Below are 57,671 nucleotides of genomic sequence, written 5' to 3' on the forward strand. Positions count from 1 at the left end.
TTTACAATTAATATGAATAATAAGACTAGAAGGATAATTCTTAAAAAAGTAAAAAATTCGAAAAAAAGGGTAGATAAATATTTCGAAAGCCGATATATTTATTAGTACGTTCTTTTTTTTGTAACGTTGAAGGGGGAGAAATTATGGATACATTTAAAAAATTGAAAGCCTTTTATTGGCCATATAAAAGGCATTTTATCATTTCAATGATTTTCTTGATTTTTGTAACAGTGATCACTGTAGTCTATCCCATGATCCTGCAAATCACGATTGATGATGTGATTCTGCAAGGGAACTATCAGTGGATTCCGTACTTAGCATTTGGATTTATCGGCATAATGATCGTGAAAGGCGTTGCCACATTTATTCAACAATACCATGGGGATCTATTCGGTATAACTTCGGTTTATCGGTTGAGAAACGAATTGTATGAAAAGCTTCAATTCCTTCCATTCAGTTACTATGATAACGCCAAAACAGGGGATCTGATGTCCCGGTTGACGGCAGATGTAGAAGCATTTCGTTTCTTTCTATCCTTTGGTTTTTCAGAACTGCTTCGCTTTTTCCTTTTAGTAACGGTAAGCTTTGGTGTTATGTTTTATTATTCGCCTCAACTGACATTCGTCACCCTCGTTTCGTTACCGTTCCTGGCAATTGCCGTATACAAATTTGATAAAGCGGTTCATCCTGCTTTCAGGGGTATCCGTAAATCGTTCGGAAAACTGAATACAAATGTGCAAGAAAATATTTCAGGAATCAATACAGTGAAATCATTATCGAGAGAAGATCATCAAATCAACAAATTCAACCAATCAAATGGTGATTACAAAGATAAATACCTTTTTACCTCGGACATTTGGGCAAAGTACTTTCCATTAATGGAGTTTTTAGGAAATGTAAGTGTGGTGACACTCCTCGCGTACGGTGGTTATCTCGTGATGAATGGCAACCTTCAACCAGGAGAGCTTGTCGCGTTTTACAGTTTAGTGTGGTACATTATCTGGCCGATCATGAATCTTGGATTTACGATTAACCTGTTTTCCCAATCGAAAGCATCAGGGGAACGTTTACTCGAAATTCTTGAAGTGGACGAAGAGATAAAAGATCATCAAGGTGTTCTTAACGTCGATCGGATGAAGGGTGAAGTAGAGTTTAAGCACGTGTCCCTGAATTACACCGTTCATGATGAAGCAGCCCTCGAGGATATTAACTTTAAGGCTGAACCCGGAAAAGTCATTGGTCTGATCGGAGGTACCGGCTCTGGTAAAACGAGTATCACCCAGCTTATCACTCGTTTCTATGAACCTGAAGAGGGAGAAATTCTCATCGATGGACGAAGTCTGAAAGATTACTCTTTGAAATCACTTCGAAAAAATATCGGTTTCGTACTTCAGGAATCTTTCTTGTTCTCCTCGACGATCAAAGCGAATATATCGTATGGACGACCGGAAGCAAGCATGGAAGAAATCATGGAAGCAGCAAAACGGGCACAAGCCCATGATTTTATTTCAGAATTGCCGGATGGCTACGACACAAGGCTCGGTGAAAGAGGCTTAGGTCTTTCGGGTGGTCAAAAGCAGCGGATTGCCATTGCCCGTGCGATTTGTACAGATCCATCGATCCTGATCCTTGACGACGCAACAAGCGCCGTAGACATGGAAACTGAATTCAGGATTCAAAAAGCGCTAAAAGAGGTCATGTCGGATCGAACGACCTTTATAATTGCCCATCGGATTTCATCCCTCAAGCATGCAGATGAAATACTCGTACTGGAAAATGGGAAAGTCGTCGAGAGGGGAGTTCATGACTTCCTACTGAAAAATAATGGACCGTATCAACGAATCTATGATATCCAATACAAAGACCAGAAAAAGATATTACAAACTCAGGAAGGGTAGGTGAGTGGATTTGAGTCAGAAAAACAAAGTGAACAAAAGCGTATTAAGCAGATTCCATTACTCTACAGATCAAGTGATCGATAAATCGTTTAACTGGGAACAACTCTACCGGTTATTAACATATTTAAAACCCTATTCTAGAAAACTCCTACCTTTATCCATCATTACCGTTCTGATCACAACAGCAGTACGGTTGATCGTACCAATTCTGATTGGGGTATACACATTAGACAAAGCAATCAGGCAAAAAGATTCCAATTTACTATTTACACTAGTTGGAATTATCGCAGGACTCTATGTATTGAACTACGTTGCAAATGTGCTCAGGATCAGGTGGATGAATCAGCTGGGGCAAGGAGTTATTTATGATTTAAGAAAGCACTTATTCAGCCATGTTCAATGGCTATCTCATCGCTTCTTTGATCAGAGATCAGCCGGTTCCATCCTGGTTCGAATCATGAATGACATTAACTCCCTACAGGAGCTCTTTACAAACGGAGTTATTAATCTTTTAATGGATATCATTCTACTCATTGGAATCATCGTCATACTCTTTACGTTAAGTCCTGAGTTAACACTTGCCGTCATGGTCATTCTGCCAATCATGTTTTTTATCTCAACCAGCTTGCGAAAAAACATCCGCAGATCCTGGCAAATGGTTCGTCTCAAGCAATCGAAGCTGAACTCCCACCTGAATGAAAGTATTCAAGGAATCCGTGTTACTCAATCATTCACTCAAGAAAAAGAAAACATGGCCTTCTTCGATGGGGTAAACACTGAAAACTTCGATAGCTGGAGAACAGCTACAAAGAAAAATGCCATGTTCCGCCCGCTGGTAGAACTGACAAACGCCATCGGGACAGCGGTCCTCATATGGTACGGTGCCCATCTCATTCAAGGCGGCTCACTGGAACTGGGAGAATTCGTTTCATTTGCTTTCTACCTGGGGATGTTCTGGGAACCCATTTCAAGGCTCGGTCAAGTTTACAATCAATTACTGATTGGAATGGCTTCGTCGGAGCGTATCTTTGAATTCCTTGATGAACAACCGATTGTAAATGAAAAAACGAATGCGGTGAACCTGACTGACATCAAAGGAAGAATACAGTTTGAGAATGTAGAATTCTCTTATGATGACAAACGAAAAGCACTCCAAAACATCAACCTTGAAATGAAAGCAGGCCAGACCGTCGCATTAGTTGGTCATACTGGATCAGGAAAAACGACAATCGCTAACCTGATCAGCCGTTTTTACGATCCAACGAACGGTGAAGTGAAGATTGATGGAGTAAACCTGAGGGATGCATCGGTTTCAAGCTTACGAAGCCAAATCAGCATCGTTTTGCAGGATACTTTTATCTTCTCGGGAACGATCATGGATAACATCCGATTCGGACGCCCTGATGCTACGGACGAAGAGGTTAAGAAAGCCGCCGAAGCAATCGGTGCCAATGAATTTATCGAGAAGCTTTCCAATGGTTACGAGACCGAAGTGGAAGAACGGGGCAACGTTTTATCCGTTGGTGAAAGACAATTATTGTCTTTTGCACGAGCACTTCTTGCGAACCCTCGAATCATTATTTTAGATGAAGCAACAGCATCTATTGATACGGAAACAGAAGTTAAAATTCAAAACGCGCTAAAAAAACTACTGAACGGTCGCACTGCAATCATCATCGCCCACCGCCTATCTACGATACGTGAGTCGGACAATATCTTTGTTCTGGAAAATGGAAGAATTAAAGAATCCGGTAACCACGATGAGCTGATGGAGCAACAGGGTGATTATTATGAATTGGTTAAATCGCAGTTCAGGATGTTGGATGCGATGTGAGTTTGGAGGAGCCCTGCACTGGTGTGTGTGGGGCTTTTTTGTTAGGGGAGTGGTGGTGTGAGGTGTTATAGGTGGTTTAGGGGCGGTGGGATGTTGCGAGGAATTTGTCGTAATTTGCAGAACGGTCGGTATAGTGAAAAAAAGGTTGATAAAATCAATTTTCGGTTGCTAAACCAGAATAACGGTTGATAAATCTCTCTAACGGGAGATACAAAAATCATTACTTGAATTATTCCAAAAATAAAGGGAATTCTTGTTAGAAAATAGAATACTAGTTAGTACCAAATTGGAAAGGAATGATAATTTGATCATTAAAGTAAGAGATATCCCCTTAATTATCATCTATTTTGAAGCCTTGTTAAGGAGGCTACCCCGAGAATCCAGCCTCAGATCCAAGATTGAAGAAAACTTGCTTAAGGCTTGGACAGGTTACCATGGAGAGTGTAAAGTAGACCGGCAGTTGAGTACAATTGATAATCAACATATGCTCGTCCTTAACGATCTCTGTATACCAATGGGGGAGAGTTTCTTTCAAATTGATACTCTAATTCTCACTAGAAATTTTATATTGATTTTAGAAATAAAAAATATAGCTGGATCCATGGAATTCGGAGCTCAATTTGAACAATTTTCCCGGACTCTTAATGAAGAAGTAACAGGCTTCCCTAATCCCCTCTCACAAGCGAATAGATATAAGATTCACCTCACACAATGACTCCATAAGAAAAAACTCCCTATTATTCCAATTGAATTTTTAGTTGTATTCACAAACTCTTCTTCTTTAATATCTACCTCAAATCAGAGTAAGGAGGCTTTGGATAGGGCTATCAGAATAGAGAATCTCGTTGCAAAATTTCTTTCCATTCAACATAGTTGCTCTAATTCGAATTCAATTTTTGAAGTTAAGGAAATTAAAAAGATTGCCAATACCCTAATGAAGGAGCATGCTCCATTTTCTAAATATCAACAACAGCATGAAGGAATCATACCTGGTGTTAGGTGTACCAGCTGCGAGAGATTCAATATGGTACGTAACATGAGATCTTGGTACTGTCCTGATTGTGGAGAACTTGACCGGAATGCTCACCAACAGGCCATTTATGATTACTTACTCCTAGTAAGCCCGATTATTACTAACAAACAAGCAAGAGAGTTCTTAGGTGTTGAATCCTCCAGAGTGGCCAATCTTCTACTAAATAACATGAACCTTACCTCAAAAGGTAAAGGAAAAGGTTGAATCTATTCTCTCCCAAAAACTTCACCCATCAGTAATCTCTAGTCAATTTTTGTACCAATATATCTTGAAAAACAAGCCACATGCCCCCAAGCAACATCATTGCCAACCACCCCAAAAACCTCTAAAATAAAAGACCAATCAATGTTTGTGAAAAACGTCACAAAATATTCATGTTCAACATATCACAAACTCATTTTCAGGTTTTATAATGAAAAATAAGTGATAAACAGTAGAAAAGAGTTGTTTACGATAGTAAGTAGATCAGTAGGGGGAGTATAGAATGGTTTTAGATGGTGTAATTTTGAGTAGAATGCTCACTTCGACAACCCTTGCATTCCATATTATTTTTGCGACGATTGGGGTAGGGGTGCCGATTATGATTTCCATTGCGGAATTTATGGGAATCAAACGAAATGATCCTCATTATCTTTTGCTTGCCAGAAGATGGGCGAGAGGATTTACCATTACGGTTGCGGTGGGAGTTGTAACAGGTACAGCCATAGGGTTGCAGCTGTCTTTATTGTGGCCATCATTTATGCAGGTGGCCGGACAAGTGATTGCATTGCCATTATTTATGGAAACTTTTGCGTTTTTCTTTGAGGCTATCTTTTTAGGAATCTATCTTTATACTTGGGACCGTTTTAAGAATAAGTGGATTCACTGGCTGTTGACGATTCCGGTTATGATTGGTTCTTCGGCTTCAGCACTGTTTATTACAACGGTGAATGCGTTTATGAACACTCCTCAAGGATTTGAATTAGAGAATGGAAAAGCGATTAATATCGATCCGATTGCTGCAATGCTGAATCCTGCCACGCCTACGAAAGTGTTTCACGTATTGACGACTGCCTATTTAACATCGGCTTTAGTGTTGGCGGCGATTACGGCATTCGCGATTCTTCGTAAAAAAGGCGGGGAATATCATAAGAAAGCCCTGCGTTTAACGATGGTTTCTGCTTTGATATTCGCTTTTGCAACCGCTCTGGCAGGGGACTTATCTGCTAAATTTCTTGCCGAGTATCAGCCTGAAAAGCTCGCTGCAGCGGAGTGGCACTTTGAAACGGAAGAGAATGCTGACTTGATCGTATTCGGAACGCTGGATGAAAATAATGAGGTCCATAATGAGATCCGCTTACCTGGATTCTTAAGTTTTCTAGCCGGGAGTTCTTTTGAGACAGAGGTTATAGGTCTGAATGAATTTCCTGAAGATGAGCGGCCGCCTTTATGGGTTCACTATATGTTTGACCTGATGGTATCAATTGGGTTCTACAGTATCTTTATTTCTTCAGCATTTGTTTTATTCTGGAAGTGGAAGAAGCGGAATGAATGGAATAAACCGTTGCTATGGGGAATTGTAGCGAGTGGACCACTTGCGATGCTAGCGATTGAATTTGGATGGATTTATGCCGAAGTGGGTCGCCAGCCATGGATTATGAGAGGGTATATGAAAGTGGCAGATGCAGCAACTAAAGCTGATGGAGTAGGCTTGACGTTTGCATTGTTTGTTGGCCTCTATATCCTTCTGGGTGTGCTATGTGTGGTTGTACTGATTAAAATGTTTAAAAATAAGCCTGCAGAGGCGGAATTAGAACAACGTTTTCCTAAGAAAGCGAGTTAAGCAGATATATATAAGACTCCTTCTTTTCAGATGACTGAGAAGAAGGAGCTTCAAGCTTTAAGGGAGGAATGGGTATGAGTTTGGAAGTTGTGGGGATTACCGTATTGTGGATTTTCCTCTATGGTTACCTGATAGTAGCCTCGATTGATTTTGGAGCCGGCTTCTTCGCCTTTTATGGGAGAATGAAAGGCAAGGAGCATACATTGAACGTGTTGATAAGTCGATACCTTTCTCCGGTATGGGAAGTAACCAACGTCTTTTTTGTCTTCTTCTTTGTGGGTCTTGTGGGATTCTTTCCTGACGCAGCCTATTATTATGGAACGGCATTATTGCTTCCGGGAAGTATCGCCATCATTTTAATAGCTATAAGAGGAAGTTTCTATGCTTTCGGAAATTACGGATCAAAGGACAATATCGTTTATCTGTTTCTATATGGGGCGACCGGGTTATTAATTCCTGCTTCCTTATCCACGGCATTAACGATCTCAGAAGGTGGATTTCTGGAAGAGAAGGGAGATAAGGTCATCTTCCTCGCAAAGGAGCTTTTTACCAGCCCCTATTCATGGAGTGTAGTGGCCCTCTCCATTGTGTCGGTGTTATTTATCAGTGCGACATTTCTAACTTATTATGCAAACCGTGCAGGAGATATGGATTCCAGGGAGGAACTAAGGACGTTTTCTCTGTTTTGGAGTGCACCTACGATTCTCGCAAGTTTATTAGTATTTGTATCGTTGAGAGAGCATAATGCAGAGCATTTTGCGAAGGCGATTGATATTTGGTGGATGTTTGGGTTGTCACTCCTATGCTTCTTTGGTGCATCGCTATTGATATACGTGCGTAAGAATTTTGGAACGGCATTTATATTGGTTATGCTGCAATTCTTCTTTGCCTTTTTTGGCTATGGTGCATCGCATTTACCTTATATTCTAAAACCGTTCATTACGATAGAAACAAGTGTAACGAATCCAACGATGGGAATGGCCCTGGTCATCGTCTTCATAGCAGGATTGCTATTATTGATTCCATCTTTATATCTGTTAATGAGGCTGTTTTTATTTGATGCAGATTATGTTAAAGGTAAGAAGTGATTAATCTGCAAACCCCATCTAAATTTAATACAGGGGAACAACAGGGAGAAATTTCATTTTCTCCTTTTTTTTATGCTAAAATAAAGGATATAGAGAGTGCGGGGGGATGTATGGTGAAAAAAGAGTTTGTGGTTGTTGGTTTAGGACGATTTGGAGGCAGTATTGTCCGTTCATTATCAGATCAAGGCATGGAGGTTATGGCGATTGATCAGGATGAAGATAAAGTAAATGAATTCTCTTCCATTGCTTCTCATGCGGTAGTGGCAGATGCAACGGACGAATCCGTATTAAAAAGCCTGGGAATCAGAAATTTTGATCACGTCATTGTGGCTATTGGAGACGATATCCAATCCAGTATCTTAACCACCTTGATGATGAAAGAAATCGGAGTGAAAAAAATTACCGTTAAGGCTCAAAATGATTATCATGAAAAAGTATTGCGCAAAATAGGTGCGAACCAAGTCGTTCATCCGGAACGTGATATGGGAAGAAGGATTGCTCATAATATCGTTTCGAATAATGTATTGGATTACCTGGAACTGTCGGATGAACACTCCATCGTAGAGATTGTGGCGAATGAAAATCTGAGTGGGAATTCATTAATTGATCTGGATATACGTGCTCAATTTGGAATCAATATCGTGGCGATTAAGAGACAAAAGGATATTATTGTGTCTCCACAAGCAGATGAACAAATTCGTGAAGGTGATATCTTGATCGTTATCGGTGCAGATACGGATATTAACCGTTTTGAAAAGAAGGTATTATAATAATAAAAAAGAGGCTGACCTTCATATCGGGTCAGCCTCTTTTTTGATTGATCAGACTTCCATGATGATTGGTAAAATCATAGGACGTCGTTTTGTTTTTTCATATAAGAATGGAGCCAGTGTATCTGTGATTTCATTTTTGATTTCTGACCATTGAGAAGTTCTTCTCTCAAGAACTTTGTTCAGATGTTTAGAAATAAGCGTTTGTGCTTCATTGATAAGGTCACCAGATTCACGCATGTACACAAATCCCCTTGAAATCAGGTCCGGGCCAGAAGCAATCTTGAAATCTTTCATGTCGATGCTAACAACGACGATGACTAAACCTTCTTCTGAAAGGATACGGCGATCGCGAAGTACGATATTACCGATATCACCTATACCGCTTCCGTCGATATAGACGTTTCCTGAAGGGATTTTACCAGCTACTTGTGCAGAGTCATTGCTTAATGCAAGAACCTCACCATTGTCCATTATGAAGCAGTTTTCAGGCTGCACTCCACAGTCTACACCAAGCTGAGCGTGCATCTTCTGCATGCGGAATTCACCATGTATCGGCATAAAGAAGGTTGGATTCATGAGGCGGAGCATTAACTTCATTTCTTGTTGTCCACCATGACCAGAAGTATGGATATCACTTAATGGTCCATGAATGACTTCTGCTCCAGCTCGATATAATAGGTTGATTGTGCGGTTTACACTGATCGTATTTCCAGGGATCGGTGAAGAGGAGAATACAACAGTATCGCCAGGCTGAATCTGAATCTGACGGTGAGTACCGTTTGCGATTCTTGATAAAGCAGCCATGGGCTCACCTTGAGAACCTGTACATAATATCGCGACTTCATTCGCAGGTAAACGATTAATTTGGTTATGTTCAATGAATGTATCTTTAGGGGCGTTGATATACCCTAATTCTTGACCGATTGTAATGGCCGCTTCCATGCTTCTTCCGAAAACTGCGACTTTTCTATTATGAAAGACAGCTGCTTCAACCACTTGTTGAAGTCGGTGAATATTAGAAGCAAAAGTAGCGAATATAACACGACCGTCCACTTTGCGGAAAATGTCATTGATGCTTTCTCCGACTTTACGTTCCGACATTGTGAAGTTTGGAACTTCAGCGTTCGTACTATCAGATAGAAGACAAAGAACGCCTTCTTTACCGATTTCAGCCATTTTGGTTAAGTTCGCGGGCTCACCAACAGGCGTGAAATCAAATTTAAAGTCACCTGTGTGTACAACATTACCAGGAGGTGTTTTCACAACAATTCCGTATGAATCCGGAATACTGTGAGTCGTTCTGAAGAAGGTTACAGACGTCTTGCGGAATTTAATGATGTCATCTTCTTGGATGACATTTAGTTTCGCATTTCTTAATAGACCGTGCTCTTCAAGCTTGTTTTTAATAAGTCCAAGTGCGAGCTTCCCGCCGTATATCGGGATGTTTAATTCGCGCAGTAGATAGGGGATTCCACCAATATGGTCTTCGTGTCCGTGTGTCACGAAAAGGCCTTTGATTTTATCCGCATTCTTCACCAGATACGTATAGTCGGGGATTACGTAATCGATACCGAGCAGTTCGTCTTCAGGGAACTTGATTCCTGCATCGATCAGGATGATTTCGTCTTGGAATTGTACGCCGTATGTGTTTTTACCGATTTCACCTAAACCGCCAAGGGCAAAAACTGCGGTTTGGTCATTCTTGACAAATTTCATTGATTATTGCTCCAACTCGAAAGAATGATGGTTTTCTTCATACTCTAAAAAAGCGCCCTCTAGCTTTTGTACGAATTCAATGTTATACGGTTTGTCTTTTAATTTCAGGCGTACTTCACGTTCTGAATCTGCTTCCATGTAAAGAGATTGAGTGCATTCGCGAACAGGCACTTCTGCTTTACTTTCTTGATAAAATACTTTAAAAATCATGTCTTTTCTCTCTCCTTATCCGTTTTCAAAAAATCTAACTTTCATCTATGATAAAAAAGTTATCAACTAACATAACATAAGCGGCGTCTATGCACCTATTGGCATAAAACCAGTCTCCGGTTGAGGGATATGGTATGACGAATAGGGCTTGACGCTGGAGCTGGACATTAGAGGGCTAGCTTCCCTGCTAATAGGTATAGATATACCATTGTGGTCTGAACAGTTACTATGTTCATATATGGCTCATTTACGCCCTGTGGTAAAAAAACGATTGATCAAGGAATCATTTCCTTAACACAGGGCGACCTTTCAATATGAACGAAAGGCGAGTGAAATCCATCTTTCACGAGCATTCACCATATAGGGCGGTCCTCACTCTAACTCATATAAATGAACCTATCATTTAAGTAGGGATGAATCATCCTTGTTTATGTATGCTATAAATTATAAAGGATTCTTTCGTGTAAATAAAGTTTTTGCGAGAATCATTCATTAAATCATTACAAAAATAGAGAAGAGGGACTGAACCAATGGAGACGAAAAAGCTCACTAGTGGCATCAGTCCCTTATTATTTGTGTAAACGTATGACAGTATAGCCGAATTGCATATATTTTAGTAGTGTGACTGCTTAAGTTCGTTCGGCAGCATTAAATACTATGCAATCGTTTTTTTTCTAAGCAATTCTTTCCACTGTTTTAAAAGCTTCTTTCTGAGCCTTTTTAACATGGTGGATCACTCCTTATCAATAGTTTACCGAGATTTTCCTTTGAAGTAAAGGAAAGATAATACCGAAGTCTCTGTTGTCTTACTTATATTGTACGGAATTTATTGAATCTCTTACATGGTTAAGTTTGGAAAAAGGAAGCGTCTATGCTCATTCATTGACATTTATGCCGCAAAGGATTACTTTAAACAACGGGTGAAACAGATGAACGAATACGTATAAAAAGGAGATCAGATATGTCTAAAATAGTTTTCTTCGATATAGATGGTACACTGCTTGACCACGATAAGAAGCTGCCTCAAGCAACGAAAGAAGCCATCCAAACATTACAATCCAACGGTACTTATGTAGCAATTGCAACTGGCAGGGCTCCATTCATGTATGAGAGCCTGAGGGAAGAATTAGGAATCGAGTCCTTTGTTTCCTTTAATGGGCAGTATGTGGTTTTTGAAAATGAGGTAATCTACACAAACCCATTAAAAATCGAGACGTTAGAAGAATTGCTCGAGGATGCGTATACAAACGAGCATCCGGTGGTTCACTTAAATCATCAAACAATGAAGTCAAACCAGAAACACCATAGATATATTGAAGAGAGTATGGGAAGTTTAAAATTCCCACATCCAGATTATGCCCCGGATTTTTATAAGGATAGAGATATTTATCAATCCTTGTTATTTTGTACTAAGGAAGATGAGAGCTTTTACCGGGAGAAATACGGTGACTTCACGTTCATACGCTGGCATCAATTTTCCATGGATATCCTGCCAAAAGGTGGATCGAAAGCTGAAGGCATCAAAAAGATGATCGCGAAGCTCGGTTTTAAAATGGAAGATGTATTCGCGTTTGGAGACGGATTAAATGATATTGAAATGATTCAATCCGTTGGTACCGGTGTTGCCATGGGGAATGCTGTGCAAGAAGTACAAAGACATGCTGATTTGATCACGAAACACGTCGATGACGATGGGATATATCATGGTTTGAAGGAACTTGAATTAATATAATGAATAACAATAGAGGCTGGGACAAAAGTTTTTTATCCTAAGTCAAACCCGAACAAACCTGCTTCTTAGTGTGCAGATTTGTTCGGGTTTATTATTTATTTTCGAATCATTTGATTTTAGCTGTTTCCAGCGGTTGATTGGAGTGCAAGACAAAGACTCCTGCGGGAAAGCAGCTTATGTGAGACCCCGCAGGCTTGGCGAGAGGCTCACGGGCTACCCGCGGAAAGTGTAGTCTTGAACGGAAATCATTAGCGGTATGAAAAACCTACACTTCTATTGTTCGTCTTTTTATCGTGGTTTTTTAGTTTTGTCCAGGCCTCTTTTATCTTATCTTTCAATGGCAATTGCATCCGGAATCGGCTCGAATGGGTTATTCGGATTGATATGGTCGTAAAACATGATCCCATTCAAATGATCGATTTCGTGTTGGAACACAATGGATGGCAGTCCCTTTAAACGCAGCTTTACTTCGTTTCCATCCACATCCCATCCTTTTACCGTCACTCTGGCATAACGGGGAACAAATCCCGGGACATTTCTGTCAACTGACAAGCATCCTTCACCAGATGTTAAATAAGCTTTCTCGATTGAGTGACTGATAATTTTCGGGTTGAATAAAGCATAGCTGTATAGTTTACCTTGATTGTCTGTCACATTGACAGCTAACATCCGCTTAGGGATATTGATTTGAGGTGCAGCAAGGCCAATCCCGGGTCTAAGCCCATACTTATTTGCAGTTTCAGGATTTTGGCTATTTACTACATACTCTAACAAGCTTCTTAATGTTTCCTGATCTTCTTTTGATGGAGGGATAGCCACTTCCTTTGCCACCATTGTTAATGTAGGATGACCCTCACGGATGATGTCATTCATCGTAATCATTGATTTTCCTCCTCAGGTAGGGTAGAGATATGAATGAATAGGCGTAACATGTCTTTACCAACACTTACAGACAGGGCCGGATGATCAAACATTTCTCTACTTTATTCATTAAAATTATCTATTATGTATGATAATAGTCTATCATTTTACTCCGGAAAAGTTAATGAATGAGATTTATTATAAGGTGGAATACTCACCGGGTAAATGACATATTTATTTTAATAGGAGGAATAGTCTAATCGACATTTTTTTCCACAGTTGTAAATCCCTATTGTCAAATGTTGTAGACATAGATATAGTAGAAGGTGGTAAATAGTTAAGGGGGATCTAGTTGTGTCGAAATTTCGTTTTGCTTTCATTTTAGGAGCCGCTATCTTTGTACTAATGGGCTGTGTCGGTGGTTCTTCACCCGAAGAGAATATGTATAATGTTCTTGAAGAAACAGTATCTAAAGAAGGTCAATATGTTGAAGTTCAAAAACCTCTTCAAGAATTAGAAGAAAAAGAAAAAGAGATTTATACTAAGATTATGGATCTTGGGATGAAAGAGTTTGACCAAATTGTAAAGCTTTCCGATGAAGCTCTGGACAACATCAAAAAAAGAAAAGAATACATCGATAAAGAACGTACGTCCATGAGTGAAGCCGAGGAAGAGTTTGCGAAAGCAGACGAATATCTTGATAAGTTAGAAAGCCAGGATCTTAAAAAGGAAGCAAAAAAGCTGAAAAAAACGATGGAAGAACGTTATCAGCTTCATGAAAAGCTAACATCTTCTTATCTGGATGCGCTATCTCTGGATAAAGAACTTTATAATATGTTCAAAAAGAAAGAGCTTACGATGGAAGAGCTTGAGAAACAAATCTCCTCTATTAATGACCAATATGATAAAATAGTGAATTATAATGAGGACTATAATAAAAAGACAGAAGAATTCAATAACCTGAAACAAAAATTTTATTCGAGCGCCGGTCTTGAAGTAAAAGAGTCAGAATAAAGAAAGATAAAAAGTGATAGACGAGGAAAATTTCCTCTCCTATCACTTTTTTTGTCTTTGTAAGTTTAAAAAATTATCCAAATCCTTATGGGTCACAAGATAATCATGGGATATAGGAGATTGGTGGATCCTTACTCTATAACAGATGAAGTTGTTCCATGTGTTTATATATAACAGGAATTGAATAGGTATTGATACAGTTTTGAAAAGAATTGGTAGAAATAATTTTCTGGGTCACTTGGAAACAAGAATTTATAATACTTTGTCGTTGACTTACTGATTTTCTATATTGTAAACTAGTAAAGGTATTCATGGATTGTATTAGTCAATGTGATATTCTGACTGATACAGATAAGCTCGAATGTAATTTCGGGTTTTCTTTCTTGGTATTTGTGGAAAACTAGTAATAGTGTTTGTATCCGCAAGTATTGTGGTAGGTCATACTGAATTTGGGTAATCTAAACTTTGTATGTAAAAAAACCAAAATAAATGTATAAAGAAAGGATAGGTGACTTCGATGGCTTCTAAATCAAAGAAGGCACAATTCGATGCAGTTAAGACGCTCGAACAAATTGAAGACAAGTTTGAAATGTTCCAAATTTTGAACGAAGAAGGCGAAGTAGTAAACGAAGATGCAATGCCGGAGATCTCTGATGAGGATCTGCAGGAATTAATGCGTCGTATGGTTTATACTCGTATTCTTGATCAAAGATCAATCTCCCTGAACCGTCAAGGACGTTTAGGTTTCTATGCACCAACAGCTGGACAGGAGGCATCACAAATTGCTTCTCACTTTGCTTTAGAGAAGGAAGATTGGATCCTGCCTGGATATCGTGATGTTCCACAAATCGTTTGGCACGGACTTCCGTTAGCTCAAGCATTCTTATTCTCACGTGGACACTTTAAAGGAAATCAGCCTCCAGAAGGAGTAAATGTATTATCACCTCAGATCATCATCGGTGCTCAATACATCCAAACTGCCGGAGTGGCATTAGGTCTTAAGAAACGTGGTAAGAAAGCTGTTGCTGTTACATATACAGGTGACGGTGGATCTTCACAAGGTGATTTCTACGAAGGAATTAACTTTGCAGGTGCGTACGCAGCTCCAGCTATTTTCGTTGTTCAAAACAACCAGTTCGCAATCTCCACACCACGTGATAAGCAAACAGCCGGCCGAACAATTGCTCAAAAAGCAGTTGCAGCTGGTATCCCTGGTATATTAGTGGATGGAATGGATCCATTAGCAGTGTATTCAGCAACATTAGAGGCGCGTAATCGTGCTGTAAATGGTGAAGGTCCTTCATTGATCGAAACACTTTGCTACCGTTATGGACCACATACGATGGCTGGTGATGATCCAACTCGCTACCGTACTTCAGAAATGGATACTGACTGGGAAAAGAAAGATCCATTGGTACGTTTCCGTAAATATCTGGAAGGTAAAGGATTATGGAGTGAAGAGAAAGAAAACGAAGTAATCGAAGAAGCGAAAGAAGATATCAAGAAAGCTATTAAAGAAGCAGATGGAACTCCTAAACAAAAAGTTACTGATTTCATTAACAATATGTATGAAGAGCTTCCTTACAACTTGAAAGAACAATTAGAAATCTACAAAGAGAAGGAGTCGAAATAAGCCATGGCGCAAATGACAATGATTCAAGCGATCACTGATGCACTGCGCACAGAACTACGCAACAACGAAGACGTTTTAGTTTTTGGTGAGGACGTAGGTCTAAACGGTGGTGTATTCCGTGCAACGGAAGGACTTCAGAAAGAATTCGGTGAAGACCGTGTATTCGATACTCCACTAGCAGAATCAGGAATCGGTGGTTTAGCAATCGGTTTAGCATTAGAAGGTTACCGTCCAGTACCTGAAATCCAATTCTTCGGTTTCGTTTATGAAGTAATGGACTCAGTAAGTGGACAAATGGCGCGTATGCGATACCGTTCAGGTGGAACGTATACTTCTCCAATCACAATCCGTTCCCCATTCGGTGGTGGAGTACATACTCCAGAACTTCATGCGGACAGCTTAGAAGGATTGATGGCTCAGCAACCTGGTCTGAAAGTTGTTATTCCATCAACACCTTATGACGCTAAAGGTTTATTAATTTCATCTATTCGTGATAATGACCCTGTCATTTTCTTAGAGCATATGAAATTATACCGTTCTTTCCGTCAAGAGGTTCCAGAAGAGGAATACACAATCGAACTTGGTAAAGCAGATGTGAAACGTGAAGGTACAGACCTTTCTATCATCACATACGGAGCTATGGTACACGAATCATTAAAAGCGGCTGAAGAGCTTGAAAAAGAAGGCCATTCAGTTGAAGTAATCGATTTACGTACAGTCAGCCCACTGGATATCGACACAATCATGGCTTCTGTTGAAAAAACGAATCGTGCCATTGTTGTTCAAGAGGCTCAAAAACAAGCTGGTATTGCAGCGAACGTTGTTGCTGAGATCAATGACCGTGCGATTCTTAGCCTTGAAGCACCGGTACTTCGTGTAGCGGCACCAGATACAGTGTACTCTTTCTCTCAAGCAGAGCCAATCTGGTTACCGAACCACAAAGATGTTCTTGAAACAGCGAAAAAAGTACTTAACTTTTAATGGGAAAGGAGCATTTTAGCTCCTCCTCAATATTCAAGTGAAAACAGAAGGGCATTCCACCCTTCTCTTTTCCAATTATAGATATAAGAAAATTAGACAGATATAACGATTACATTCATCTATTTTTAATCATTATTCAATACAGGAGGTAGAGTCCATGTCATTCGAATTCAAATTACCAGACATTGGTGAAGGTATTCATGAAGGTGAAATCGTAAAATGGTTTGTTAAGCCTGGCGATAAAGTTGAAGAAGACGCTGTACTATGTGAAGTCCAAAATGATAAAGCAGTAGTAGAAATTCCATCTCCGGTAGCAGGAACAGTTGAAGAACTTCTTGTTGATGAAGGTACTGTAGCAGTTGTAGGTGATACACTGATTAAGTTCGACGCGCCTGGTTACGAAGATCTTCAGTTCAAAGGTGACGATGGAGAGAAGAAAGAAGCTCCTAAAGCTGAAGAGAAAACAGAAGGTCAAGTTCAAGGAACAGCAGAACAAGGCGGGGACGTTAAGAAAGATCCATCACCAGAAGCTGTCGAAGAAAAATCTGAAGGTACGGAACAAAGTGCTGACGCAGAAGTTGATCCTAATAAACGTGTCATCGCTATGCCTTCGGTTCGTAAATATGCGAGAGAAAACGGCGTAGAAATTCGCCAAGTATCCGGTTCTGGTAAAAACGGACGTGTCGTTAAAGAAGATATCGATGCTTTCTTAAGTGGAGATTCTAAACCAGCTGAAACTGTTGAAGAAGCTAAAACAGAAGAAAAAGCACCAGAAGCTGATTCTAAAGCAGCTGCACCTAAAGTTCCAGAGGGTGAATATCCTGAAACTCGTGAGAAAATGAGTGGTATGCGTAAAGCAATTGCGAAAGCAATGGTGAACTCTAAACATACAGCACCTCACGTAACATTAATGGACGAAATCGATGTAACAAAACTTTGGGCTCACCGCAAGAAGTTCAAAGAAGTTGCAGCTGAAAAAGGTATTAAATTAACATTCTTACCTTACATCGTTAAAGCCTTAACAAGTGCCCTACGTGAATATCCGGCACTAAACACTTCCATTGATGATTCAACGAGTGAAATCGTTCAAAAACATTATTACAACATTGGTATTGCTGCAGATACTGACAAAGGTCTATTAGTACCTGTTGTGAAAAATGCAGATCGTAAATCTATGTTCTCAATTTCAAATGAAATTAACGAACTAGCTGGAAAAGCTCGTGATGGTAAACTTTCTGGTGATGAAATGAAAGGTGCTTCATGCACAATCACGAATATTGGTTCTGCCGGTGGACAATGGTTTACTCCGGTAATCAACCACCCAGAGGTTGCAATCCTTGGAGTCGGACGTATTGCAGAAAAACCTGTAGTTAAAAATGGTGAAATTGTAGCAGCACCTGTGTTAGCATTATCATTGAGCTTCGATCACCGTATGATCGACGGAGCTACTGCTCAACATGCACTTAACCATATCAAGCGTTTGTTGAACGATCCAGAATTATTATTAATGGAGGCGTAATACAATGGTAGTAGGAGATTTCCCAATTGAAACAGATACGATAGTAGTCGGTTCAGGTCCTGGAGGATATGTAGCTGCAATCCGTGCAGCACAACTGGGACAAAAAGTAACGATCATTGAAAAAGAAAATTTAGGTGGAGTATGCTTAAACGTTGGTTGTATACCATCTAAAGCTTTGATCACAGCGGGTCACCGTTTTCACAATGCACAACATTCTGATGACATGGGTATTGTTGCTGAAAACGTAAAAGTGAACTTTGATAAGGTTCAAGAGTGGAAGGCTGGCGTTGTTAAGAAATTAACTGGCGGTGTTGAAGGTCTCCTTAAAGGAAATAAAGCAGAAATCGTTCGCGGTGAAGCTTACCTTGTAGATGCTAATACACTTCGTGTGATGGACGATAACTCTGCCCAAACATACAAGTTCAACAACTTGATTCTTGCAACAGGTTCACGCCCGATTGAAATCCCAAGCTTCAAGTTCTCAAAACGCGTACTTGATTCTACCGGTGCTCTTGCATTAGAAGAAATTCCAAGCAAGCTTGTTGTTATCGGTGGAGGTTATATCGGAACTGAGCTTGGTACTGCGTATGCAAACCTTGGATCTCAAGTAACAATCTTAGAAGGTGCTGACGATATTCTTAGCGGATTCGAAAAGCAAATGACAGCAATTGTGAAAAAAGATCTTAAGAAAAAAGGCGTAGAGGTAGTTACCAAAGCCATGGCTAAAGGCGTTGAAGAAAGTGACAGCGGCGTTGTCGTTAAATATGAAGTAAAAGGCGAAGAAAAATCTGTTGAAGCTGATTACGTTCTAGTAACGGTAGGCCGTCGCCCGAATACGGATGAAATCGGTCTTGAAGAAGTTGGAATCGAGATGACAGACCGCGGTGTTGTCAAAATTGATAAGCAATGCCGTACGAACATCCCGAACATTTTCGCGATCGGTGACATCGTAGATGGACCACCACTTGCTCACAAAGCTTCTTACGAAGGTAAAATTGCTGCTGAAGTCATCTCAGGTGAACCAGCAGAAATCGACTACCTTGGTATACCAGCTGTGTGCTTCACAGATCCGGAATTGGCTACAGTAGGTTATTCTGAAGCTCAAGCTAAAGAAGAAGGCATCGAAGTAATCGCTGCTAAATTCCCATTCGCGGCTAATGGCCGTGCATTGGCACTTAATGCTACAGATGGTTTCATGAAGCTTATTACTCGTAAAGAAGACGGTTTAATTATCGGAGCACAAATCGTGGGTGCCGGAGCATCAGACATGATTGCTGAACTTGGACTTGCTATTGAATCCGGTATGACAGCTGAAGACGTTGCAATGACTATTCATGCTCACCCAACATTAGGTGAGATTTCCATGGAAGCAGCAGAAGTTGCTATGGGAAGCCCGATTCACATCGTAAAATAATGTAAGTAATAAAGGAGTATCCTGGTTTGAAGGGATACTCCTTTTACTATTTGGTACTATTAATTAAAGGGATTGAAGCGTTTTTTGCTTCAATCCCTTTTTATTTTTCACGAAAATTATTGATTCCAACTTTCGATTGCACTTGAAACGGGTTTTATAATGTCTTCTTTAGTAATATCGCCTTCCACTTTACATATGACCTGATTGTTTTCTACAACAACGATTGCTGGTGAAGTCGGGGGAGAATCTGCTATTTTATTGGGTACTTCGGTATTAAGGCTCACTACCTTTAGAAGTTTAAGGCTATTAGGGTACCTTTTTTTCAGCTCAATGATTGCATCGTAGTAGGGTATTTCTTTAGAAACGTTTCGTTCATCGGTAAAAAAGATAACCTGTTTTTCTATAAACTGGTCTTCTGCTAAAACAACTTTGTTGGAAGAAATATAATCACAGGAAGTCAAAAGCAACATCGTGGAAATGATAAGTATTGCTAAAGCGAGTATATGTTTCATACATCATCCTCTTTTCTTAAACGATGCTATGAATTTTGAATTTGTAAATAAATGACTTTTGAATCATTCTTACGTAACATTTTATCATAAGGAATATCACTAAAGGGTTAAGTCATTGAAATGTTACATAATTGAAAAGACATACATAATGAAAGTAATCTTAAAAGAATATACTATATTAATACGATGATCGAAGGCTACTCTAGGTCTTTATCAAGTAATCATCAGGTTTCAATCCATGATTCGGGGTAAATAAATAGAAGGAAGTTTAAAATAAATCATTTAAAGGATGTAATGAACATGAAATCGTATATTGCTTTTTTGGTTCAAATGATTTTATGGAGTGTTTTCTATATAGCTGAATGGGTGTCTGATAAGGATCATTTAGAGTATAAGTGGATCATGTTTGTTATATTTTTTTACTTGGCGTTTATTGCTGCGAAGAAAATCGTTCAGTCAAGGAAGCTTACCTTATTTATAACGTCATTCAGTTTAACGTGCTTTTTTGCCTTCAAAGTAGTATTTGAAAATATAATGGAAATATTTTAATTCTTTCCCAGATTCACTTAAGAATATGTTAAAATATTCAAAGTGAATACGGAAAGGTGATAGACATGAAAAAGATTTTAGCATCTGGATTAACTCTGCTACTATTAACAGCATGCTCGAGTGAACCAACAACCATCAATGAAGAAATCAGGAAGCCTGATCAGCCAGAAGTGGATAAAGAGAGCGAGAAGACAAGTGAGGGTGCCGCTTCACAAGATCGCGATAATGAACGAAACGAAACATCTGAGCCATCAGAAGAGGCGGTTCAATCAAAGGACTATACGATCAATGAAAATAACTGGAGCATTAATCCAATAGGTGATGCGAATCCAAAAGTGGTTCTCCTTACGATCGATGATGCACCGGATCAACATGCCTTACAAATGGCAAATGATCTCAAAGCATTGAATGCCCCGGCTATCTTCTTTGTTAATGGTCATTTTCTTGATACACCAGAAGAAAAAGAGACTTTAAAAAAGATTCATGATATGGGATTTGCGATTGGTAATCACACATTTAGTCACAGCAGTCTGAAAGAAATCTCTCCAGAAAAGCAAAAAGAAGAAATTGTGTCACTAAATGATCTTATTGAATCCATCATTGGGGAACGACCTAAGTTCTTCAGGGCTCCATTTGGTCAGAATACTGACTATAGCCGACAAATTGCAGCAGAAGAAAAGATGTCACTAATGAACTGGACATATGGATATGATTGGGAAAAGCAATATCAGAACAAAGAAGCAATTACCGATATTATGGTTAACAGCCCTTACCTGAATGATGGGGCAAACCTTCTCATGCATGATCGCACATGGACGAGCGAAGGTTTACCCGATATTGTAAAGGGCCTGCGGGATAAGGGATATGAAACCTTGGATCCAAATAGAATTAAGACCGTTGAATAATGATAAAAGAGAGGCTGGGACAAAAGTTTTTTAGCCTAAGTCAAACCCGAACAAACCTGCTTCTTAGTGTGCAGATTTGTTCGGGTTTATTATTTATTTTCGAAATTTGATTTTAGCTGTTTCCAGCGGTTGATTGGAGTGCAAGACGAAGACTCCTGCGGGAAGAGTAGCTTATGTGAGACCCCGCAGGCTTGCCGAGGAGGCTCACGGGCTACCCGCGGAAAGCGTAGTCTTGCACGGAAATCATTAGCGGTATGAAGAACCTACACTTCAATTGTTCGTCTTTTTATCGTGATTTTTAGTTTTGTCCCGGCCTCTTTTTATTTGTTCTTCCCCATACCAAGCTCAGTGTAAAAACCCACACAAAAACAGGAATGTTAATGAAAACACTTACATATAGTTTAATGTTTAATAGTATGATTGATTAAGAGATTAAAAAGTTAAATATGTTATACAAATTAGGCTTGATATTTTAAATGTGTTATATTATTATAGAAATAGATAAGATAAAGCGTTTACAAAAAACATCGTGAAGGAGAGGAAAAAAGATGGGAACAATTGTATGTCAATCTTGCCTTAACACTATCGATCACTATGAGGATGAGAAGGTTTCTGTTTTATTCTCTAACTGCTGTGATTGCAACGACGACAAAGAATTAGACGACTGAAGCCTGCAGAGGGGTGCAGGGAGTGAAAATGTCTTAAAGGGGTTCTTATAAATAAAAGGATGAAGAAGGGTGGGGCCTTCTTCATCCTTTTTTGTTTATCTTATCGCTCTATGCTCTTTAATGACTCTCAAGTGACGTAAATCATAATCTTCAGGTCCTTGTACTGGGAGGCCTGCTTCTATATTGGTTTTAATATAATTGATGTTTTCCTGCGTGATGATTTCACCAGGGATAAAAATAGGAATTCCTGGAGGATAGACCATAATGAATTCAGCGATTGTTCTTCCGACAGACTCATCAATTGGAATGACCTCGGTATCTGCGTAAAAAGCATCTCTGGGTGTAATGGAAAGAACAGGTATGTCAGGCAGCATAACCTTTACTGGTGTCATATCACCATGTTTTTTCAGGCTTATCACCAGTTCTTTTAAAGCCATGACCAATTGATCCCCCTCCACATGAGTGTCACCAGGAGTGATGATGCAAAGGATGTTATAAAGGTCAGACATTTCAACCTCGATGTTATGAGCTTCCCGTAGCCACTTCTCAGCATCAAATCCACTGATACCTAAATCTTTCACGGACACAATCAACTTGGTTGGATCGTAGGCATAGGTGGCTTTCGTTCCAAGGATTTCTTCACCTACGCAGTATAAACCGTCAATTTCGTTGATGTGCCTTCTAATATCCTGTGACAATTCAATCGTCTTGGTGATGAGCTCACGACCTTCAGTGGCCAGCCGTTTTCTGGCAACATCGAGGGAAGCCAGTAATAAGTAGGAAGTCGAAGTGGTCGTCAACATACTTAAAATGGTTTGTACCCGTTTCGATGAAACAAGTCCTTCTTTCATATTAAGGACAGAGCTCTGAGTCATAGAACCGCCAAGTTTGTGTACGCTGGTAGCCGCTAGATCAGCACCTGCCTGCATTGCTGAAAGGGGGAGCTCGTCATGGAAATGTATATGAACGCCATGGGCTTCATCCACAAGTACTGGAACATTATACGAGTGAGCGATTTCTACAATTTTTTTGAGATCTGCAGAAATCCCGAAATAAGTTGGATTGATGACCAGAACACCTTTGGCATCCGGGTTTTGTTCCAATGCTTTTGCTACGGCATCTGTTGTGATTCCGTGAGAGATACCCAGGTCTTCATCAATATCCGGGTGGATAAAGATAGGAGTGGCTCCTGAGAATACAATGGCAGACATAACGGATTTATGGACGTTCCTCGGAACAATGATTTTGTCTCCGGGCCCACATACACTCATGACCATTGTCATGATGGCTCCACTCGTTCCTTGGACAGAGAAGAAGGTATGATCGGCACCAAAAGCTTCTGCTGCAAGGTCCTGAGCTTTTTTTATCATCCCCTTAGGCTGATGTAAATCATCCAAAGGGCCGATGTTAATCAAATCAATGGAAAGGGCATTTTCTCCGATAAAATCCTTAAACTCAGGATCCATACCTGCACCTTTTTTATGACCGGGAATGTGAAATTGGACGGGATTTTTTTTACTATGTTCAATTAAGCCGGAAAATAACGGCGTTTCATTCTGAGACAATTCATTCAACACCTCTTTATATTCTTAATAGCAAATTTTATAGCCATGCTAAAGATATCATTATATAGGATTTTGCTCATGATTTCATAATTTTTCTTACTATATTTTCAACAAACAAATGAATTATAGCACTTAAGAAAATCTTTGCATAGTGGCATATGCCTATCCATTGTTATTTTGTTTTAACAGCGCATTTTAGGACAAGTATCCAATGATTTTTGGCTCATTTCCGTCCGTTTCACCAGAAAGAGCCAAAAATCTACACTATCCTCCTTCTAAGTTTACCGCCATTGATCATACATTACTGTCTTTCAGTAACTCTTTTTTATTATGGTCCCATCAAGAAAAGGATTTTCCCTGCTTTATCGAGAATAGTTCAGTGAATGGAGGGGTTCAATTGAATTGGAAAACGCGGGTAACAGAGTTATTAAACATTCAATATCCAATAATACAAGGTGGACTGGCACATCTGGCATATGCAGAACTGGCTGCGGCTGTGTCGAATGCGGGTGGTCTTGGCCAGATCACTGCTATGTCTTTAGACAATCCTGATCAATTACGAAAAGAAATCCTAAAGGTAAGGTCATTAACAGATAAACCGTTCGGGGTGAACTTTGCTATCGGTCAACATGGACGCCCATTTAGCGAGTTTGTTGACGTTGCCATTGAAGAGAAGGTACCGGTCGTTTCCGTTACAGGAGGGAACCCGACTCCCCTGTTTCATAAACTCCAGGGAATGGACATTGTTAAGCTTGTATTGGTCGCCTCTAAAAGACAGGCAATCAAAGCGGAAGAGCTCGGTGCGGATGCAGTGATGGTTGTTGGTCAAGAAGGAGGAGGTCACCTAGGGAAAGATGATATTGGTACATTCGTCTTGATTCCCAGAGTAGTGGATGCCGTTTCCATTCCGGTCATTGCTTCCGGAGGCGTTGGGGACGGAAGGGGATTGATGGCTGCTCTCAGCTTCGGTGCAGAGGGAGTTGAGATGGGTACGAGATTTATTGCTACAAAGGAATGTGTACATGCATCTGATGTTTATAAGCGTACCTTGATTGAAGGAGACGAGAATGGTACAGTAGTCATCAAACGATCTTTAGGGGCACCGGCAAGGGCCATTTCAAACTCTTGGACCAAACAGATACTAGATGCTGAAACATCGAACGCTGACTATGAAGAATTAAAAGCATACATAAGCGGTGAAGCTAATAAACGATACATTTACGATGGGAAAGTAGATGCAGGGTTTGCGTGGGCAGGACAAGTGATGGGGTTGATTAATGACATCCCATCGGTTAAAGATCTCATTCAAAGAATGATCTCTCAAGGAGAGGGCATCCGGAGAAAATGGAATTAATACATCATCATTCAAGGAGTTGTTGTAAACAATGGAATATCAATATCCTTTTGATATAGACTGGTCAACAGAAGAAGTCATCGATGTTGTTGCCTTTTTCGAAGCAATCGAGAAAGCTTATGAAAAAGGTGTCTCTAGAGATGATCTTATGAATCGTTATAAGCGTTTTAAGGAAATCGTCCCTGGTAAAGCAGATGAAAAGAGAATATGCAATGAATTTGAAGAATCCAGTGGGTATTCCTCCTATCGTGTGGTAAAGAAGATGAAGGAGCTTCAGGACGCTGATAAAATCTCAATGAACTAAACTAAAAGAACGACAGCCATTTTGGCAGTCGTTCTTTCTGCATTTTTATCAACCGTTATATGGTTTAGTTCATTTTATAAAGGGGTAAAAGTGTTTCAAAGGCACTGTTAACTTCTTGGATGAATTCATCACCATTCAGCCTAACAACAGTATCCCGGTCCAGATGAAGTCCGCATAGAAGCTCGGCTTTTTTAACTTTCTGTACTCTTTCACTTAAAGCGATGAATTCATCTTGTGACATGGAAGAAAAAGGTGTAGCATCTGGCTTTGTATGATCTCCAGACCAAACAAAGTGACCAGGAATCATTGATCTTATCTTATCTGCATTTTCTTCAACTTTTTTGCCGAATTCAACTTTATTTGGAGCTTCATAGATCATAGCGAACCAGATAAAAACATGGGTTTCCCATAACCCAATCTGAAAATGTGGATGTTGTTTATAACCCCGTTTGTTGTTCGCGAACGCAACCCAGGTATCATCAGGAGGGTTAACCGATCGGCGTGCATGTTTAGCCACATGGTAAAACATCTCCATTCCTGTTGATGCGCTTAATGTGGGTGCGAAATGATCGCCTAAATAATCAAGTTTAGGTCTGATCTGCTCTTGAATGGCAGTCATTCGATCTTCTAACCCATTAATCGTGAAAACTTGGAAATCTTCTTGTGTAAAACCATTAAATTTCATGTTGTATCCTCCTTATATCCACCAATATCTTAACATAATGAGGTACAAGCTTGTAGTGAATTGATTTATCTATGGGTGACTGCACATTTTAGTTACAAGATTGGATGATACTTCATAACATGTAGTAAATATTATCAGAACAATCAGATAAATCGAAAACTCGGAAGGGGTGTATGGCCATGAAACAAGTAATGAACACTTCTAAAAAACGTGATGTCCAACAGCAAAGAATGAATGTATTAAGACTTGAAATGGATTATGAACTAGCTGTATTGTTCGAAGCAATTCAAATGAAGAATAAAGAAACCCAGACCAAGTCCAAACAGAAACTCATGAGTATTCGAGAAGAACTAATGAAATTGAAGGCCTTATAAAGCTTTAATCCTTTCAGGTGGGTATAAAGTATACTGTCAAAAATTCGACTATTGGACGGCGAGCTCATAGGGATAGGGAGTTCGCTTTTTTGTGGTTAATAATATCCCCGATTTCGATCTGTCTAATTTTACGATGTACGACGAGGTAAATAACTTGAAACTGCCTCTAATTTCCATTAAGCTATTTAGCTATAGAAGAAGTTCATTGCGGCTCTTGTTTATAGAAGGAATATGAGTGGGAACAAATGAAAACGACCATATTAGAATAATAATAAGATTTCGTTACACATATTGGAGGCTAATAATCAATGACAAATTGGACGGAATTAGATCAAAATGTAAGAACGTGGATACGGGAAGCCGGAGAAAGAATTCGTCAATCATTCAAGACAGAGTTGAATATTAAAACGAAGTCGAATCGAAATGATTTGGTAACCGATATGGATGAAGCAACAGAGCATTTCTTTACTGAAAAAATACGTAATACGTATCCGAATCATCAAATCCTTGGTGAAGAAGGATATGGCGATGACTTTAAGGAGTTATCAGGTATCACTTGGATAATAGACCCGATCGATGGGACGATGAATTTTGTTCATCAACAACGAAATTTTGCCATCTCTATCGGCATCTATGATGGAGAAGAAGGTAAATTAGGATACATATATGATGTCGTCCATGATGAGCTATATTTTGCCAATAAAGGACATGGAGCTTATATGAATGATGTGAAGCTGCCGGAGCTTGAGCCAGTTCCTGTTCAGGATGCCATTGTAGCTTTAAATGCACTTTGGGTGACTGAGAATAATCGGATTGACCAAACAATTCTTGCACCTCTCGTGAAGGATGTAAGGGGAACTCGTTCCTATGGTTCAGCTGCCATTGAGTTGGCTTATGTCGCTTCAGGAAGGTTGGATGCTTACTTAACAATGCGCCTGGCTCCATGGGATTTCGCAGCTGGGAAAATTATGATTGAAGAGGTTGGGGGAATTGTAACTGACCTTAATGGGGATCCCCTGAACCCATTGAATAAAAGCTCGCTGTTTGTAGGAAAACCCGGGCTGCACCAAACCATTTTGACTGACTATCTTGAACGAAAGAAATAAAGAAGGGAGACGGGCAATTTCATTGCTTCGTCTCCCCTTTTCAATCTACAATCGGCCTTCATCACGATATTTCTTCTTTGTCTTGAAACCGAATCCCATAACAATAAATAGAAAAACGAAGCTTAAAATAGCAAGCAGGATGCTTTGTAAACTGATGGAAACTGCGATTCCCATAAGAGAAACAGCAGCTAATATAGAAAATAATACAAAAATCCATTTAATATTCCCCAAGATAAAACCTCCAAAAAATACAAAAATCATTTTCCTCATTAGATTGATACCATTATAGCTCTTCCATTTAAATATTACCTATCAATTCGATAATGTGCAATGGGTAGATCATTCAAAGAAGCATAACGACGTGATTGAAGTTATTATGGAAACTTTTAGTGGGAAGAAAAGGCTTTATGAAATATTTATTAGGGCTTTTTTAAATGCTGTGATATAATGGTCTAGTTGAACTGAAATATATTATCTTTAATAGTATAAAGAAATCCAATATTCAGGAGTGGAAATATGAAATTAAGAAATGACCTTAGAAATATTGCTATTATTGCTCACGTTGACCACGGGAAAACGACATTAGTAGATGAGCTTTTAAAGCAATCTGGAATCTTCCGCGAAAATGAAACAGTTTCTGAACGCGCGATGGATTCAAATGATTTGGAAAGAGAACGCGGTATTACGATCTTAGCGAAAAATACGGCGATTCAATATAAAGATTCTCGTATCAACATTCTTGATACACCAGGACATGCTGACTTTGGTGGAGAAGTTGAACGTATCATGAAAATGGTAGATGGTGTTTTACTAGTAGTAGATGCGTATGAAGGTTGTATGCCTCAGACTCGTTTTGTTCTTAAGAAAGCACTTGAGCAAAACCTTACACCTATCGTAGTTGTAAATAAAATTGACAAACCTTCAGCACGTCCTGAAGAAGTAATCGATGAAGTTCTGGAATTATTCATTGAACTGGATGCAAATGATGAACAGCTTGAATTCCCGGTTGTCTATGCTTCAGCTATCAACGGTACAGCAAGTATAGATCCAGATCCGGAAAAACAAGACGAAAACATGCAGTGTTTATATGACTCAATCATTGAGCACATTCCTGCACCAGTAGACAACTCTGAAGATCCACTACAATTCCAAGTTGCATTGCTCGATTACAATGATTACGTTGGTCGAATCGGAATCGGACGTGTGTTCAGAGGGACAATGAAGGTTGGCCAACAGGTAGCATTAATGAAGCTTGACGGCTCTGTTAAACAATTCCGTGTTACAAAAATCTTTGGTTTCTTCGGATTGAAACGTGAAGAAATCCAAGAAGCAAAAGCGGGTGATTTAATCGCCGTTTCCGGAATGGAAGATATTAATGTCGGTGAAACGGTTTGTCCTGTTGAACATCAGGATCAACTTCCCGTTCTTCGTATTGACGAGCCTACACTTCAAATGACATTCCTAGTGAACAACAGTCCATTTGCAGGTAGAGAAGGTAAATTTGTTACTTCAAGAAAAATTGAAGAACGTTTATTGGCTCAGCTTCAAACGGATGTAAGTTTACGTGTTGAACCAACAGATTCACCTGATGCATGGACGGTTTCAGGTCGTGGAGAGCTTCACCTTTCCATCCTGATTGAAAACATGCGTCGTGAAGGTTACGAATTACAGGTATCTAAACCACAGGTTATCATTAAAGAAGTCGATGGCGTGAAGAGTGAGCCTGTAGAACGTGTTCAAATTGATATTCCTGAAGAATATATGGGTGGAGTCATTGAATCACTTGGTCAACGTAAAGGCGAAATGCTGGATATGGTAAACAACGGTAATGGACAGGTCCGTTTAATGTTTATGGTTCCTGCACGTGGATTAATCGGTTATTCAACGGAGTTTATGACTCTTACTCGTGGATATGGAATCATCAACCACACATTCGACAGCTATCAGCCCCTGCAAAAAGGACGCGTAGGCGGACGTCGTCAAGGTGTACTTGTTTCGATGGAAACAGGGAAAGCATCTCAATACGGAATCATGCAAGTGGAAGATCGCGGTATTATCTTCGTTGAATCCGGTACAGAAATTTATGGTGGAATGATCGTTGGGGAGCATACAAGAGAAAATGATATTACCGTTAATATCACAAAGCTTAAACAAGCGACAAACGTTCGTTCCGCTAACAAGGATCAAACCGTAACCATTAAAAAGGCAAGAATCATGACTTTAGAAGAATCTCTTGAATATCTAAACGATGATGAGTATTGTGAGGTAACTCCTGAATCGATCCGTCTTCGTAAAAAGATTCTTGATAAGAATGAACGTGAAAGAGCAGAAAAGAAGAGCAAGGTGTCTCAATAATCTAAGTGAGGGGGAGTAGGAAATGGATGTAACTGAGCGTTTGTCCTTTTTCGCATCCCTTTATCGTGTTGACCAGAACGCGGAAATGGGTATGTGGTTGCTTTATATAACCATAGTAGGGCTCTCGATCTTAGTATATAAGCTCGGTTTTGCGAAGAAGCTGCCGATTATGAAATCAATATTGATTTATTCTTTTCTTATTCTGGGATGTACCGTATTAACCTTTCTCGGTATCTTTTTACCAGTAGCAGAAGGGTTAGTCGTTGCGGCTCTTATCTTAGTGATATATAAGATTCGTCTAACGAACGAAAAGAAAAAAGGCACGTTTTAAGCTGAAAAAGCTGTAGTCTCTAATGAATGAGACTGCAGCTTTTTTCGTTTTGTGAATTTAACCCCGTACAGAAGATGTCCTGCTGTCCATAAGATAATTGCCTCAGCATACATTAAACCGGGTACATCCTTAATTGCCAGGTGAGAAAGAGGGAAATACAGGAACACAGTCGGGACTGTCAGCACAAGTTTGCATCCATTTTAGAAATGATCCTAATAGGGTACCGGAAACAAGACCAATAATAGTTCCTGAACCGATTTGTTTAAAAGTCATCTTCTACTTGAGGAGAACGGTAAAATCTGAAATTCCCACTCGACACACGTACTTCCGTCTTTTCTTTAATACGATCATGACACTTTTCACACATATACGTATGAATGGGCCGGTTACGCAATTTTTTCGCCTGTAAGGAATAATCATCAATATTTTCTATCACTTCACATAGAGCACATTTTACTCTCATACATTACACCTCAATTTGTTCTAATCATAAGTCTAGTCTTTTTAGTATATCATGTAGTTTAGTCAAACGCTTTATTTAACTTTCCTGTATGCTTTTAACAATAGAATTTGGTATAGTATAATCAAGATGAATCACGAATGAAATGCAACACTAACAGAGAAATATGAGTCTGCATAAGGGGGGATTGTATGGCTAACCAAGTGGAACCCAGCTTGATTCCTGCACTTTTTGAAGAACTACAATCAGAGAAATTTGTTACACTCGCGACAATTGATCACGAAACGCATGGACCTAATGTAAGTGCGATCTCTTGGATTTATGCAAAGGATGAACACACATTATTATTTGCTATTGATCAACGTTCCAGGATTGTAGAAAATATTAAGAACAATCCACATGCTGTTGTGAATCTAATTGCAAATGAATCAACCTATTCCATAAGTGGAATAGCAGGGGTCCGAGAGGAAAAACTGGCAGGAGTGCCTTTAAAGCTGACGCTTGTTAAACTTGCTATCAATGAAGTAAGAGATGTCATGTTCTATGGATCGAAAATATCGACAGAACCTGCCTATGAGAAGACATATGATAAGGTGGCCGCAGACCGTTTGGACCGTCAAGTAATTGAAGCCATGAAAAAAGCTTAGTACCCTAAGCTTTTTCATGGCTTTTTCTCATCTTTTAATTGATTGCAGTATTATTCAATCTTATCATACGTTTGATTTTCTTGTTTTTCCTTTAGTTGTTTCTCTTCCGTGTTGTTCATTTTCTTTTTTGGTTCATTCGGAGCATTTTCAGGGTCTGTTTGCTTTAACGATCGAGGGATTTCAGGCATGAGCCTGCCGGATATGTCAGCCAATTCATTCATGATTCCCTGGACCGGCTCACCCCGTTGAATGTCTTTGCTGATTTCATTCAAACGTGCATAAAGATCCGGATCAGCGATGACAATGGCTTCTGCACCATATGGGTCTTTTTGCAGCGCTTCTGCTACAGAATATTTGATTGAACCGACTTGTGAACGCTCAATGTCGGAATCGATATCTATTCCAACAAATGCATATTTTCCAAAGACTACGGCTGTTGCGTCTTTAACATCTGGTACACTTGTCGTCAGGTCAACCAAATGCCTTGAAATTTGCTGTCCTGATTTTCGTTCAACATGTTGGATATTGCTATCCTGAACAGTGATCGGTTTATTGTTGTTACTGTTTGAATCATTATCATACCCGACCTCATTATTATTGGCGCATGCACCAAGAATGATGGTTACCATAAGTAGAGAGATGAGTTTAAACATGTGAATACCTCCCGATTTAGAATCAATATCTTTTCTTATTGTGTAATTTTCTTCTATCTTTATACGTTTATTCATATATTTTAAGAAACGGGCCGTCCTATTTGAGTAGCTGGGAATAACCGGATCAACATTGGCTACATACAATAGTAATAAGAAATCAGGAGCAGGAGGCATCGATTTGAATAAAATTTATGTATTAGATACCAATGTCTTATTACAAGATCCACAAGCCATCTTTTCGTTTCAAGATAATGAGGTGGTTATACCTGCAGTCGTTTTAGAAGAAGTGGACTCCAAAAAGCGTTATATGGATGAAATCGGAAGAAACGCAAGACATGTATCGAAGCTGATAGATAATTTACGGCAACAAGGAAAACTTCATGAAAAAATCCCCCTATATACGGGAGGATCACTAAGAATTGAACTAAATCACCGCTCATTTCAGCAACTTCAGGAAATTTTTTTAGAGAAAACAAATGATAACAGGATTATTGCCGTGGCAAAAAACTTATCTCTCGAAGAAGAAGCGAAAAAGGATGGAAAATCGGTCATACTAGTTAGTAAAGACACACTCGTACGGGTAAAGGCTGATGCGTTGGGATTACAGGCAGAGGATTTCCTGAGTGACCGGGTCATCGAGGTAAACGATATTTACACAGGTTTTATTGAACTGTACACAGAGAGAGAGTTACTCGACAAATTTTATGATAAAGGGGAACTGACCCTTACCGATATAACGAAACAACGATTTTATTCTCATCAATTCCTCATAATGAAGGATGCTCTTGGAAGTTCTGCTTCCGCACTTGGAATGGTGGATGCATCCGGACTGAAAGTAAAGAAGTTGGTCTATGATCAAGAGCACATGTGGGGAATCAAGGCCCGCAATGTTCAGCAAACAATGGCGACTGAACTGTTATTAAGAGATGATATTTCGTTGGTCACCATGATTGGAAAAGCCGGGACAGGAAAAACCCTGCTTGCACTGGCCGCAGGTCTTCTCCAGACAGAGGACTTCAATAAATTCAATAAATTGCTCGTTGCTCGTCCAATTGTCCCGGTAGGTAAGGATATTGGTTATCTTCCAGGGGAAAAACAAGAAAAGCTCAGACCATGGATGCAGCCCATTTTCGATAACCTCGAGTACTTATTCAATACGAAAAAGCCTGGTGAGCTGGATGATATCCTTGCGGGTATGGGTTCAATAGAAGTGGAAGCATTAACTTATATAAGGGGTAGAAGCATTCCAGATCAATATATCATCATTGATGAAGCCCAGAACTTAACGAAACATGAAGTGAAAACGATCTTAACCAGGGTGGGAGAGCGAAGTAAAATCGTTTTGATGGGAGACCCAGTTCAAATTGATCATCCATACCTGGATGAATACAATAATGGCTTAACGTATGTGGTAGAAAAATTTAAAGATCAAAAACTTGCCGGACATGTTAAACTCATGAAAGGTGAAAGATCGGGTCTTGCTCAACTTGCTGCTGATCTTCTTTAATACTATCGCATTTTAAACACAATAATAATGTATGAAAAAACCGGTTCAGAGGTTCCTGAACCGGTTTTTTTCGACACTGCGCTTTCTTGATGTTCTTATTCTACTCGAAAGGCTCTAACATTGGTAATGGGGGTTTCTCTATTTGATCCGTCTTTGTAGTAAATATGAACGGGGCCATTTTCCTTTAATGGCTTTCCGTCTTTTGAGAACCCGATGAGTATTTGATCTGCGTGTGCAAGATCCATACGGTGTTCATACGTTTCGGTTTCAATCACAAGAGACGCCGCACTCTCAAGAGGTTCCGCATTTGTAAGAAAAGGGGCAAACGGAATAGCGAATGATCCGTTTAATATCTTTTCCTTTTCATACTTTTTCTCTGTCTTAAGTGTAGGGGGATAGGTTGCACCTTCCTGAATTTCCCGTGACCAATGCTTGGATACGGCTTTAGTATATTCTTCTAAATCGTCAATCGTCTCATTTTTTTCATCAAAATATGTAGTTAAATCCACTTTTCGATCGTCAAATATCCAAACGCCGGAATCCAGAGTTATCGTGAATTTCACTTTACCTTTTATTGGTACTATGCTTTCCAATTGAGACTCCTCCTCTCGCTGATAGATTCAGTATATCGGTTATTTAAAGGTTTGTCACATAAAGCTGAAAGCATTTTCAACGTTTTCAATCGGTGAAAGTAGGGAAACTAATGGTAGGACTAAAGGAGCTGATACTATAGTGATTAAAACTCAGGAGCTGTTGGAAGAATTAGTGGAGAAAGCAAGACCTTTTGCAGCTGAAGGTAAGGTTGCAGATTATATACCTGCTCTAATGGATCAAAATCCAAGTGATTTGGCGATAAGTATATATACTTTGGAAAATCATTCCTGTTATGCAGGAGATCATTTAAAGAAGTTCACATTGCAAAGTATATCGAAAGTCATCACTCTTGCTCTTGTCTTAATGGATTACGGGGAGGAGCATGTCTTCTCTAAGGTTGGCATGGAGCCTACTGGTGATCCTTTTAATTCCATAGCGAAACTCGAAACACATAAGCCCTCCAAACCCCTAAATCCGATGATCAACGCAGGTGCACTCGCAGTCACGAATATGATTAAAGGAAACACAGGAATCGAAAAGTGGGGACGATTAATAGAGTTCATCAATCATATGACCGGAGACACGGTATCATATAATGAAGATGTGGCTTATTCAGAACTTCAAACAGCCAATTTAAACAGATCGCTTTGTTATTATATGAAGCAGCACGGTGTGATTACCGGAAATGTCGAAGATTTACTTGTTCTCTATACAAAACAATGTGCGGTGGAAATGAGCTGTGTCGACCTTGCTAAGATGGGGGCAGTTTTTGCCAATGATGGCGTTGACCCTGAAAGCGGGCGCGAAATTATTACGAGAGATGTTGCGAGAATTTGTAAAACATTCATGGTTACGTGCGGGATGTATAATACTTCCGGAGAATTTGCCATTAAAGTGGGTATTCCGGCGAAAAGTGGAGTGTCAGGTGGAATAATGGGTGCTGTACCCGGGAAGTGTGGAATCGGAATCTTTGGTCCTGCACTAGATACCGTCGGGAATAGCAGTGCAGGACTAAAGCTCCTTGAAATGCTCAGTGATGAATATTCATGGAGTATTTTTTAACGAAGGGTCACGCCAGCGAGTTCCGGATAGGCATTTGTAAAAGAAATTTCATGAGGATCTCTCCGAAATAATAATTCGAATTTCTGTCATAGAATCCCGGGGAATACACTTATTTTTCTTGCAATTTCTCTGATTTAACGATAAAATTTTAAGACAGGAAAGCTATTTGTTCGGAATGGGGGGATCACTGTGGCGTCAGAAATGACAATTAATCATCGAGAAAAAGCCTATGAACTGCTAAAGGCCGACGCAGAAAAGATTTTACAACTTATTAAAGTACAAATGGATAATTTAACGATGCCCCAATGTCCTCTTTATGAGGAAGTATTGGATACCCAAATGTTCGGATTATCTCGTGAAATAGAATTTGCAGTCCGTTTAGGATTAGTAGATGATCAAGATGGAAAAGAGCTGATTGATTCTTTAGAAAGACAGCTTTCTGCCCTGCATGAAGCATCTACAAAAAAGTAAAATAGTCATGACAACTCAAACAATACATAGATCTGTTGTTTGAGTTTTTTTGTTAAAGATTCTGACTGGTTGGGATTAATTTAAATGATATAAGAGAAAAAGGATTGAAATGTCATGATTAAAAAAATAGCAAAGTCCTATGATTATTCGTTAATCGCTGTATATGTATTTCTTTGTCTGTTTGGGCTGGTAATGATTTATAGTGCGAGTATGGTCATGGCTGTAGAACGATTTGGTTGGGAAAGTGACCATTTCTATAAAAGGCAGATGATCAATATTCTCATCGGGTTCTTTGCCTTTACGTTAGCAGCATGGTTTCCTTACAAAGCATTCCAAGTAGGTAAAATAATCAAGGGACTCATGTTTATCGTTATCGGATTATTAATTGGGGTACATATTTTCGGTTATGAAGTAAACAACGCAAAAAGCTGGATTAATTTAGGTTTCATGCCCATTCAGCCATCGGAGTTCGCCAAGCTTGCAGTCATTATTTATCTTGGCTCTGTTTACTCCAAGAAACAGGCATACATAGATGATTTTAATAAGGGCCTTGCCCCGCCATTGCTATTTTTAGGTTTTATATGTTTTTTAGTCTTTTTAGAGCCTGACTTTGGTACGGCGGCTATTATTTTTGCCATTGGAGCAATCGTTATTTCCTGCTCAGGGATCAGTTTTAAAACATTCTCCAAACTGGCTGGTTTGGGAGTAGGTCTCTTGATCGTACTGTCACCGGTCATATACCTGGCAAGAGGCTTTATTTTTACGAGAGAAAGACTTAGCAGGATTGAAGCGTATTTATCACCGTTTAAATATGCCCAAGGGGAAGGCTACCACTTAGTGAACTCATACCTTGCCATTGGTTCTGGAGGGGTAAAAGGGCTTGGTTTAGGCCAGAGTGTTCAAAAACTGGGTTATCTTCCTGAACCACAAACGGATTTCATTATGGCTATCATTGCTGAAGAATTAGGTGTATTCGGTGTAAGCTTTGTCATTCTCGGACTCACTTATATCGTACTTCGGGGGATATATACGGGAGTTAAATGTCAGGACCCTTTTGGAACGATGCTGGCCATCGGAATATCCAGTATGATCGGGATTCAAGCCTTCATTAATTTAGGAGGGGTATCCGGATTAATTCCGATTACAGGTGTTCCACTTCCATTCATCAGCTATGGAGGATCATCGCTATTAGTGCTATCTTTGTCGATGGGTGTCCTTGTGAATGTGTCGATGTTTGTAAAATATGAAGAAAAATATAAAATAAAGAAGGAAAATGGCCTTCCTTCGGAGAATATGGATAATAGCAAAAAAATATATGGTGTAAAAATGTAGGTCACTTTGATAGAGTATCTAAAACTCTAAGTCTAGGGTCTGCCCCCTAAGATACTTCTTTATCTTTCGGGTCAGCCCTTTTTTCATAGACTGCTTTACAGAGAATTTCAATCATGAATAGCCTAAAGGAGAGAGTGTATTGAAGAAAATCAAAAAAGTATTAGTAGCAAATCGCGGTGAAATTGCCATCCGTGTGTTTCGTGCATGTACGGAGCTGAATATTAGAACCGTCGCCATTTACAGTAAGGAAGATTCGGGAGCATATCATCGATATAAAGCTGATGAGGCCTACCTGACAGGAGAAGGAAAGAAACCAATTGATGCTTATTTAGATATAGAGGGGATCATTCGAATCGCAAAGAACGCCGATGTCGATGCCATCCACCCCGGTTACGGTTTTTTGTCCGAAAATATTCATTTTGCAAGACGTTGTGAAGAAGAGGGTATTACCTTCATAGGGCCACATTCAGAGCACTTAAATATGTTCGGTGACAAAGTAAAGGCACGTCATCAGGCCCAATTAGCCAATATCCCGGTTATTCCTGGAACAGATGGACCTGTAGAAACGCTTGAAGAAGTCATTAGCTTTGGGAAGGACCATGGATTCCCGATCATCATCAAAGCTTCATTAGGTGGCGGAGGACGGGGAATGCGTATCGTCCGTAACCTGGAAAGCTTAAAAGAAGCATACGAACGCGCTAAATCTGAAGCGAAAGCAGCATTTGGTAATGATGAAATATATGTTGAGAAATTTGTTGAGAATCCTAAACATATAGAAGTCCAAATTCTTGGGGACGAAGACGGAAATATTATTCACTTATATGAACGCGATTGTTCCATCCAGAGACGACACCAGAAGGTAGTTGAAATAGCACCATCCGTATCCTTGAGTGATCAGCTGAGAGAGGATATTTGTGAGGCAGCCGTCCGGTTGATGGATAATGTAAAGTATGTGAACGCAGGGACGGTTGAGTTCCTGGTTGCAAATGAGCAGTTCTATTTCATCGAGGTAAACCCTCGTGTTCAAGTAGAGCATACGATTACGGAAATGGTTACCGGAGTGGATATTGTCCAATCGCAATTAATGATTGCCGAAGGTCATGCCCTACATAGCAGTAAGCTTGGCATACCTGTTCAAGAAGAAATCCGGACAAATGGGTTTGCCATTCAGTCCCGTGTGACAACAGAAGATCCATTGAACAACTTTATGCCTGACACAGGGAAGATCATGGCTTACCGTTCAGGCGGCGGATTCGGGGTTCGATTGGATGCAGGTAACGGGTTCCAGGGAGCCGTCATTACTCCATACTATGATTCCCTTCTTGTTAAACTGTCCACGTGGGCTTTGACATTTGAGCAAGCTGCATCCAAAATGGTCAGAAATCTTCAAGAATTTAGAATCCGTGGAATCAAAACGAATATTCCTTTCCTCGAAAATGTCGTTAAGCATGAAAACTTTATAACAGGTAAGTACGATACATCCTTTATAGACACGACACCTGAACTGTTTATTTTTCCGAAACGAAAAGACCGTGGTACGAAGATGCTTTCTTATATCGGAAATGTAACCGTGAATGGTTTCCCTGGAATCGAAAAGAAGAAAAAGCCTGTATTTACTAAGCCTAGGATTCCTGCTCTTGACTTAAAACAAGACTTTAAGCCTGGGACAAAGCAAATTTTAGATCAACATGGTGCTGAAGGGTTGGTTGATTGGGTCAAGGAACAAAACTCAGTGCTCCTGACTGATACAACTTTCCGGGATGCGCACCAATCTTTATTGGCTACGCGGGTCAGAACAAACGACCTGAAGCAAATTGCAGAACCGACATCTCACTTGCTTCCTGATGTGTTCTCCTATGAAATGTGGGGAGGGGCAACGTTTGATGTTGCCTACCGTTTTCTAAAGGAAGATCCTTGGAATCGATTATTAACAATGAGAGAGGACATTCCCAATGTACTATTCCAAATGCTTTTGAGAGCATCAAATGCCGTTGGATATAAGAACTATCCTGATAATGTCATAAAAGAATTTGTTGAGAAATCAGCATTCGCAGGTATTGACGTCTTCCGGATATTTGACAGTTTAAACTGGGTTAAGGGGATGGAAGTAGCCATTGATGCGGTAAGACAAAGTGGGAAAATCGCCGAGGCAGCCATTTGTTATACAGGAGACATTGAAGATCCTACCCGGACCAAATATAGTATTGATTACTATAAGAATCTGGCAAAAGAGTTAGAAGCAAGCGGAGCGCATATTTTAGCGATTAAAGACATGGCAGGGCTCTTAAAACCACAGGCAGCCTACCGGCTAATTTCAGAACTGAAAGATACGGTAAGTTTGCCTATCCACCTACACACCCATGATACAAGTGGAAACGGTATATACACATACGCAAGAGCCGTTGAAGCAGGTGTGGATATTGTCGACACAGCCCTTAGCACAATGTCTGGATTAACATCTCAACCAAGTGCCAATACACTTTACTACGCATTGAAAGGAACCGAAAGGGAACCTAATGTAGATATTAACTCACTTGAGACTCTGTCCCACTATTGGGAAGACGTTCGAAAATACTATACAGACTTTGAAAGCGGGATGATGTCACCGCATTCAGAGGTGTACAAGCACGAAATGCCCGGGGGACAATATAGTAATCTTCAGCAGCAGGCTAAAGCTGTAGGACTCGGGCATCGCTGGGAAGAAGTTAAAGAAATGTATGCAAGGGTCAACCACCTCTTTGGGGATATCGTAAAGGTTACTCCTTCATCAAAAGTTGTCGGGGATATGGCGTTGTTCATGGTGCAGAATGATCTGTCCGAGAAAGATGTGATCGAAAAAGGGGAAAAGATTGATTTCCCTGATTCAGTGGTGGAATTATTCGAAGGGTATTTGGGTCAGCCTCATGGTGGATTCCCGAAAGACTTACAAAGAGTGATTCTGAAAGGGCGCACTCCATTAACCGTTCGACCTGGGGAGCTTCTTGATGATGTGGACTTCACAGCACTCAAAGAAAAGCTCTTCGAAGAACTGCAACGCCCTGTCACTAGTTTCGATGCTCTTGGATATGCTCTATATCCTAAAGTGTTTATGGAATACGCGCACACAATGGATCAATTCGGTGATATTTCCGTTCTAGATACGCCTACTTTCTTATTCGGAATGAGACTTGGTGAAGAGATTGAGGTTGAAATTGAAACCGGGAAAACACTTATTGTCAAGCTTGTTTCCATTGGGCAGGCGCAGGCAGATGGTACACGAATCGTCTACTTTGAACTGAATGGTCAGCCTCGTGAAATTGTGATAAAAGATGAAAGCATTAAATCGACAGTAGCTGCCAAGGTGAAAGCTGACGCAAAAAATGAGACTCATATTGGTGCTTCCATGCCTGGAACCGTGATTAAGGTAATTGCAGAAAAAGGAGAGTCGGTCGAAAAAGGGGATCACTTAATGATCACCGAAGCCATGAAAATGGAAACGACCGTTCAAGCTCCGTTTGCAGGGGTAGTGAAAGACATCTATGTGCAAAATGGTGATGCCATTAGCCCTGGTGACCTATTAATAGAAGTTCAAAAAGCATAAACAAAAAAAGGATTCCGGTTACGGCCGGAATCCATTTTTTGTTATGCTTTCAGCTTACTTCTTGAGATGAGCAGTATAAAGTAACAGAGTAACCCAAATAGACAAGAGATGATCAAAGCGTGCAATAAAGCTATACCTAAGTTTAATCTTGTGAACACCACGAGTGCTCCGGACATGACTTGAAGGGATACCAGCGTAAAGGCGATGATCCATCCCCAATAAATAACCTTTTGGTGCTTATGCTCTTTAATCGCAATATATGTGATATAAGCAATCCATAAGAATATGAGTCCTGCTGCTGCCCGATGCCCCATTTGAATCCACTCATACAGATTGGTTGGGAGACCCGGAGATGAGTTAACACATAACGGCCAATCTTTACACACTAAGCTCGAATCCGTGTGTCTGACTAAAGCACCGGTATAGACAACAATATAACTATATAAAGTGACTCCTATCGTATGGAATCTCATACGTTTATTAATGACCAATGAGTTGGCATCAAATTTCTGATCGACTTCAAAAATTAGAAGTGTTAACAATAGAATTGAAGCAAATGATATAAGAGAAATCCCAAAATGCAGGGCAAGTACGAAGTCTGATTGCCCCCAGAGTACAGCGGCAGCTCCGATTAGACCTTGTAATACTAAGAAAAAGAAAGAGAGTGCAGCAAGGAATTTTGTTTCACGCTTATATCCAATCGCTCTCCATGACCATATCGATAATGCCAATACTAATAATCCTACACCACCGGAGACAACCCGGTGTGCCAATTCTATGACAAGCTCGAACGTTATATCGCTTGGAATCAATTGTCCGTTACATAATGGCCAAGATCGTCCGCAGCCCATACCAGATTCGGTCTTCGTAACGAGGGCTCCTCCCAATAGAACAAATAACATACCAAGAGTAGTGAGAACGGCAAGCCACTTTAATCCTTTGTGGACACCTTTATGCAATCTATTCACCTTCTTAATTAATAGACTCTACACACTTTCTAATTTATAAATATAGTAGAAAAATATATATGCCCCTACGATAATACCTAAAAGGCCAGTAAAACTCAACCGATAAAATGTTACAGAATTATGAGCATGATAATTATTTATATGAAGAGAATAACTATTAGTAGATAATGACTAATTTGCAGAAAAACAAAATCTGTAAGCGCTTAGCTTCGTTTTATGGTATGATGGGTTTAAAATGTTTGTAGAAATATGAAGAAACGTCTGCGTTTTTCTTTCTTCACAATTTCTTCACATTATTGTCTAATTCTCCCCCAAAAAGGAAAAAATATATGGTTTAATATAATATTGATAGCATATATACTATTTCTTATCTGTGTCATGAAATAACAGATGGATATAGAAATAGAGAATCATTTCCTATATAGTATAGAGGTGGTAACTGGCCTCTGGCTTTTTATAGAGAGGAGGAAGAGTATGTCTAGTCGAATGATGACTAACGCTCAAGAAGCAGATTTGACAACCTCAACTGCTTGGAAGGATTTTTTAGCACTAATCAAAATTGGTATCGTTAATTCAAACTTAATTACAACCTTTACAGGTATGTGGTTAGCTTTTTACTTTACTAATACACACTTTCTAAATTCTCTTGATACGATGTTCCTGACGTTGATAGGTTCTTCCCTTATTATCGCGGGTTCCTGCTCCATAAATAATGTGTATGATCGAGACATCGATCCTCTTATGGAACGTACGAAGGGACGTCCTACCGTAACTGGTAAGATCAATGCACCTAAAGCTTTGTCTTTGGGATTAATTATGATTGTAGTGGGAATCATAATGTTATTTATGACTACCGTCACTGCAGGTGTGATAGGAATCATTGGGGTATTTAGTTACGTTGTATTATATACAATGTGGTCTAAGAGGAAATACGTGAGCAACACAATTGTAGGGAGTATCTCAGGTGCAGTCCCGCCATTAATCGGTTGGTCAGCTGTAGATGCAAATCTGGATATCATCGCATGGGTTCTGTTCCTAATGATGTTTATCTGGCAGCCGCCTCATTTCTACGCTTTAGCGATGAAGAGAGTGGAAGAATACAGGGCAGCGAATATACCGATGCTTCCCGTAGTAAAGGGATTTGCTACAACGAAGCATCATATCGTTGCATGGGTTGCAGCTTTACTGCCGCTGCCATTCTTCTTGATGGATTTAGGAATGTTCTTCTTTATCCTTGCAACTGCCTTTAATATTGGCTGGCTTGCACTGGGACTCGCAGGTTACAAAATGAAAGATGATATTAAGTGGTCAAAACTTATGTTTGTCTATTCACTAAATTATTTAACTATCTTGTTCGTAGCGATGGTTATCGTTACCGTACTATAAGATTAGTGGGAATTCTTTCTGATAAGAAATCCAAATAGATATTTTTTATGAGTCCTTGTTTTATTCAAAAGTATATTACATGAAAGAGGGGTTTGATTAAGCTATGAAAGCAAGGCTATCTAAGTGGCGCTTATTCTCAATTGTAGCAATGTTAGCGCTAGTTCTTTCTGGTTGTGGAGAGCCATTTCTCTCCACATTACAGCCAGCTGGTGAAGTAGCACAGTCACAATATGATTTAATGATACTGTCTACATTAATAATGGTATTAGTAATCATTGTAGTAGTCATCGTCTATATGGTAGCGATTATTCGTTTCCGTAGAAAAAAGGGAGATACTACTATCCCGAAACAAGTTGAAGGAAGTCACACACTTGAAATCGTGTGGACAGTAATTCCAATAATCCTTCTTCTTATCCTGGCTGTTCCAACCGTAACGTCTACTTTCGAATTAGCTGATACAAAGGCTATGGATAAAAAAGACGCAGATGGTAATCGCGAAGCTTTAGTTATAAACGTTCGCGCTAATCTTTACTGGTGGGAATTTGAGTATGAGGATGAAAAAATCATCACTTCACAGGATTTAGTGGTACCAACCGATCAAAGGGTTTACTTCAATGTTACAGCTTCTGACGTTAAGCACTCTTTCTGGATTCCAGCTGCTGGAGGAAAGATTGATACAAACGTCGATAACGTAAACACATTCTTCCTTGAATTTGATGGAGAAAAGTCTAAAGAAGCAGGCGGATTATTCTACGGAAAATGTGCTGAGCTATGTGGACCTTCCCATGCTTTAATGGACTTTAAAGTAAAAGCGCTTCCTAAGGACGAGTTTACGGCATGGGTAGAAGATATGAAAAATGCAGGAGAACCTAAACCATCTTCTGATTTAGCACAACAAGGACAAGAAATCTTCAACCAAAAATGCTTAAGCTGTCACGCAGTATCCCCTCAGGATGGACGTCCGGAATCAGCTCGTCTTGCTCCTAACTTAGCAAACTTTGGTGAGCGTACTCGGATCGCAGGTATTCTGGATCACAATGAAGAAGAGCTGAAAAATTGGCTGGTAGACCCTGAGCAGTATAAGCCAGGTAACAAAATGACAGGTACATATGGTAACCTGCAGGAAGACGAACTTGATGCCCTTGCAGAATATCTGATGGGATTAAAAGTTCAAGATTAATTGGGGATTAGTTAAAGGGAGGTTTAATCGTGAGTAGCTATGCACAGAAAAAAGGCTTCGGCGCGACTGTATGGGACTATTTAACAACAGTAGACCATAAAAAGATCGCCATCCTTTACCTTATGGCTGGAGGATTCTTCTTCTTAGTCGGTGGATTAGAAGCTCTTATTATTCGTATACAGCTTGCTGTTCCTAACAATGACTTTGTTAGTGCCGGCTTATACAACGAAGTTTTAACAATGCACGGTACAACGATGATTTTCTTAGCGGCCATGCCGTTAATATTCGCATTCATGAATGCGGTTGTACCTTTACAAATCGGTGCTCGTGACGTTGCATTTCCTTTCCTGAATTCATTAGGTTTTTGGTTATTCTTCGCAGGTGGAGTTTTCCTAAACCTTTCATGGTTCTTAGGTGGAGCACCAGATGCCGGGTGGACTTCATATGCTTCACTCTCAATGGCATCTAAAGGACATGGAATTGATTTCTATGTACTGGGGTTACAGATTTCAGGTGCAGGTACATTAATAGGTGGGATCAACTTCCTTGTAACCATCATTAATATGCGTGCTCCAGGTATGACATACATGCGTATGCCGCTATTTACCTGGACAGTATTTGTTACCTCGGCACTTATTTTATTCGCTTTCCCTGCTTTAACGGTAGGATTATTCTTAATGTTATTTGATCGTATGTTCGGATCGAATTTCTTTGATGTAGCGAATGGCGGTAACACCATTATCTGGGAGCATTTCTTCTGGATTTTTGGTCACCCTGAGGTATACATCCTTGTATTACCTGCTTTCGGAATTTTCTCTGAGATCATTCCACACTTCTCTAGAAAACGTTTATTCGGTTACTCATCCATGGTATTTGCGACCGTACTTATCGGTTTCTTAGGATTCATGGTTTGGGCTCACCATATGTTTACAGTAGGTCTTGGACCAATCGCCAATGCCATCTTCGCCGTTGCGACAATGGCCATTGCTGTTCCAACAGGTATCAAAATCTTTAACTGGCTCCTTACGATGTGGGGAGGAAGTCTCAGCTTCACTACTCCAATGCTCTACGCAGTAGCGTTTATCCCTACTTTCGTAGCAGGTGGAGTAACCGGAATCATGAATGCAGCTGCAACTGCTGACTATCAGTTCCATGATACGTATTTCGTTGTTGCCCATTTCCACTACGTTATCGTTGGTGGGGTAGTATTTGCCTTATTGGCAGGTACTCACTATTACTGGCCAAAAATGTTCGGTACAATGTTAAACGATTTCTTAGGGAAAATCGCTTTCTGGTTATTCTTTATAGGATTCCACTTAACATTCTTTATTCAGCATTTCCTTGGTTTAATGGGTATGCCTCGTCGTATTTGGAAGTTCTTGCCTGGTCAAGGGTTAGAAACAGGAAACTTGATCTCTTCTATTGGAGCAGGCTTCATGGGAGTCGCGGTTATTGTACTTCTTGTTAACGTCATCATGACTCAAGTTAAAGGGGTTAAAGTTTCTAATGACCCATGGGGAGACGGACGTACCATTGAATGGGCGATTCCATCACCACCACCATTCTATAACTTTAAGCAAACTCCGCTAATCCGTGGTTTAGATGCTTATTGGTTAGAAAAAATGGAAGGTAAAAAAGATCTAACACCTGCAGAACCTATCGGAGATATCCATATGCCGAATAACTCGATTTTACCGGTAATCATTTCACTCGGGTTATTCATAGCAGCATTTGGTGCTATGTATCATCCGGATGGTGATAAAGCATGGGCAATCCCTGTTCTGGTAATTGGAATGCTTATCGCATTAGGTGCAATGTTCTTCCGCTCTGTAATTGATGATCATGGATATCATGTTCATAAAGAAGATTTAATGGATGATGATAAAGGGGGTAAGGCATAATGCATGCTGAAGAAAAATTCACGCCAAAGACCTGGCCCGCCTCCCCTGAAAAGGCAACTCTTGAGGGGAAAAACAAGTTTATGGGCTTTTGGTTTTTCCTTGGTGGAGAAACGGTTCTTTTTGGATCTCTTTTCGCAACATATTTAGCTCTTAAAGACAAAGTTCCTAGTGACAGTCATGCACTTGCTGCTGACATCTTTGATTTACCACTTGCATTTATTGCAACTATGTTACTTCTAACAAGTTCTCTTACAAGTGTTTATGCAATGTACCATATGAAGAACTATAACTTCCAACGCATGCAGGCATGGTTATTAGTCACAGTCCTTCTAGGTGCAGCTTTCCTTGGATTAGAGATTTATGAGTTTAATCATTACGTACACGAATACGGGCATACTTTTACTAGTAGTGCATTTGGTTCAGCCTTCTACACACTAGTTGGATTCCACGGAGGGCACGTAGCTTTCGGTCTTCTATGGATTGTAAGCTTAATGCTTCGTAACGCTAAACGTGGCTTAAACCTTTACAATGCTCCAAAGTTCTATTTAGCTTCTCTATACTGGCACTTTATCGACGTTGTATGGGTATTTATCTTTACAGTAGTATACTTAATGGGAATGGTGGGATAAACTGATGGCGAATCAACAATCAAATTCAGGTAACCCAAGTGTAGATTACGAATATCGTCGTAAGAAAAATGCAGAAGACATGAGAATGCAGGTTACATCCTTCATGTTAATGATTTTCTTAACATTGGTGGCGTTCATTGCAGTGGCAGGAGATTTTGATAAGTACTTTATTGTACCTTTCATCCTCTTACTTGCAGTTGTTCAACTAATTTTTCAACTTTATTACTTCATGCATATGAGTCATAAAGGTCATGAAGCTCCTGCATTATTCCTGTACTCAGGTGCACTTGTTGCATTTATCACAGTGTTAGCATTTGTAACGATTGTATGGATCTAAAGAAAAAGTCAGCCGGATGGCTGGCTTTTTTTTGTAGAGTTTGGGTTTTCCCAATGTGCTTGTCGGGGCTACCCAGTCGGCTCCGCTTTTCATTGTCCAGCTACGGGGCTTAGAGGCTCGAGGTCATAAGTCAAACATACCAAAAAGGCAAAGAGCGCCTTTCCGGCAGAATAGACTTATGCTTGTCGGGCCTGGTCAAGCCGCTTCCGCTTTTCGAATTGTCAAGAACTTGTCATTACCTTCCGTTGAAGTAGGGGAGGGTTGTCAGTATAATGGGGGTAGGTGTTAAATGTGAAATGAGGTGAGCAAATGCCTTTGGGTATTTTTGGTTTTATGGCTTTATGGAGCCCATTCTTTATTTTGGCTTTAGTATTTATTACGGTCGTGTATTTCTTGGTCACTGTCAAATGGAGAGACAGTTTTAAAGAAAGTGAAAAATTGACCAGCAAAGAAGCCACTTATTTTATTCTAGCAATGATTCTACTATATGGAATTAAGGGTTCGCCGGTAGAAATTATGAGCACAATTTTATTTTCTGCTCACATGGCACAGATGGCGTTACTATATTTAGTGGTCACTCCACTGCTTGTAATGGGAATTCCTAAATGGGTCTGGAAAGCTGCAGTTGAGTTACCGGTGGTTAAGCAAGTTTTTAAGTTTATGACAAAACCATTGATCTCTTTACTATCTTTCAATATCATCTTTTCGATTTATCATATTCCATTAGTATTTGATAATGTCAGAACTGATGCCACTCTTCACGGTTTGGCAACCGTTATCCTATTCTTATTATCTTTATTTATGTGGTGGCCTTTACTAAATCCAGTGGATGACGATATTGACTTAAGCGGCCTCAAGCGTATTGGGTATATTCTTGGCAGTGCAGTCTTATTGACTCCGGCATGCGGTTTGATCATTTTTGCGCAGAATCCTTTATATGCCCCTTATTATGATCCACAGGAGTTTCTTAAAGCGTTGGCACTATGTGTACCTGTGAATACTCTGGAAGGGTTGACGTTGACTGGGCCGGAGTTATTTACCGATATGTCTACACAAAATGATCAACAGCTTGGTGGAGTGATCATGAAGATTGTTCAGGAGATTGTATTTGGAGTTATGCTGTTCAACCTGTTTTTTCAATGGTATCGCAAAGATCAGGAGAAACAAGAAAAGCTATCCTATGATCCTGTTGATCCTAAATTGACAGAACAGTAACGTATGAAGGGATGATGAACGTCATTCCTCTAAATACATAGCATATTATCTTTAGAAAAGAGAGGAACAGAGATGGGTTTACCTATTTTACCTACCATTAGTACCACATTTATCGTGTTAAGTGCTGTCACAGTTGCGATCGGCTGGTGGCAGATTAAACAGAGAAGGATTGAGCAGCATCAGAAAACCATGACACTTGCAGGTATTTTTGCGCTTATCTTTTTCATCATTTATATGAGCAGAACGATTTTTGTTGGAAACACGTCATTTGGCGGTCCCGATAGCATCAAGATTTATTATACGATTTTCCTTGTTTTCCATATAACATTGGCTACAACCGGGGCAGTATTTGGACTGATAAGCTTGTGGACGGGCTATAAAGACCGTTTAGCAAGACACCGTAAGCTGGGACCGATTACGAGTTTTATCTGGTTCTTTACGGCTATTACAGGAGTCGCTGTGTATCTGCTCCTTTACGTATTCTATAAAGGCGGAGAAACAACTTCCGTCATTCGGGCAATACTCGGATATTAAAGAAAAACCTATTATGTGATGAATCACGTAATAGGTTTTTTCTTTTGATTTAGCTCTTTTCTAAAGGCTTGTGGCTATATTAGAGAAGAAAGTAGTAGTTGATTTCCGGAAGCTGAGGGGGCTCGGCCGAACGTCCGCGGAAAGCGAAGCAGTCCCCCTCACCATCAAGCACATACTAATAGACAGAGCTTAAGCAGACTTGTTGTTAAAAATAACAATCTTTGCGAGAACTAAAGGGAATGGCAAATGCCCCGTCGAATGTAGGAATAGTAGAAGGGAGCAGATATAATGATTACAAAATTAAACCATGGCCAGTTTGAAGAATCCTTACAGTTATCAGAATATGCTTTTCAATATGTAGTACCAAGTGAAGACAGAGAGAGACGCCTTCAACAGACTAAAGATCATACTGTGTATGGAATATATGAAGAAGAGAACTTAGCTGCGAAGCTTCATTTGATCCCGCTCCAAGTACAACTGGGTAAACATGTGTATCCGATGGGAGGTATTGCCGGAGTCGCCACCTATCCGGAGTTCAGGAGAAGAGGGTATGTGCGTCAATTAATGGATCATTCATTACAGAAGATGAAGGAAGATGGCACAGTCCTATCCATGCTTCATCCATTTTCTATTGATTTTTATCGGAAATTTGGATGGGAAGTATTTGCATCTTTGCACAAGGTACAGCTTGAGAAGAAGGATCTTGTACCATTAAAGCCTTACAATGGACTAATCAGGAGATTTAAGAAGGATACATATCCTAATGAATTGGAATCGATTTATGATCGCTATGCGGAGCAGCATAATGGGATGCTGGTACGTTCAAAAAAATGGTGGAGGGAAAGGAGCATCACCGATCTGTGGATAGCGATATATTATAACGATGCAGGGGAAGCAACCGGGTACCTTACTTATGGAGTGAAAAAGGAAAAGATGAAGGTTGAAGAGTTTGTTCCACTTACTAGTGATGCAAGAATTGGTTTATGGAACTTCATTTGTCAGCATGACTCAATGGTAAATGAAGCTGAACTTATATTGAACCCCTTTGAAGTGTTACCCTATATGTTGAAGGACCCAAGAATTAAAGTGGAGAAGCACCCATATTTCATGGCAAGAATCGTCGATGTTGAAAACTTCTTGAAGAGATATGTAAAAGAGATCAATTTTCCGCATCAACTTGAATTCTCCATTTCGGATTCGACAGTGGCTTGGAATAACAGCACTTTTGTTCTTAATAAAAATGAAGTGGTTGTTGGTGAAAAGATTGAGGCATCGATTTCACTGGACATCAAAGATTTCACAGCATTAATCTTTGGAGTGCATACCCCAGAGGGATTACTCCAAATGGGAAAACTTCAGGCTGGGGAGGAGGACTTCCATAAGTTCCAATCCTTGTCCCAGGGGAATCATCCATTCTTTTACGATTTCTTTTAAGTGAAAATAAAGTCAAAAAGACCAATTCCCTGCGAATGGGAATTGGTCTTTTTTCATAACTTGAAATTCGTCTTTATTATACCTGCCTCTTTAGCCGAATTAAACACGATAAGGATGAGTGGCCCGATAATAAAGCCCAATACACCAAAGAGTTTTAGACCGAGGTACATGGCGATTAATGTAGCAAGCGGGGATAATCCTATATGGGTTCCCATCACTTTAGGCTCTACCGTTCTTCTTATGATAAGGAGAATGGCTGCCAATACTGCTAATTGAGTTCCTAATGCAATATTACCTGTCAGCAGGTGGAAAATAGCCCATGGTGCCAAAACGACGATTGAACCTATCAAAGGAATAAAATCAATCACCCATATGATAATCGACATCATGATCGCAACATCAGGAGCAATGAATAGGAGTCCGATTAAGGAAACGACAAAGATGATGATACTCACCAGGAATTGCGCTTTAAAGAATCCAAAAATAACATAGGTGAGTCGGGAAGTCATAAACGCGACTTTCTCTGCTGTTCTTTCTGTCAGGTGACCATACATGGATTTCTTAATTCGCGGTAAGTCCAACATGAAAAGAAAGAGCGCAATTAAGTAAACGAGAAAACTCACTAAGTAATTGGGTATATAAGATAAAAACACACTTATCTTTTCAATATTGACAGAGTTAAGAATCTTCGTCTTTCCGCTATTTAAAAAGTTTTGTACGTCTTCACTGAAGCTTTTAACTAATTCATCAGGAAGATCCTCTGTAGCGTTCAACAGTCGATCCTCGTAATCAAGCCAAATATCGCTTAATTGGTTTACATATTTTGGTGCATCTTCTATCAGCTTGATACCTTCACCAACGACTTTTGTAGTAACAAAGAACGAGGAAACGCTTATAAGAAGCAGGAACAGTACAAAAACAGAAAGTACCGCCATTCGACGTTTTGCAAAGAAACGATTTTGTATAAAGCTAACGGCAGGCTCCAGGAAAAGTGCTGTTATAATCGCAGTAATCAAGGGGACTGAAACAGGTAATATAAAAAAAGCAACTATAGCAAGTATTAAGATGATAAGTGTGATCATTAAAACTTTTTTCGTGAAAAACTTGGACAATGGTGTACCCCTTTCTAACAGAAACCTATTACTATTATTATATGAGAGAATGAGAAGAATGAACAGTAGGAAGAAAGTGAAATTCCGAAGGTTTTACATCTATTTATATTAGAGTCCAAGCGTATATAGAATCTTAGTGATGAATTGATTCATGCTGTATGGATAATACAGAAAAGACTGTCCGAAGATAGACAGTCTTTTCATAAACAGATATTACCAGGCAAAGTTCGTTGCTTCTTTTTTGACATCTGCAATAAGTTTTTCACAAGAAGTGACCAGATGTTTAGGGAATTCTTCACCTTCACCGTATTCTATACCGTGTGGATAGTAATGTTTTCCTAATAATGGAGTCATTAGTTGAATAACGGCATCATGCTTTCCGATATCTCCCTCGACAGCAAGACCTTGGATTCGTAAATAGAAGATACCTTCTCTGATTTCAAATTTACGATCGTACGTCACTCTCTCATAATCCCATTGACCTGCACGAACAAGTCCGTGAGATTCCATGATCTCGTCTAATCGGTTTAAGTCCACTTTTAAGCTTTCAAATTCAGTTCCTTCAAAACGCATAAAAATTCCCTCCTATATTGTCCGGCATGAGGACTTTCGAGCCCTGATGCTTTTCGTATGGTAGAAGCATTTATATCGGTGTATGTACAATGATACTAAATGCGGTATTTCTCATTCTTAATAATAGTGGAAAAACCTTTATCTTGCAATGTCTTCAATCATTTGAATTTGTCATTTTTCTAAAATGTGAATATCCTGCAGGAGAAAGAGAAAAATATAGGTAGTAATTCGGAACGTATGAGGAGGATCCAAATGACAAAAATCAGGGACATGATGACAAATGATATTGAAACTTGTTCGTTACTGGACAATGTGTTTGAGGTTGCTTTAAAAATGAAAGAATACAATGTAGGATCCATTCCCATAGTGGATGGTGATAGGATTGTGGGAATGATGACAGACAGGGATATCGTCCTCCGCTGTATTGCTGAAAAACATCCTGCTTCTTCAAAAGTAGAAGATATCATGAGTAAACACCTAATAACGGTAGGACCTGACACCGAAGCACAAGAAGCGGCCCACATCATGGCTGAGCATCAGATACGAAGACTTCCAGTTGTCGAGGGAGATCGACTGATCGGTATGATATCTTTAGGTGATTTTGCTATTAGGGAGTCTCTGGGTAGACAGGCCTACGTTGCGTTGGAAAATATATCAGAATCAAACTTCAGAAATAAACCGTTTTAATCTAAGGGGGATGATCCATTTCAGGATCATCTCTATTTAATTTGGTTTTGAAACCTTTCCCCACTCGAGATTCATTTGTTTTAGAAGGGATGAAAATATGCTATCCTTTATACTAGACTGAAGTTTTAGAATCATAAACCATGGTATAATAATTCTAGTATTTGTGGCATATCCTGATAGAGAAAGTAGAGAGGAGGGAAATTTCTGAGAACTGTTTTACGTATTTTGATCATTCTTGTCATTATTTTATTTATTGGTATTTATCAAGGTCAAAAACAAGAAAATGAGCCTCTTAAAGGACCAGAAACCCAAACTCTTAAAGAAGACAACGAAAACCAATTAAATCAATCAATCGAAACTCCAGGTGAACGACCTGCATCAGGTTTATCAACTTGGATTGGCAAAGATACGATAAAGGTAACTGAAACTTTTGGAGAACCAGAGCGGGTTGAACCAAGCTCCTACGGGTATGAATGGTGGATCTACCCGATATCGGATAAACAGTACATACAAATGGGCGTTAACAATCATAAAGTCGTTACGTTGTTTGCCATTGGGAATCAGGTGGATGTGGCTCCTTATAAATTGGGACAACGTTTAGAAGACATTTACCGTTTTACCATTGTGGATTCTGAAATCGTTGTAAATGACGAATCAGGTGCTTATCAGTTTGAATTAAATGAAGAAGACCTGAATACCCGGCTTCTCGTAACCCTCGGAGATATTTATGCCCAGCTTTATCTGGACAAATTCACAGGAAGGCTTACGAGTATCCGCTTTCTTGATAGTCAAACTTTGATCGAGATGCATCCATATGAAATGATGTATAGAGGGGAATTGGCTGAGGGACAAGAGCCAAGCGAGGAAGAATGGGATAAAGTGAATAGTGCAAGCGAAAAGCAGATCTTTGATATCACAAATGTGATCAGACATCAATTCGAAGCAGATATACTAAAATGGGATGAAGAAACGGCAATGGTAGCAAGAGGACATAGTCAAGAAATGTATGAAGAAGATTATTTTTCACATGATTCACCAACCTTCGGAAACCTATCCGAGCGTCTGGAAAGTGAAAATGTTATGTTCAAGACTGCAGGGGAAAACATCGCTTCCCAGTACACCGATGCTCCAGAAGCCGTTCATGGCTGGCTGAATTCGGAAGGCCATCGAAAGATTTTACTGGAACAACAATTCACCCATCTTGGCGTAGGGGTATATAAAAGGTACTACACACAAAACTTTATAGAGAAATTTGAAAACAAAGAATAAAAAGGTTGCTTCCCTGAGACGTATGGGGAAGCAACCTTTTCATATTGAAAAAAGGTCCGTCTACTGTTTCTTTTTGAAAATAAAAAACGAGCCGGTAGAATGAGCAACTATCTTACCATCTGAACTGATAACTTTCCCGTCCACTACAATTGTCTTGCTTCCCTGATGAACGATAGTAGCATGAGCAGTTAAACGATCTCCTATACCTGGTGCCAAGTAGTGTACATTTAAATTTGTCGTTACAGCTCCATATCCTTCAGGAAGCATCATATTGGCTAATGTGCCCATAGCGGAGTCCACTAATGTAGCTGTTACTCCGCCGTGAACGATTCGCAGTGAGTTATGTGTAACGGGCGTAATCGGGATACTTATTTCGAAATTCCCGTCTTTCACTTCGCGGTCCATGGCAAATATTCCGCCTATGATTGATCCATTTTCATTGTCTTTCTTACGTATAACTCCTTCGAGAAGCTGTTTCAAGATTAGAAGATCTTCATCCGATGCTCCTGAAAGACATTCATCTAACAACTGCTGTACCTGTTCTTTCATTTTCATACATCCTTTTCTTTATTCACAGCCAAAACATTCATTGGAAACTGTAAAATCAACGTTAATATACATGTAAATATTACTACAAAAAGGAATGTATCACCATTCTTTTGAATCCTTCATAAAGTGTAGTAGGTAGATGCCTGTAATGGAGGTGTTCATATAATGGGTAAATCACTACACCCTAAGGTAAAAGAGTTTAAAGGATTTGTGAGAAAGCATCCGAAAATTGTGAAAGATGTTCGTAATGGTGATGCCAATTGGCAGGATCTCTTTGAAGACTGGTACTTACTTGGGGAAGATGATACAAGGTGGGATAAGTATAAAGACGAAGCAGTGAAAGAATCAACCCCAACCAACCAAGGAAGTAAAAGCGGCTGGATGGATCAAGTTGGAGATATGGTGAAAAAAATGGACGCTAATCAATTGCAACAACATATTAACAGCTTAAGTGAAGCCTTGGGAGCAGTACAAGGAGTACTTAGTCAATTTCAGTCAAATAACAATAGAGGATCAGGGACAGCAACCAAAACTGAAACACCATCTAAACCCTCCCATCCATTTTCATTCCGGAAAGATTAGGGGGGTGACTAAAGATGCGAGCAGACATTATTGAGTATATTTATGCCAAAGAAGATCTGAAATTATTTTTAAGGGATCAGCCACAGTGGTATCGTAGCCTTTCTCGAAATCCCAATGAATTAGAGAAATTCGAAATTGCTTCGATTAACCATTTTCAAAAAACGATTCCACATCGAGTACAAAAGTTCTCAAACGGAGTCCAAATGGCCTCCATGATGATCAGTATGTTTCAATCAATGAATAGTGCCGATAGCTGAGGCACTATTTTTTTCTTTATGCAAGTACAAAATAATTTTGAGTAAAAAGCGAAACGGTTGGGCAAGGCTATTAGTAAGGAGTGGTGTACACGATGAAGAAAATCATTTTTCTATCCATTGCGTTACTTATGCTTTTAAGTGGATGTAAGGAAAAAATGCCTGAACCGGAAAGCTTTACGTTTACTAAAAAAGTTGAAGCTGCGAAATCTGAGGGAAAACCTCTTTCCATCAAACATATGGTACAAGGAAGTCAAGTGTATATTGAATGTATCGTTCCCAATGTAACATTCACATCAGAAAAAAGCGGAGCGAAAAAAGGAAAGATAGTCGTTCGTTCAAATACCGGCAATTTGTATAAGGAGTATCATACAGCTGCCTTTGTTGTAAAAGGATTACCAAAGGGTGTGCATCTTCTCAACGTTGAAATAGTAGGGACGAATAACAAACCTTTAGGGATGAAGAAGCAGTTTTATGTGACGATTCAATAATCATTGATTTTCAATGTCCGTCGTGAAAATATTTTTTACGGCGGTATTTTATATGGGTTGATACATCATTCAATAAAGTGGGAAAATCCAATAAATTCATTTTGCATATTCGCTTCCTGAGGTGAAACGTGGTAAAATATCGTTACGGAGGTGAGCGTTATGCTTGCTACTATAGAAAGAATGGAAATATTGGATTCAGCTGACGAATTATCTCAGTGGATTTTAGAATCTGATGTGGCAGAAAATTATCGTAAGTCTTTATATAAACTTCGAAACAATTCTGAAACTCAACGAAAAGTACAAACCTTTTCTCGGATGAAAGAAAGTTACGAAGAAGTTCAACGCTTTGGTCGTTACCACCCGGACTACAAAACCATCATGAAAGAAATCCGTGAAGTGAAAAGAGAAATGGACCTTGATGAGAATGTAGCCGAGTTCAGAAGAGTGGAAAACGAGCTGCAAGATCTGCTTGATCAAGTGAGCCTGCTTATCGGACATTCTGTGTCTAAAAATGTAAAGGTTCCTTCAGGGAATCCTTTTTTCTCAAGTGGAGGATCATGCGGGGGAGGCTGCGGTTCTGGCGGAAGCTGCGGTTGTTCAGCCTAAACATATGAAAAGAAGAGCGGACGATGTGTCTGCTCTTCTTTTCATTTTATGGAGATTCATCCTTATCTCTTACTGCCTTAACCGAACACAATCCACGCAGAGGTTCCCACAGCAAAACATTTTTTCCTGGGGGACATAGAACCGGTGCCGATATACATACAATGATTTTTCTTCCCTGAAAAAAATCGTATCAGAATGCAGTCTCTTTCCCCGCATTGCCCTAGCCGACCATTTTTTAATGGAGTACTCGATGTCACTTTTCTCTTTCTTGGATCTTATATAGATAAATGGTATGCCTGCGCTCCATTTCACATGCGCATCTTCAATCCCGTCCTCTTGTCGAAGTTGATCGATAAAAAAGTCCCAAATCACATTCAAGTCCATGGTGACCCTCCGTTCTCTCCTTCATTATGTAGTATTCACAGTACGCTCTGTTTAATGAAAGTTCGCACCATTACGTATTGCTTACCCCCACATTATTATGCTAGACTTATAAAAAAGTGATTCCTAGAGGGGAAACTATATGTTAACGCAAAGACAAGGTTTAGTTGTTTGGTTACATAGTTTAAAGCATGCCAAATCCCTGAGGCGATTTGGGAATGTCCACTATGTATCGAAGAAAATGAAATATGTTGTACTTTACTGTAATCAGGATGAAATCGAAACGGTAATGGAAAGAATAGCTACCTATTCCTACGTGAAAAAGGTAGATCCTTCGCATAAGCCATTTATAAAGTCTGTTTTTGAAAATTCCCGCCCGGATAAGGCGAAGGAATATGATTACAAAATGGGGTTTTAATGTTTGCTGCCAAAGAGTGTTGTTTTGGCAGCTTTTTTTTTAGGGGTGATACATTTCTCCGTTACAAAAAGCTGCACGATAACATCCATTATTGTAAAGGCAGAATATAATGATTTAATCGCAGTATCGCGATCAGATGCTGATAGTACAATGCTTTTTCCGGATAGAGAGTGGAGGGTTTCACATCCATTTGGATGATGACCCTGTCTAATTCCTTAGCCGTTTCTTCAAAAAGGGAGTAGCGCTGGTTTGGTGTGATATTCGGATTTGGTATTCCTTCCCGGCAAACATAAATGGCTTGGAATTTGCCTTGTTCTGTAGGTTTCATCACAAGAGCCAAGGATGAAACGGCCCGGTTATTAACAATAGTATGAAATGCCATCATATGCTGTAATCGCTCTTTATTAGCTTTTGCAAGCTCCATTAGTTCATAAATATCTGAATATCCTTCTCCTAATTCAATAAAACGTTGAATCATTCATTCAATCTCCTTTTCTTACCGAGTTTATCAATTCCTTATTATTTCAAACATATAGTGATAAGTAAAGATTCAAAATAACTTATAGGGGTGATCGTGATGGAATGGTTATTTCTATTTATCGTCCTGGGACTATCATGTTTGT

The 57,671-nt window shown here is 39.7% G+C and carries 60 protein-coding genes (1 of these 60 only partly in view); 44 read left to right on the top strand and 16 right to left on the bottom strand.

What is annotated here, in order from left to right:
* Positions 1–143 precede the first annotated feature (143 nt).
* From ACYH0O_RS09435 to ACYH0O_RS09465, 7 genes are all read left to right on the top strand, one after another.
* On the top strand, positions 144–1,898 hold the full coding sequence (locus tag ACYH0O_RS09435) for an ABC transporter ATP-binding protein (protein ID WP_482632055.1): 1,755 nt from the start codon (positions 144–146) through the stop codon (positions 1,896–1,898).
* A gap of 4 nt (positions 1,899–1,902) precedes the next feature.
* The gene (locus tag ACYH0O_RS09440; RefSeq protein WP_149155366.1) at positions 1,903–3,732 is read left to right on the top strand and encodes an ABC transporter ATP-binding protein; all 1,830 of its coding nucleotides are present in this window, start codon (positions 1,903–1,905) and stop codon (positions 3,730–3,732) included.
* A 409-nt stretch (positions 3,733–4,141) separates the two neighbouring features.
* Complete coding sequence (locus ACYH0O_RS09445; RefSeq protein WP_482632536.1) at positions 4,142–4,447, top strand: nuclease-related domain-containing protein; 306 nt, start codon at positions 4,142–4,144, stop codon at positions 4,445–4,447.
* A gap of 99 nt (positions 4,448–4,546) precedes the next feature.
* Positions 4,547–4,969 (top strand): hypothetical protein, encoded by a 423-nt coding sequence (locus tag ACYH0O_RS09450; protein WP_482632056.1) that lies wholly within the window; start codon positions 4,547–4,549, stop codon positions 4,967–4,969.
* 280 nt (positions 4,970–5,249) lie between these two features.
* Positions 5,250–6,587, top strand: coding sequence for a cytochrome ubiquinol oxidase subunit I (locus ACYH0O_RS09455; protein WP_482632057.1), 1,338 nt, complete (start codon positions 5,250–5,252; stop codon positions 6,585–6,587).
* A gap of 74 nt (positions 6,588–6,661) precedes the next feature.
* Positions 6,662–7,675 (top strand): cytochrome d ubiquinol oxidase subunit II, encoded by a 1,014-nt coding sequence (locus ACYH0O_RS09460; protein WP_482632058.1) that lies wholly within the window; start codon positions 6,662–6,664, stop codon positions 7,673–7,675.
* A 113-nt stretch (positions 7,676–7,788) separates the two neighbouring features.
* Positions 7,789–8,445: a potassium channel family protein gene (locus tag ACYH0O_RS09465; protein WP_148968818.1), complete on the top strand. Its 657-nt coding sequence runs from the start codon at positions 7,789–7,791 to the stop codon at positions 8,443–8,445.
* Between the two features lie 51 nt (positions 8,446–8,496).
* Here ACYH0O_RS09465 and rnjA read toward each other — a convergent pair whose 3' ends face one another.
* The gene (gene rnjA, locus ACYH0O_RS09470) at positions 8,497–10,164 is read right to left on the bottom strand and encodes a ribonuclease J1 (protein ID WP_148968594.1); all 1,668 of its coding nucleotides are present in this window, start codon (positions 10,162–10,164) and stop codon (positions 8,497–8,499) included.
* A 3-nt stretch (positions 10,165–10,167) separates the two neighbouring features.
* Positions 10,168–10,374 carry a DNA-dependent RNA polymerase subunit epsilon gene (locus ACYH0O_RS09475; protein ID WP_044337548.1) on the bottom strand — a complete coding sequence of 69 codons (207 nt, stop codon included), beginning with the start codon at positions 10,372–10,374 and terminating at the stop codon, positions 10,168–10,170.
* 961 nt (positions 10,375–11,335) lie between these two features.
* Between ACYH0O_RS09475 and ACYH0O_RS09480 the strand changes: the two genes are divergently transcribed.
* Positions 11,336–12,106 carry a Cof-type HAD-IIB family hydrolase gene (locus ACYH0O_RS09480; RefSeq protein WP_482632059.1) on the top strand — a complete coding sequence of 257 codons (771 nt, stop codon included), beginning with the start codon at positions 11,336–11,338 and terminating at the stop codon, positions 12,104–12,106.
* A 327-nt stretch (positions 12,107–12,433) separates the two neighbouring features.
* Here the strand turns inward: ACYH0O_RS09480 and def are convergent, their stop codons facing one another.
* Positions 12,434–12,988 (bottom strand): peptide deformylase, encoded by a 555-nt coding sequence (def, locus tag ACYH0O_RS09485; RefSeq protein ID WP_482632060.1) that lies wholly within the window; start codon positions 12,986–12,988, stop codon positions 12,434–12,436.
* Between the two features lie 333 nt (positions 12,989–13,321).
* On the opposite strand from def, the gene ACYH0O_RS09490 reads away from it, so the two are divergent.
* From ACYH0O_RS09490 to lpdA, 5 genes are all read left to right on the top strand, one after another.
* The gene (locus ACYH0O_RS09490; protein ID WP_482632061.1) at positions 13,322–13,981 is read left to right on the top strand and encodes a YkyA family protein; all 660 of its coding nucleotides are present in this window, start codon (positions 13,322–13,324) and stop codon (positions 13,979–13,981) included.
* A 517-nt stretch (positions 13,982–14,498) separates the two neighbouring features.
* A complete protein-coding gene (gene pdhA / locus ACYH0O_RS09495) occupies positions 14,499–15,614 on the top strand; it encodes a pyruvate dehydrogenase (acetyl-transferring) E1 component subunit alpha (RefSeq protein ID WP_149158214.1) in 1,116 nt (371 codons plus the stop codon).
* Between the two features lie 3 nt (positions 15,615–15,617).
* Positions 15,618–16,595, top strand: a complete 978-nt coding sequence (locus ACYH0O_RS09500) for an alpha-ketoacid dehydrogenase subunit beta (RefSeq protein ID WP_044337544.1) — start codon at positions 15,618–15,620, stop codon at positions 16,593–16,595.
* Between the two features lie 157 nt (positions 16,596–16,752).
* Complete coding sequence (locus ACYH0O_RS09505; RefSeq protein ID WP_482632062.1) at positions 16,753–18,114, top strand: dihydrolipoamide acetyltransferase family protein; 1,362 nt, start codon at positions 16,753–16,755, stop codon at positions 18,112–18,114.
* A gap of 4 nt (positions 18,115–18,118) precedes the next feature.
* Positions 18,119–19,528 (top strand): dihydrolipoyl dehydrogenase, encoded by a 1,410-nt coding sequence (gene lpdA / locus ACYH0O_RS09510; RefSeq protein WP_482632063.1) that lies wholly within the window; start codon positions 18,119–18,121, stop codon positions 19,526–19,528.
* A gap of 116 nt (positions 19,529–19,644) precedes the next feature.
* Here lpdA and ACYH0O_RS09515 read toward each other — a convergent pair whose 3' ends face one another.
* On the bottom strand, positions 19,645–20,040 hold the full coding sequence (locus ACYH0O_RS09515) for a hypothetical protein (protein WP_482632064.1): 396 nt from the start codon (positions 20,038–20,040) through the stop codon (positions 19,645–19,647).
* Between the two features lie 300 nt (positions 20,041–20,340).
* On the opposite strand from ACYH0O_RS09515, the gene ACYH0O_RS09520 reads away from it, so the two are divergent.
* From ACYH0O_RS09520 to ACYH0O_RS09530, 3 genes are all read left to right on the top strand, one after another.
* Positions 20,341–20,589: a hypothetical protein gene (locus ACYH0O_RS09520; RefSeq protein WP_482632065.1), complete on the top strand. Its 249-nt coding sequence runs from the start codon at positions 20,341–20,343 to the stop codon at positions 20,587–20,589.
* 65 nt (positions 20,590–20,654) lie between these two features.
* A complete protein-coding gene (locus ACYH0O_RS09525; RefSeq protein WP_482632066.1) occupies positions 20,655–21,494 on the top strand; it encodes a polysaccharide deacetylase family protein in 840 nt (279 codons plus the stop codon).
* A 548-nt stretch (positions 21,495–22,042) separates the two neighbouring features.
* The gene (locus ACYH0O_RS09530; protein WP_148968604.1) at positions 22,043–22,162 is read left to right on the top strand and encodes a GapA-binding peptide SR1P; all 120 of its coding nucleotides are present in this window, start codon (positions 22,043–22,045) and stop codon (positions 22,160–22,162) included.
* A gap of 95 nt (positions 22,163–22,257) precedes the next feature.
* Here ACYH0O_RS09530 and ACYH0O_RS09535 read toward each other — a convergent pair whose 3' ends face one another.
* Positions 22,258–23,727: an aminotransferase class I/II-fold pyridoxal phosphate-dependent enzyme gene (locus ACYH0O_RS09535; RefSeq protein WP_482632067.1), complete on the bottom strand. Its 1,470-nt coding sequence runs from the start codon at positions 23,725–23,727 to the stop codon at positions 22,258–22,260.
* A gap of 397 nt (positions 23,728–24,124) precedes the next feature.
* On the opposite strand from ACYH0O_RS09535, the gene ACYH0O_RS09540 reads away from it, so the two are divergent.
* Both ACYH0O_RS09540 and ACYH0O_RS09545 read left to right on the top strand, forming a co-directional pair.
* Positions 24,125–25,081, top strand: a complete 957-nt coding sequence (locus ACYH0O_RS09540; protein WP_482632068.1) for an NAD(P)H-dependent flavin oxidoreductase — start codon at positions 24,125–24,127, stop codon at positions 25,079–25,081.
* 31 nt (positions 25,082–25,112) lie between these two features.
* Complete coding sequence (locus ACYH0O_RS09545; RefSeq protein WP_148968607.1) at positions 25,113–25,385, top strand: UPF0223 family protein; 273 nt, start codon at positions 25,113–25,115, stop codon at positions 25,383–25,385.
* A 64-nt stretch (positions 25,386–25,449) separates the two neighbouring features.
* Here the strand turns inward: ACYH0O_RS09545 and ACYH0O_RS09550 are convergent, their stop codons facing one another.
* Entirely contained in the window at positions 25,450–26,070 is a 621-nt protein-coding gene (locus tag ACYH0O_RS09550) for a YktB family protein (RefSeq protein WP_426893045.1), read from the bottom strand.
* A gap of 179 nt (positions 26,071–26,249) precedes the next feature.
* Between ACYH0O_RS09550 and ACYH0O_RS09555 the strand changes: the two genes are divergently transcribed.
* Positions 26,250–26,444 carry a hypothetical protein gene (locus ACYH0O_RS09555; protein ID WP_149158224.1) on the top strand — a complete coding sequence of 65 codons (195 nt, stop codon included), beginning with the start codon at positions 26,250–26,252 and terminating at the stop codon, positions 26,442–26,444.
* Between the two features lie 308 nt (positions 26,445–26,752).
* A complete protein-coding gene (locus tag ACYH0O_RS09560) occupies positions 26,753–27,550 on the top strand; it encodes an inositol monophosphatase family protein (protein ID WP_482632069.1) in 798 nt (265 codons plus the stop codon).
* A 45-nt stretch (positions 27,551–27,595) separates the two neighbouring features.
* Here ACYH0O_RS09560 and ACYH0O_RS09565 read toward each other — a convergent pair whose 3' ends face one another.
* Positions 27,596–27,781: a YlaF family protein gene (locus ACYH0O_RS09565; RefSeq protein ID WP_149158226.1), complete on the bottom strand. Its 186-nt coding sequence runs from the start codon at positions 27,779–27,781 to the stop codon at positions 27,596–27,598.
* A 285-nt stretch (positions 27,782–28,066) separates the two neighbouring features.
* On the opposite strand from ACYH0O_RS09565, the gene typA reads away from it, so the two are divergent.
* Together typA and ACYH0O_RS09575 are read left to right on the top strand one after the other, a co-directional pair.
* The gene (gene typA / locus ACYH0O_RS09570) at positions 28,067–29,905 is read left to right on the top strand and encodes a translational GTPase TypA (protein WP_148968611.1); all 1,839 of its coding nucleotides are present in this window, start codon (positions 28,067–28,069) and stop codon (positions 29,903–29,905) included.
* Between the two features lie 22 nt (positions 29,906–29,927).
* Positions 29,928–30,236: a YlaH-like family protein gene (locus tag ACYH0O_RS09575; protein ID WP_149158227.1), complete on the top strand. Its 309-nt coding sequence runs from the start codon at positions 29,928–29,930 to the stop codon at positions 30,234–30,236.
* Between the two features lie 262 nt (positions 30,237–30,498).
* Here the strand turns inward: ACYH0O_RS09575 and ACYH0O_RS09580 are convergent, their stop codons facing one another.
* Complete coding sequence (locus ACYH0O_RS09580; protein ID WP_482632070.1) at positions 30,499–30,699, bottom strand: YlaI family protein; 201 nt, start codon at positions 30,697–30,699, stop codon at positions 30,499–30,501.
* 188 nt (positions 30,700–30,887) lie between these two features.
* On the opposite strand from ACYH0O_RS09580, the gene ACYH0O_RS09585 reads away from it, so the two are divergent.
* Entirely contained in the window at positions 30,888–31,343 is a 456-nt protein-coding gene (locus ACYH0O_RS09585) for a pyridoxamine 5'-phosphate oxidase family protein (protein WP_482632071.1), read from the top strand.
* A 50-nt stretch (positions 31,344–31,393) separates the two neighbouring features.
* Here the strand turns inward: ACYH0O_RS09585 and ACYH0O_RS09590 are convergent, their stop codons facing one another.
* Positions 31,394–31,996, bottom strand: a complete 603-nt coding sequence (locus ACYH0O_RS09590; protein WP_482632072.1) for a YhcN/YlaJ family sporulation lipoprotein — start codon at positions 31,994–31,996, stop codon at positions 31,394–31,396.
* Positions 31,997–32,174: 178 nt separating this feature from the next.
* On the opposite strand from ACYH0O_RS09590, the gene ACYH0O_RS09595 reads away from it, so the two are divergent.
* Positions 32,175–33,503, top strand: coding sequence for a PhoH family protein (locus tag ACYH0O_RS09595; RefSeq protein WP_482632073.1), 1,329 nt, complete (start codon positions 32,175–32,177; stop codon positions 33,501–33,503).
* Between the two features lie 95 nt (positions 33,504–33,598).
* Here the strand turns inward: ACYH0O_RS09595 and ACYH0O_RS09600 are convergent, their stop codons facing one another.
* Complete coding sequence (locus ACYH0O_RS09600) at positions 33,599–34,096, bottom strand: peptidyl-prolyl cis-trans isomerase (RefSeq protein ID WP_482632074.1); 498 nt, start codon at positions 34,094–34,096, stop codon at positions 33,599–33,601.
* A 136-nt stretch (positions 34,097–34,232) separates the two neighbouring features.
* On the opposite strand from ACYH0O_RS09600, the gene glsA reads away from it, so the two are divergent.
* From glsA to pyc, 4 genes are all read left to right on the top strand, one after another.
* Positions 34,233–35,159 (top strand): glutaminase A, encoded by a 927-nt coding sequence (gene glsA, locus ACYH0O_RS09605; protein WP_482632537.1) that lies wholly within the window; start codon positions 34,233–34,235, stop codon positions 35,157–35,159.
* Between the two features lie 189 nt (positions 35,160–35,348).
* The gene (locus ACYH0O_RS09610; protein ID WP_113968349.1) at positions 35,349–35,630 is read left to right on the top strand and encodes an Fpa/YlaN family protein; all 282 of its coding nucleotides are present in this window, start codon (positions 35,349–35,351) and stop codon (positions 35,628–35,630) included.
* Positions 35,631–35,744: 114 nt separating this feature from the next.
* Positions 35,745–36,962 (top strand): FtsW/RodA/SpoVE family cell cycle protein, encoded by a 1,218-nt coding sequence (locus ACYH0O_RS09615; protein ID WP_149158232.1) that lies wholly within the window; start codon positions 35,745–35,747, stop codon positions 36,960–36,962.
* A 139-nt stretch (positions 36,963–37,101) separates the two neighbouring features.
* Positions 37,102–40,542, top strand: a complete 3,441-nt coding sequence (gene pyc / locus ACYH0O_RS09620; RefSeq protein ID WP_482632075.1) for a pyruvate carboxylase — start codon at positions 37,102–37,104, stop codon at positions 40,540–40,542.
* A 41-nt stretch (positions 40,543–40,583) separates the two neighbouring features.
* Here pyc and ACYH0O_RS09625 read toward each other — a convergent pair whose 3' ends face one another.
* Complete coding sequence (locus ACYH0O_RS09625) at positions 40,584–41,501, bottom strand: COX15/CtaA family protein (RefSeq protein WP_262481873.1); 918 nt, start codon at positions 41,499–41,501, stop codon at positions 40,584–40,586.
* 483 nt (positions 41,502–41,984) lie between these two features.
* On the opposite strand from ACYH0O_RS09625, the gene cyoE reads away from it, so the two are divergent.
* The 8 genes from cyoE to ACYH0O_RS09665 all read left to right on the top strand — a co-directional run bounded on the left by cyoE (position 41,985) and on the right by ACYH0O_RS09665 (position 50,126).
* Positions 41,985–42,896: a heme o synthase gene (gene cyoE / locus ACYH0O_RS09630; RefSeq protein ID WP_149158234.1), complete on the top strand. Its 912-nt coding sequence runs from the start codon at positions 41,985–41,987 to the stop codon at positions 42,894–42,896.
* A gap of 103 nt (positions 42,897–42,999) precedes the next feature.
* Positions 43,000–44,076, top strand: a complete 1,077-nt coding sequence (coxB, locus tag ACYH0O_RS09635) for a cytochrome c oxidase subunit II (RefSeq protein WP_148968621.1) — start codon at positions 43,000–43,002, stop codon at positions 44,074–44,076.
* Between the two features lie 29 nt (positions 44,077–44,105).
* The gene (ctaD, locus tag ACYH0O_RS09640; protein WP_482632076.1) at positions 44,106–45,977 is read left to right on the top strand and encodes a cytochrome c oxidase subunit I; all 1,872 of its coding nucleotides are present in this window, start codon (positions 44,106–44,108) and stop codon (positions 45,975–45,977) included.
* The gene (locus ACYH0O_RS09645) at positions 45,977–46,606 is read left to right on the top strand and encodes a cytochrome (ubi)quinol oxidase subunit III (protein WP_044337518.1); all 630 of its coding nucleotides are present in this window, start codon (positions 45,977–45,979) and stop codon (positions 46,604–46,606) included. Before ctaD ends, ACYH0O_RS09645 begins: the two co-directional genes overlap by 1 nt.
* Positions 46,607–46,610: 4 nt before the next feature.
* Complete coding sequence (gene ctaF, locus ACYH0O_RS09650; protein WP_044337517.1) at positions 46,611–46,943, top strand: cytochrome c oxidase subunit IVB; 333 nt, start codon at positions 46,611–46,613, stop codon at positions 46,941–46,943.
* Between the two features lie 309 nt (positions 46,944–47,252).
* Positions 47,253–48,158, top strand: a complete 906-nt coding sequence (ctaG, locus tag ACYH0O_RS09655) for a cytochrome c oxidase assembly factor CtaG (protein WP_426893041.1) — start codon at positions 47,253–47,255, stop codon at positions 48,156–48,158.
* A 72-nt stretch (positions 48,159–48,230) separates the two neighbouring features.
* Entirely contained in the window at positions 48,231–48,692 is a 462-nt protein-coding gene (locus tag ACYH0O_RS09660) for a DUF420 domain-containing protein (RefSeq protein ID WP_482632077.1), read from the top strand.
* A 288-nt stretch (positions 48,693–48,980) separates the two neighbouring features.
* A complete protein-coding gene (locus ACYH0O_RS09665) occupies positions 48,981–50,126 on the top strand; it encodes a GNAT family N-acetyltransferase (protein ID WP_482632078.1) in 1,146 nt (381 codons plus the stop codon).
* 53 nt (positions 50,127–50,179) lie between these two features.
* Here the strand turns inward: ACYH0O_RS09665 and ytvI are convergent, their stop codons facing one another.
* Both ytvI and ACYH0O_RS09675 read right to left on the bottom strand, forming a co-directional pair.
* Positions 50,180–51,238 carry a sporulation integral membrane protein YtvI gene (gene ytvI, locus ACYH0O_RS09670; RefSeq protein WP_482632079.1) on the bottom strand — a complete coding sequence of 353 codons (1,059 nt, stop codon included), beginning with the start codon at positions 51,236–51,238 and terminating at the stop codon, positions 50,180–50,182.
* Positions 51,239–51,451: 213 nt separating this feature from the next.
* A complete protein-coding gene (locus ACYH0O_RS09675) occupies positions 51,452–51,811 on the bottom strand; it encodes a YugN family protein (protein ID WP_148968627.1) in 360 nt (119 codons plus the stop codon).
* Between the two features lie 252 nt (positions 51,812–52,063).
* Between ACYH0O_RS09675 and ACYH0O_RS09680 the strand changes: the two genes are divergently transcribed.
* Positions 52,064–52,498 (top strand): CBS domain-containing protein, encoded by a 435-nt coding sequence (locus ACYH0O_RS09680; RefSeq protein ID WP_482632080.1) that lies wholly within the window; start codon positions 52,064–52,066, stop codon positions 52,496–52,498.
* Between the two features lie 225 nt (positions 52,499–52,723).
* A complete protein-coding gene (locus tag ACYH0O_RS09685) occupies positions 52,724–53,767 on the top strand; it encodes a CAP domain-containing protein (RefSeq protein WP_482632081.1) in 1,044 nt (347 codons plus the stop codon).
* Positions 53,768–53,827: 60 nt separating this feature from the next.
* On the opposite strand, the gene ACYH0O_RS09690 is transcribed toward ACYH0O_RS09685, so the two are convergent.
* The gene (locus ACYH0O_RS09690) at positions 53,828–54,316 is read right to left on the bottom strand and encodes a PaaI family thioesterase (protein ID WP_482632082.1); all 489 of its coding nucleotides are present in this window, start codon (positions 54,314–54,316) and stop codon (positions 53,828–53,830) included.
* Positions 54,317–54,481: 165 nt separating this feature from the next.
* Here ACYH0O_RS09690 and ACYH0O_RS09695 point away from each other — a divergent pair, with 165 nt between their 5' ends.
* The 4 genes from ACYH0O_RS09695 to ACYH0O_RS09710 all read left to right on the top strand — a co-directional run bounded on the left by ACYH0O_RS09695 (position 54,482) and on the right by ACYH0O_RS09710 (position 56,249).
* Positions 54,482–54,898, top strand: a complete 417-nt coding sequence (locus ACYH0O_RS09695) for a YlbD family protein (RefSeq protein WP_482632083.1) — start codon at positions 54,482–54,484, stop codon at positions 54,896–54,898.
* A 14-nt stretch (positions 54,899–54,912) separates the two neighbouring features.
* Positions 54,913–55,155, top strand: a complete 243-nt coding sequence (locus tag ACYH0O_RS09700; protein WP_482632084.1) for a YlbE-like family protein — start codon at positions 54,913–54,915, stop codon at positions 55,153–55,155.
* Positions 55,156–55,247: 92 nt separating this feature from the next.
* Positions 55,248–55,643: a hypothetical protein gene (locus ACYH0O_RS09705; RefSeq protein WP_482632085.1), complete on the top strand. Its 396-nt coding sequence runs from the start codon at positions 55,248–55,250 to the stop codon at positions 55,641–55,643.
* A gap of 159 nt (positions 55,644–55,802) precedes the next feature.
* Positions 55,803–56,249, top strand: a complete 447-nt coding sequence (locus ACYH0O_RS09710) for a YlbF/YmcA family competence regulator (RefSeq protein ID WP_113968331.1) — start codon at positions 55,803–55,805, stop codon at positions 56,247–56,249.
* A 69-nt stretch (positions 56,250–56,318) separates the two neighbouring features.
* Here ACYH0O_RS09710 and ACYH0O_RS09715 read toward each other — a convergent pair whose 3' ends face one another.
* Positions 56,319–56,633, bottom strand: coding sequence for a hypothetical protein (locus ACYH0O_RS09715; protein WP_482632086.1), 315 nt, complete (start codon positions 56,631–56,633; stop codon positions 56,319–56,321).
* Between the two features lie 139 nt (positions 56,634–56,772).
* Here ACYH0O_RS09715 and ACYH0O_RS09720 point away from each other — a divergent pair, with 139 nt between their 5' ends.
* Positions 56,773–57,048 carry a YlbG family protein gene (locus ACYH0O_RS09720; RefSeq protein WP_149155412.1) on the top strand — a complete coding sequence of 92 codons (276 nt, stop codon included), beginning with the start codon at positions 56,773–56,775 and terminating at the stop codon, positions 57,046–57,048.
* Between the two features lie 88 nt (positions 57,049–57,136).
* Here the strand turns inward: ACYH0O_RS09720 and ACYH0O_RS09725 are convergent, their stop codons facing one another.
* A complete protein-coding gene (locus ACYH0O_RS09725) occupies positions 57,137–57,526 on the bottom strand; it encodes a DUF7147 family protein (RefSeq protein ID WP_324748001.1) in 390 nt (129 codons plus the stop codon).
* Between the two features lie 99 nt (positions 57,527–57,625).
* Between ACYH0O_RS09725 and ACYH0O_RS09730 the strand changes: the two genes are divergently transcribed.
* Positions 57,626–57,671: the 5' portion of a hypothetical protein gene (locus ACYH0O_RS09730; RefSeq protein WP_482632087.1), read on the top strand. 269 nt of this gene lie beyond the right edge of the window; the window shows 46 of its 315 coding nt (coding positions 1–46); its start codon is at positions 57,626–57,628; its stop codon lies off the right edge, out of view.

The organism is Rossellomorea sp. H136 (genome assembly GCF_056838065.1).

Bases quoted from the DNA above. Each gene is read 5' to 3' on its own strand.
- ACYH0O_RS09505 (WP_482632062.1), top strand. From the start codon at position 16,753: ATGTCATTCGAATTCAAATTACCAGACATTGGTGAAGGTATTCATGAA.
- ACYH0O_RS09660 (WP_482632077.1), top strand. From the start codon at position 48,231: ATGGGTTTACCTATTTTACCTACCATTAGTACCACATTTATCGTGTTA.
- ACYH0O_RS09515 (WP_482632064.1), bottom strand. From the start codon at position 20,040: ATGAAACATATACTCGCTTTAGCAATACTTATCATTTCCACGATGTTG.
- ctaG (WP_426893041.1), top strand. From the start codon at position 47,253: ATGCCTTTGGGTATTTTTGGTTTTATGGCTTTATGGAGCCCATTCTTT.
- ACYH0O_RS09675 (WP_148968627.1), bottom strand. From the start codon at position 51,811: ATGCGTTTTGAAGGAACTGAATTTGAAAGCTTAAAAGTGGACTTAAAC.
- ACYH0O_RS09690 (WP_482632082.1), bottom strand. From the start codon at position 54,316: ATGAAAGAACAGGTACAGCAGTTGTTAGATGAATGTCTTTCAGGAGCA.
- typA (WP_148968611.1), top strand. From the start codon at position 28,067: ATGAAATTAAGAAATGACCTTAGAAATATTGCTATTATTGCTCACGTT.
- ACYH0O_RS09580 (WP_482632070.1), bottom strand. From the start codon at position 30,699: ATGAGAGTAAAATGTGCTCTATGTGAAGTGATAGAAAATATTGATGAT.
- ACYH0O_RS09645 (WP_044337518.1), top strand. From the start codon at position 45,977: ATGCATGCTGAAGAAAAATTCACGCCAAAGACCTGGCCCGCCTCCCCT.
- ACYH0O_RS09475 (WP_044337548.1), bottom strand. From the start codon at position 10,374: ATGATTTTTAAAGTATTTTATCAAGAAAGTAAAGCAGAAGTGCCTGTT.
- ACYH0O_RS09710 (WP_113968331.1), top strand. From the start codon at position 55,803: ATGCTTGCTACTATAGAAAGAATGGAAATATTGGATTCAGCTGACGAA.
- ACYH0O_RS09530 (WP_148968604.1), top strand. From the start codon at position 22,043: ATGGGAACAATTGTATGTCAATCTTGCCTTAACACTATCGATCACTAT.
- ACYH0O_RS09695 (WP_482632083.1), top strand. From the start codon at position 54,482: ATGGGTAAATCACTACACCCTAAGGTAAAAGAGTTTAAAGGATTTGTG.
- ACYH0O_RS09665 (WP_482632078.1), top strand. From the start codon at position 48,981: ATGATTACAAAATTAAACCATGGCCAGTTTGAAGAATCCTTACAGTTA.
- ACYH0O_RS09680 (WP_482632080.1), top strand. From the start codon at position 52,064: ATGACAAAAATCAGGGACATGATGACAAATGATATTGAAACTTGTTCG.
- ACYH0O_RS09590 (WP_482632072.1), bottom strand. From the start codon at position 31,996: ATGTTTAAACTCATCTCTCTACTTATGGTAACCATCATTCTTGGTGCA.
- ACYH0O_RS09575 (WP_149158227.1), top strand. From the start codon at position 29,928: ATGGATGTAACTGAGCGTTTGTCCTTTTTCGCATCCCTTTATCGTGTT.
- ACYH0O_RS09615 (WP_149158232.1), top strand. From the start codon at position 35,745: ATGATTAAAAAAATAGCAAAGTCCTATGATTATTCGTTAATCGCTGTA.
- cyoE (WP_149158234.1), top strand. From the start codon at position 41,985: ATGTCTAGTCGAATGATGACTAACGCTCAAGAAGCAGATTTGACAACC.
- ACYH0O_RS09545 (WP_148968607.1), top strand. From the start codon at position 25,113: ATGGAATATCAATATCCTTTTGATATAGACTGGTCAACAGAAGAAGTC.
- ACYH0O_RS09715 (WP_482632086.1), bottom strand. From the start codon at position 56,633: ATGGACTTGAATGTGATTTGGGACTTTTTTATCGATCAACTTCGACAA.
- ACYH0O_RS09460 (WP_482632058.1), top strand. From the start codon at position 6,662: ATGAGTTTGGAAGTTGTGGGGATTACCGTATTGTGGATTTTCCTCTAT.
- ACYH0O_RS09480 (WP_482632059.1), top strand. From the start codon at position 11,336: ATGTCTAAAATAGTTTTCTTCGATATAGATGGTACACTGCTTGACCAC.
- ACYH0O_RS09525 (WP_482632066.1), top strand. From the start codon at position 20,655: ATGAAAAAGATTTTAGCATCTGGATTAACTCTGCTACTATTAACAGCA.
- ACYH0O_RS09455 (WP_482632057.1), top strand. From the start codon at position 5,250: ATGGTTTTAGATGGTGTAATTTTGAGTAGAATGCTCACTTCGACAACC.
- coxB (WP_148968621.1), top strand. From the start codon at position 43,000: ATGAAAGCAAGGCTATCTAAGTGGCGCTTATTCTCAATTGTAGCAATG.
- ACYH0O_RS09555 (WP_149158224.1), top strand. From the start codon at position 26,250: ATGAAACAAGTAATGAACACTTCTAAAAAACGTGATGTCCAACAGCAA.
- pdhA (WP_149158214.1), top strand. From the start codon at position 14,499: ATGGCTTCTAAATCAAAGAAGGCACAATTCGATGCAGTTAAGACGCTC.
- ACYH0O_RS09560 (WP_482632069.1), top strand. From the start codon at position 26,753: ATGACAAATTGGACGGAATTAGATCAAAATGTAAGAACGTGGATACGG.
- ACYH0O_RS09585 (WP_482632071.1), top strand. From the start codon at position 30,888: ATGGCTAACCAAGTGGAACCCAGCTTGATTCCTGCACTTTTTGAAGAA.
- ACYH0O_RS09700 (WP_482632084.1), top strand. From the start codon at position 54,913: ATGCGAGCAGACATTATTGAGTATATTTATGCCAAAGAAGATCTGAAA.
- ACYH0O_RS09550 (WP_426893045.1), bottom strand. From the start codon at position 26,070: ATGAAATTTAATGGTTTTACACAAGAAGATTTCCAAGTTTTCACGATT.
- ACYH0O_RS09725 (WP_324748001.1), bottom strand. From the start codon at position 57,526: ATGATTCAACGTTTTATTGAATTAGGAGAAGGATATTCAGATATTTAT.
- ACYH0O_RS09520 (WP_482632065.1), top strand. From the start codon at position 20,341: ATGAAATCGTATATTGCTTTTTTGGTTCAAATGATTTTATGGAGTGTT.
- ACYH0O_RS09705 (WP_482632085.1), top strand. From the start codon at position 55,248: ATGAAGAAAATCATTTTTCTATCCATTGCGTTACTTATGCTTTTAAGT.
- lpdA (WP_482632063.1), top strand. From the start codon at position 18,119: ATGGTAGTAGGAGATTTCCCAATTGAAACAGATACGATAGTAGTCGGT.
- def (WP_482632060.1), bottom strand. From the start codon at position 12,988: ATGATTACGATGAATGACATCATCCGTGAGGGTCATCCTACATTAACA.
- rnjA (WP_148968594.1), bottom strand. From the start codon at position 10,164: ATGAAATTTGTCAAGAATGACCAAACCGCAGTTTTTGCCCTTGGCGGT.
- ACYH0O_RS09500 (WP_044337544.1), top strand. From the start codon at position 15,618: ATGGCGCAAATGACAATGATTCAAGCGATCACTGATGCACTGCGCACA.
- ctaF (WP_044337517.1), top strand. From the start codon at position 46,611: ATGGCGAATCAACAATCAAATTCAGGTAACCCAAGTGTAGATTACGAA.
- ACYH0O_RS09720 (WP_149155412.1), top strand. From the start codon at position 56,773: ATGTTAACGCAAAGACAAGGTTTAGTTGTTTGGTTACATAGTTTAAAG.
- ACYH0O_RS09435 (WP_482632055.1), top strand. From the start codon at position 144: ATGGATACATTTAAAAAATTGAAAGCCTTTTATTGGCCATATAAAAGG.